This window comes from Lacticaseibacillus sp. 53-4 (genome assembly GCF_016861805.1).
Classification (GTDB): domain Bacteria; phylum Bacillota; class Bacilli; order Lactobacillales; family Lactobacillaceae; genus Lacticaseibacillus.
In genome coordinates, this window is the sequence record NZ_BOLT01000012.1 from 1 (window position 1) to 54,750 (window position 54,750).

The 54,750-nt window shown below is 56.0% G+C and carries 66 protein-coding genes (1 of these 66 only partly in view); 8 read left to right on the forward strand and 58 right to left on the reverse strand.

The features are described from left to right. Positions 1-91 precede the first annotated feature (91 nt). The 3 genes from JUF21_RS06195 to JUF21_RS06205 all read right to left on the reverse strand — a co-directional run bounded on the left by JUF21_RS06195 (position 92) and on the right by JUF21_RS06205 (position 1,916). Positions 92-370, reverse strand: a complete 279-nt coding sequence (locus JUF21_RS06195; protein ID WP_125755871.1) for a hypothetical protein — start codon at positions 368-370, stop codon at positions 92-94. 74 nt (positions 371-444) lie between these two features. Further along, on the reverse strand, positions 445-696 hold the full coding sequence (locus tag JUF21_RS06200; RefSeq protein WP_125755873.1) for a hypothetical protein: 252 nt from the start codon (positions 694-696) through the stop codon (positions 445-447). Positions 697-908: 212 nt separating this feature from the next. Then, positions 909-1,916, reverse strand: a complete 1,008-nt coding sequence (locus tag JUF21_RS06205) for a serine hydrolase (RefSeq protein ID WP_203623815.1) — start codon at positions 1,914-1,916, stop codon at positions 909-911. Positions 1,917-2,104: 188 nt separating this feature from the next. Here JUF21_RS06205 and JUF21_RS06210 point away from each other — a divergent pair, with 188 nt between their 5' ends. Further along, positions 2,105-3,754: a DNA mismatch repair protein MutS gene (locus JUF21_RS06210; protein ID WP_203623816.1), complete on the forward strand. Its 1,650-nt coding sequence runs from the start codon at positions 2,105-2,107 to the stop codon at positions 3,752-3,754. Between the two features lie 62 nt (positions 3,755-3,816). Here JUF21_RS06210 and JUF21_RS06215 read toward each other — a convergent pair whose 3' ends face one another. From JUF21_RS06215 to JUF21_RS06240, 7 genes are all read right to left on the reverse strand, one after another. Then, complete coding sequence (locus JUF21_RS06215) at positions 3,817-5,058, reverse strand: glutamate-5-semialdehyde dehydrogenase (protein ID WP_203663581.1); 1,242 nt, start codon at positions 5,056-5,058, stop codon at positions 3,817-3,819. After that, entirely contained in the window at positions 5,055-5,867 is an 813-nt protein-coding gene (gene proB / locus JUF21_RS06220) for a glutamate 5-kinase (protein ID WP_203623818.1), read from the reverse strand. Before proB ends, JUF21_RS06215 begins: the two co-directional genes overlap by 4 nt. A gap of 243 nt (positions 5,868-6,110) precedes the next feature. Further along, complete coding sequence (locus JUF21_RS06225) at positions 6,111-6,626, reverse strand: GNAT family N-acetyltransferase (protein ID WP_203623819.1); 516 nt, start codon at positions 6,624-6,626, stop codon at positions 6,111-6,113. Positions 6,627-6,670: 44 nt separating this feature from the next. Next, entirely contained in the window at positions 6,671-6,805 is a 135-nt protein-coding gene (locus JUF21_RS12030; protein WP_255533273.1) for a hypothetical protein, read from the reverse strand. Between the two features lie 161 nt (positions 6,806-6,966). Continuing rightward, the gene (locus tag JUF21_RS06230) at positions 6,967-8,202 is read right to left on the reverse strand and encodes an ABC transporter permease (RefSeq protein WP_203623820.1); all 1,236 of its coding nucleotides are present in this window, start codon (positions 8,200-8,202) and stop codon (positions 6,967-6,969) included. Beyond that, on the reverse strand, positions 8,195-9,094 hold the full coding sequence (locus tag JUF21_RS06235) for an ABC transporter ATP-binding protein (RefSeq protein WP_203623821.1): 900 nt from the start codon (positions 9,092-9,094) through the stop codon (positions 8,195-8,197). Before JUF21_RS06235 ends, JUF21_RS06230 begins: the two co-directional genes overlap by 8 nt. A 137-nt stretch (positions 9,095-9,231) precedes the next feature. After that, a complete protein-coding gene (locus JUF21_RS06240; protein WP_203623822.1) occupies positions 9,232-10,014 on the reverse strand; it encodes a hypothetical protein in 783 nt (260 codons plus the stop codon). 168 nt (positions 10,015-10,182) lie between these two features. Here JUF21_RS06240 and JUF21_RS06245 point away from each other — a divergent pair, with 168 nt between their 5' ends. Next, positions 10,183-10,623 (forward strand): GNAT family N-acetyltransferase, encoded by a 441-nt coding sequence (locus JUF21_RS06245; RefSeq protein WP_203623823.1) that lies wholly within the window; start codon positions 10,183-10,185, stop codon positions 10,621-10,623. Between the two features lie 56 nt (positions 10,624-10,679). Here JUF21_RS06245 and JUF21_RS06250 read toward each other — a convergent pair whose 3' ends face one another. Both JUF21_RS06250 and JUF21_RS06255 read right to left on the reverse strand, forming a co-directional pair. Continuing rightward, positions 10,680-11,594, reverse strand: coding sequence for an FAD:protein FMN transferase (locus JUF21_RS06250; RefSeq protein WP_203623824.1), 915 nt, complete (start codon positions 11,592-11,594; stop codon positions 10,680-10,682). Position 11,595: 1 nt separating this feature from the next. Then, positions 11,596-12,312, reverse strand: coding sequence for a PAS domain-containing protein (locus tag JUF21_RS06255; RefSeq protein WP_203623825.1), 717 nt, complete (start codon positions 12,310-12,312; stop codon positions 11,596-11,598). 64 nt (positions 12,313-12,376) lie between these two features. On the opposite strand from JUF21_RS06255, the gene JUF21_RS06260 reads away from it, so the two are divergent. Next, positions 12,377-13,222 carry a helix-turn-helix transcriptional regulator gene (locus JUF21_RS06260; protein WP_125757271.1) on the forward strand — a complete coding sequence of 282 codons (846 nt, stop codon included), beginning with the start codon at positions 12,377-12,379 and terminating at the stop codon, positions 13,220-13,222. A gap of 121 nt (positions 13,223-13,343) precedes the next feature. Here JUF21_RS06260 and spxB read toward each other — a convergent pair whose 3' ends face one another. Beyond that, positions 13,344-15,131 carry a pyruvate oxidase gene (gene spxB, locus JUF21_RS06265; RefSeq protein WP_125757269.1) on the reverse strand — a complete coding sequence of 596 codons (1,788 nt, stop codon included), beginning with the start codon at positions 15,129-15,131 and terminating at the stop codon, positions 13,344-13,346. Positions 15,132-15,437: 306 nt separating this feature from the next. Between spxB and JUF21_RS06270 the strand changes: the two genes are divergently transcribed. Both JUF21_RS06270 and JUF21_RS06275 read left to right on the forward strand, forming a co-directional pair. Continuing rightward, the gene (locus JUF21_RS06270) at positions 15,438-16,049 is read left to right on the forward strand and encodes a sugar O-acetyltransferase (protein WP_203623826.1); all 612 of its coding nucleotides are present in this window, start codon (positions 15,438-15,440) and stop codon (positions 16,047-16,049) included. Positions 16,050-16,199: 150 nt separating this feature from the next. Next, positions 16,200-16,931 (forward strand): M57 family metalloprotease, encoded by a 732-nt coding sequence (locus tag JUF21_RS06275; RefSeq protein WP_203623827.1) that lies wholly within the window; start codon positions 16,200-16,202, stop codon positions 16,929-16,931. 45 nt (positions 16,932-16,976) lie between these two features. Here JUF21_RS06275 and JUF21_RS06280 read toward each other — a convergent pair whose 3' ends face one another. The 3 genes from JUF21_RS06280 to JUF21_RS06290 form a co-directional block, all read right to left on the reverse strand. Next, positions 16,977-18,026, reverse strand: a complete 1,050-nt coding sequence (locus JUF21_RS06280; protein WP_203663583.1) for a glycosyltransferase family 2 protein — start codon at positions 18,024-18,026, stop codon at positions 16,977-16,979. A 94-nt stretch (positions 18,027-18,120) separates the two neighbouring features. Beyond that, a complete protein-coding gene (locus JUF21_RS06285) occupies positions 18,121-19,452 on the reverse strand; it encodes a PTS sugar transporter subunit IIC (protein WP_203663585.1) in 1,332 nt (443 codons plus the stop codon). A gap of 30 nt (positions 19,453-19,482) precedes the next feature. Next, positions 19,483-20,859 carry a glycoside hydrolase family 1 protein gene (locus JUF21_RS06290; protein ID WP_203623830.1) on the reverse strand — a complete coding sequence of 459 codons (1,377 nt, stop codon included), beginning with the start codon at positions 20,857-20,859 and terminating at the stop codon, positions 19,483-19,485. A 130-nt stretch (positions 20,860-20,989) separates the two neighbouring features. Here JUF21_RS06290 and JUF21_RS06295 point away from each other — a divergent pair, with 130 nt between their 5' ends. Beyond that, positions 20,990-21,712, forward strand: coding sequence for a GntR family transcriptional regulator (locus JUF21_RS06295; RefSeq protein WP_203623831.1), 723 nt, complete (start codon positions 20,990-20,992; stop codon positions 21,710-21,712). A gap of 124 nt (positions 21,713-21,836) precedes the next feature. Here the strand turns inward: JUF21_RS06295 and rpsI are convergent, their stop codons facing one another. The 36 genes from rpsI to rpsJ all read right to left on the reverse strand — a co-directional run bounded on the left by rpsI (position 21,837) and on the right by rpsJ (position 41,712). Next, the gene (rpsI, locus tag JUF21_RS06300; protein ID WP_125757255.1) at positions 21,837-22,229 is read right to left on the reverse strand and encodes a 30S ribosomal protein S9; all 393 of its coding nucleotides are present in this window, start codon (positions 22,227-22,229) and stop codon (positions 21,837-21,839) included. A 13-nt stretch (positions 22,230-22,242) separates the two neighbouring features. Beyond that, complete coding sequence (gene rplM, locus JUF21_RS06305) at positions 22,243-22,689, reverse strand: 50S ribosomal protein L13 (RefSeq protein ID WP_125757253.1); 447 nt, start codon at positions 22,687-22,689, stop codon at positions 22,243-22,245. Positions 22,690-22,877: 188 nt separating this feature from the next. Next, entirely contained in the window at positions 22,878-23,621 is a 744-nt protein-coding gene (gene truA / locus JUF21_RS06310) for a tRNA pseudouridine(38-40) synthase TruA (RefSeq protein WP_203663587.1), read from the reverse strand. A gap of 42 nt (positions 23,622-23,663) precedes the next feature. Beyond that, on the reverse strand, positions 23,664-24,458 hold the full coding sequence (locus JUF21_RS06315) for an energy-coupling factor transporter transmembrane protein EcfT (RefSeq protein WP_203623833.1): 795 nt from the start codon (positions 24,456-24,458) through the stop codon (positions 23,664-23,666). Next, a complete protein-coding gene (locus tag JUF21_RS06320; RefSeq protein ID WP_203623834.1) occupies positions 24,451-25,317 on the reverse strand; it encodes an energy-coupling factor ABC transporter ATP-binding protein in 867 nt (288 codons plus the stop codon). Before JUF21_RS06320 ends, JUF21_RS06315 begins: the two co-directional genes overlap by 8 nt. Then, positions 25,293-26,129, reverse strand: a complete 837-nt coding sequence (locus tag JUF21_RS06325; RefSeq protein WP_125757245.1) for an energy-coupling factor ABC transporter ATP-binding protein — start codon at positions 26,127-26,129, stop codon at positions 25,293-25,295. Before JUF21_RS06325 ends, JUF21_RS06320 begins: the two co-directional genes overlap by 25 nt. A 99-nt stretch (positions 26,130-26,228) precedes the next feature. Further along, positions 26,229-27,413: an MFS transporter gene (locus tag JUF21_RS06330; protein ID WP_125757243.1), complete on the reverse strand. Its 1,185-nt coding sequence runs from the start codon at positions 27,411-27,413 to the stop codon at positions 26,229-26,231. Between the two features lie 323 nt (positions 27,414-27,736). Further along, positions 27,737-28,117 (reverse strand): 50S ribosomal protein L17, encoded by a 381-nt coding sequence (gene rplQ / locus JUF21_RS06335; RefSeq protein ID WP_125757241.1) that lies wholly within the window; start codon positions 28,115-28,117, stop codon positions 27,737-27,739. Between the two features lie 21 nt (positions 28,118-28,138). Next, positions 28,139-29,077: a DNA-directed RNA polymerase subunit alpha gene (locus JUF21_RS06340; protein WP_056989965.1), complete on the reverse strand. Its 939-nt coding sequence runs from the start codon at positions 29,075-29,077 to the stop codon at positions 28,139-28,141. A 65-nt stretch (positions 29,078-29,142) separates the two neighbouring features. Then, positions 29,143-29,532, reverse strand: a complete 390-nt coding sequence (rpsK, locus tag JUF21_RS06345) for a 30S ribosomal protein S11 (RefSeq protein ID WP_054663879.1) — start codon at positions 29,530-29,532, stop codon at positions 29,143-29,145. Between the two features lie 16 nt (positions 29,533-29,548). After that, positions 29,549-29,917, reverse strand: coding sequence for a 30S ribosomal protein S13 (gene rpsM / locus JUF21_RS06350; protein WP_125757239.1), 369 nt, complete (start codon positions 29,915-29,917; stop codon positions 29,549-29,551). Positions 29,918-29,943: 26 nt separating this feature from the next. Then, positions 29,944-30,063: a 50S ribosomal protein L36 gene (gene rpmJ / locus JUF21_RS06355; RefSeq protein ID WP_082397753.1), complete on the reverse strand. Its 120-nt coding sequence runs from the start codon at positions 30,061-30,063 to the stop codon at positions 29,944-29,946. An 87-nt stretch (positions 30,064-30,150) separates the two neighbouring features. Then, on the reverse strand, positions 30,151-30,369 hold the full coding sequence (gene infA, locus JUF21_RS06360) for a translation initiation factor IF-1 (protein ID WP_054663875.1): 219 nt from the start codon (positions 30,367-30,369) through the stop codon (positions 30,151-30,153). A gap of 125 nt (positions 30,370-30,494) precedes the next feature. Next, positions 30,495-31,148 (reverse strand): adenylate kinase, encoded by a 654-nt coding sequence (locus JUF21_RS06365; RefSeq protein WP_203624703.1) that lies wholly within the window; start codon positions 31,146-31,148, stop codon positions 30,495-30,497. Positions 31,149-31,157: 9 nt separating this feature from the next. Further along, complete coding sequence (gene secY, locus JUF21_RS06370; protein ID WP_203663589.1) at positions 31,158-32,471, reverse strand: preprotein translocase subunit SecY; 1,314 nt, start codon at positions 32,469-32,471, stop codon at positions 31,158-31,160. Beyond that, on the reverse strand, positions 32,471-32,911 hold the full coding sequence (gene rplO, locus JUF21_RS06375; RefSeq protein WP_125757233.1) for a 50S ribosomal protein L15: 441 nt from the start codon (positions 32,909-32,911) through the stop codon (positions 32,471-32,473). Before rplO ends, secY begins: the two co-directional genes overlap by 1 nt. 30 nt (positions 32,912-32,941) lie before the next feature. Next, positions 32,942-33,127, reverse strand: a complete 186-nt coding sequence (rpmD, locus tag JUF21_RS06380) for a 50S ribosomal protein L30 (RefSeq protein WP_054663864.1) — start codon at positions 33,125-33,127, stop codon at positions 32,942-32,944. Between the two features lie 11 nt (positions 33,128-33,138). Next, positions 33,139-33,648 (reverse strand): 30S ribosomal protein S5, encoded by a 510-nt coding sequence (rpsE, locus tag JUF21_RS06385; protein WP_125757231.1) that lies wholly within the window; start codon positions 33,646-33,648, stop codon positions 33,139-33,141. Between the two features lie 23 nt (positions 33,649-33,671). Further along, positions 33,672-34,031, reverse strand: a complete 360-nt coding sequence (rplR, locus tag JUF21_RS06390; RefSeq protein WP_125584629.1) for a 50S ribosomal protein L18 — start codon at positions 34,029-34,031, stop codon at positions 33,672-33,674. A 129-nt stretch (positions 34,032-34,160) separates the two neighbouring features. Then, positions 34,161-34,691 carry a 50S ribosomal protein L6 gene (gene rplF, locus JUF21_RS06395; protein WP_203624706.1) on the reverse strand — a complete coding sequence of 177 codons (531 nt, stop codon included), beginning with the start codon at positions 34,689-34,691 and terminating at the stop codon, positions 34,161-34,163. 29 nt (positions 34,692-34,720) lie between these two features. Next, positions 34,721-35,119, reverse strand: coding sequence for a 30S ribosomal protein S8 (rpsH, locus tag JUF21_RS06400; RefSeq protein WP_125757227.1), 399 nt, complete (start codon positions 35,117-35,119; stop codon positions 34,721-34,723). Positions 35,120-35,149: 30 nt separating this feature from the next. After that, positions 35,150-35,335, reverse strand: coding sequence for a type Z 30S ribosomal protein S14 (locus JUF21_RS06405; protein WP_054717680.1), 186 nt, complete (start codon positions 35,333-35,335; stop codon positions 35,150-35,152). 13 nt (positions 35,336-35,348) lie between these two features. Continuing rightward, a complete protein-coding gene (gene rplE / locus JUF21_RS06410) occupies positions 35,349-35,891 on the reverse strand; it encodes a 50S ribosomal protein L5 (protein ID WP_125757225.1) in 543 nt (180 codons plus the stop codon). A gap of 6 nt (positions 35,892-35,897) precedes the next feature. Beyond that, complete coding sequence (gene rplX, locus JUF21_RS06415) at positions 35,898-36,245, reverse strand: 50S ribosomal protein L24 (RefSeq protein ID WP_125757223.1); 348 nt, start codon at positions 36,243-36,245, stop codon at positions 35,898-35,900. A gap of 27 nt (positions 36,246-36,272) precedes the next feature. Beyond that, positions 36,273-36,641, reverse strand: coding sequence for a 50S ribosomal protein L14 (rplN, locus tag JUF21_RS06420; RefSeq protein ID WP_125757221.1), 369 nt, complete (start codon positions 36,639-36,641; stop codon positions 36,273-36,275). Between the two features lie 30 nt (positions 36,642-36,671). Further along, complete coding sequence (rpsQ, locus tag JUF21_RS06425; RefSeq protein WP_054663840.1) at positions 36,672-36,935, reverse strand: 30S ribosomal protein S17; 264 nt, start codon at positions 36,933-36,935, stop codon at positions 36,672-36,674. 20 nt (positions 36,936-36,955) lie between these two features. Continuing rightward, on the reverse strand, positions 36,956-37,150 hold the full coding sequence (gene rpmC, locus JUF21_RS06430) for a 50S ribosomal protein L29 (RefSeq protein ID WP_054663838.1): 195 nt from the start codon (positions 37,148-37,150) through the stop codon (positions 36,956-36,958). Then, the gene (gene rplP / locus JUF21_RS06435) at positions 37,140-37,574 is read right to left on the reverse strand and encodes a 50S ribosomal protein L16 (RefSeq protein WP_054663835.1); all 435 of its coding nucleotides are present in this window, start codon (positions 37,572-37,574) and stop codon (positions 37,140-37,142) included. The genes rpmC and rplP overlap by 11 nt, the downstream gene beginning before the upstream one ends. A gap of 3 nt (positions 37,575-37,577) precedes the next feature. Beyond that, positions 37,578-38,240: a 30S ribosomal protein S3 gene (gene rpsC / locus JUF21_RS06440; protein ID WP_125757219.1), complete on the reverse strand. Its 663-nt coding sequence runs from the start codon at positions 38,238-38,240 to the stop codon at positions 37,578-37,580. A 2-nt stretch (positions 38,241-38,242) separates the two neighbouring features. Continuing rightward, entirely contained in the window at positions 38,243-38,605 is a 363-nt protein-coding gene (gene rplV / locus JUF21_RS06445) for a 50S ribosomal protein L22 (RefSeq protein ID WP_054663830.1), read from the reverse strand. 18 nt (positions 38,606-38,623) lie between these two features. After that, positions 38,624-38,905: a 30S ribosomal protein S19 gene (rpsS, locus tag JUF21_RS06450; RefSeq protein WP_125757217.1), complete on the reverse strand. Its 282-nt coding sequence runs from the start codon at positions 38,903-38,905 to the stop codon at positions 38,624-38,626. A gap of 39 nt (positions 38,906-38,944) precedes the next feature. Beyond that, complete coding sequence (gene rplB, locus JUF21_RS06455) at positions 38,945-39,784, reverse strand: 50S ribosomal protein L2 (protein ID WP_125757215.1); 840 nt, start codon at positions 39,782-39,784, stop codon at positions 38,945-38,947. A gap of 26 nt (positions 39,785-39,810) precedes the next feature. After that, entirely contained in the window at positions 39,811-40,098 is a 288-nt protein-coding gene (gene rplW, locus JUF21_RS06460; protein WP_056989969.1) for a 50S ribosomal protein L23, read from the reverse strand. Beyond that, positions 40,098-40,721, reverse strand: a complete 624-nt coding sequence (gene rplD / locus JUF21_RS06465; protein ID WP_054663827.1) for a 50S ribosomal protein L4 — start codon at positions 40,719-40,721, stop codon at positions 40,098-40,100. The genes rplW and rplD overlap by 1 nt, the downstream gene beginning before the upstream one ends. A 21-nt stretch (positions 40,722-40,742) precedes the next feature. Then, entirely contained in the window at positions 40,743-41,378 is a 636-nt protein-coding gene (gene rplC / locus JUF21_RS06470; RefSeq protein WP_125757213.1) for a 50S ribosomal protein L3, read from the reverse strand. Between the two features lie 25 nt (positions 41,379-41,403). After that, entirely contained in the window at positions 41,404-41,712 is a 309-nt protein-coding gene (rpsJ, locus tag JUF21_RS06475; protein ID WP_054663821.1) for a 30S ribosomal protein S10, read from the reverse strand. Between the two features lie 370 nt (positions 41,713-42,082). On the opposite strand from rpsJ, the gene JUF21_RS06480 reads away from it, so the two are divergent. Continuing rightward, a complete protein-coding gene (locus tag JUF21_RS06480) occupies positions 42,083-42,631 on the forward strand; it encodes a cysteine hydrolase family protein (protein ID WP_203624707.1) in 549 nt (182 codons plus the stop codon). Between the two features lie 104 nt (positions 42,632-42,735). Here JUF21_RS06480 and fusA read toward each other — a convergent pair whose 3' ends face one another. The 3 genes from fusA to rpsL all read right to left on the reverse strand — a co-directional run bounded on the left by fusA (position 42,736) and on the right by rpsL (position 45,860). Continuing rightward, complete coding sequence (fusA, locus tag JUF21_RS06485; RefSeq protein ID WP_125757209.1) at positions 42,736-44,826, reverse strand: elongation factor G; 2,091 nt, start codon at positions 44,824-44,826, stop codon at positions 42,736-42,738. Positions 44,827-44,930: 104 nt separating this feature from the next. Beyond that, positions 44,931-45,401, reverse strand: coding sequence for a 30S ribosomal protein S7 (rpsG, locus tag JUF21_RS06490; RefSeq protein WP_054663812.1), 471 nt, complete (start codon positions 45,399-45,401; stop codon positions 44,931-44,933). Between the two features lie 45 nt (positions 45,402-45,446). Continuing rightward, complete coding sequence (gene rpsL, locus JUF21_RS06495) at positions 45,447-45,860, reverse strand: 30S ribosomal protein S12 (RefSeq protein WP_125757207.1); 414 nt, start codon at positions 45,858-45,860, stop codon at positions 45,447-45,449. A 240-nt stretch (positions 45,861-46,100) separates the two neighbouring features. On the opposite strand from rpsL, the gene JUF21_RS06500 reads away from it, so the two are divergent. Beyond that, a complete protein-coding gene (locus JUF21_RS06500; protein WP_203663591.1) occupies positions 46,101-46,598 on the forward strand; it encodes a hypothetical protein in 498 nt (165 codons plus the stop codon). Between the two features lie 61 nt (positions 46,599-46,659). Here the strand turns inward: JUF21_RS06500 and rpoC are convergent, their stop codons facing one another. The 3 genes from rpoC to JUF21_RS06515 form a co-directional block, all read right to left on the reverse strand. Then, the gene (rpoC, locus tag JUF21_RS06505) at positions 46,660-50,328 is read right to left on the reverse strand and encodes a DNA-directed RNA polymerase subunit beta' (RefSeq protein WP_203624807.1); all 3,669 of its coding nucleotides are present in this window, start codon (positions 50,326-50,328) and stop codon (positions 46,660-46,662) included. Positions 50,329-50,340: 12 nt separating this feature from the next. Continuing rightward, the gene (locus tag JUF21_RS06510) at positions 50,341-53,943 is read right to left on the reverse strand and encodes a DNA-directed RNA polymerase subunit beta (protein ID WP_304599175.1); all 3,603 of its coding nucleotides are present in this window, start codon (positions 53,941-53,943) and stop codon (positions 50,341-50,343) included. A 248-nt stretch (positions 53,944-54,191) separates the two neighbouring features. Then, positions 54,192-54,750: the 3' portion of an ATP-dependent Clp protease ATP-binding subunit gene (locus JUF21_RS06515; protein ID WP_203663593.1), read on the reverse strand. 1,946 nt of this gene lie beyond the right edge of the window; 559 of the gene's 2,505 nt are visible here — the last part of the coding sequence; its start codon lies off the right edge, out of view — the gene reads right to left on this strand; it ends in the stop codon at positions 54,192-54,194.

Consider the following 54,750-nt stretch of genomic DNA (forward strand, 5'->3'; position numbering starts at 1 on the left):
TGACTCCACCCGCACAGCGGGTGGTTTTGAGCCTCGCGCGTCTCCGCGCGAGCCCGGCTAAAGCCTCTATAAAAAAAAATAGGCCTAACGCCTACTTCTTTGTCGTCTTGGATGACCGGTTGTTGCGACCCGTCGGCTCCTCGGGAGCTGGCGGTTCAACGGCCTGGCCGTCTTTTTTGATGTCTTTGTAGTTAACGACGGTACGATTCTTGAGGTCGTCAACGACTTCTTTGTCCGCCTTGTTGAACGAATCGATTGTCAGCAAGGCCGCGTTGGCATATAACTTTTCCACGGTGCCTGTGAAACTCAGTGGCACTTGTTTGCTTTTTTTAACGTCGACTGTCTCGCCGACCGTGATCACTTGGGCCAAAAAAGTTCCCCCTTCTGCCGTGCAACGTTAGGTAACGTTACTTATTATAGCATAGTTGGCCCGCCTGCGTCCGGTCAGCCCGCCGCCTCTTCCACCTCCGGTTCGGGCTCTGGCTCGCCAGCCTTGAGAATGGTCATTCTTTTCAGGGCGATCACGCTTTGAAATAACAGGTCGCGCGCATTCATCTGGTCGCGCGGATCGAACTCGTCGATGGTCACCCATGCCGAATTCTCATAGCGCTTGACCACGGTGCCGATAAACTCATGCTCCATATTGCCGTTGGCCTGGCAGCGCACCACTGCCCCCTTTGTCACGGTCGTCGTCATGTAACCGCCTCCATTTGTTTTTGATAAGGTGAGTATATACTATTTATTTTCTTATAGTCAACATAAATGATTAATTATTTTAAAGAAACTGCCGTTATGCATGAACGGTTCGAACCCGTCCTGATAAATCCTGTCTTAGCAGTCTTCGATGACCCTCTGTGCAGACTAAAAAAGCCATCCGGTCGCAAACCCAGATGGCGAAAAAATTGTTTTCAGCTGTATACGATTGTCTGCACCTGCTTGGCGATTTCGGCGATTTGAGAAAAGTCCTGGTAACTGCCGTTGTCTGTCATAATCACCAGCAGGTACCGGTCGCCGGCAGGCGTCGTGACGATCCCGGCATCGTTGTCGGTGCTGCCGAGCCAGCCGACCTTGTCCTGCACCACGCTGCCAGCGGCCACCGTGCTTGCAGCCGCGGGAATCCCGGTTCGGTAGATTTGCTTACCCATCGCGGTCAGCAGCTTTTGCCGCAGGGCCGCATCAGCGAACGGCCCGGTCCCTTGCGCAATCGCCTTGAGCATCGTCATCAGGTCACTGGCTGTCGTGCTCGCGGCCGTACCGGGTCGGAAGACATACCCCGTGCCCAGCGTGGCAAAGTAACTGTTCAAGGTCGCCGCCCCACTTTGCGCCAGCACAGTTTCGGCGTAGTCGTTTTCAGAATTCACGATCATTCGCTGAAATCCGTTCTCGTCCGTCGCGGTCCAGGTCTTAGCCCCCGTTTCCACCTCGTGGAACAGCCACGCGGTGATGAACAGCTTGAAGGTCGAAGCGGCCACCATGCGCTGATTACCATTGACCGCAGTCGCCAAGTTTCCTGGCTGATAAACTGCCGCGTCACTGGCTTTGGCCGCTGCACTGCCGGCCACTGGGGCCAGATTGTAGAAACTGACCGCCACGTGCCCGTTTTGCGTGACCTGCTTCAGATACAGCGCGAGTTGTTTTTTGAGTTGGCTGGTTTTGGCGGCGATCTGAGCGGCACTCAAGCGCGGTGCCGCCGCTTGGGCTGCCGTCTTGGTTGGTGCCTTGGCCGCGGCTTTGCCGGTAGCGGCGGTCCGCTTCGGACTGGCCTTTTGCCTGGTGGCCGGACCGGCCGCATCGGCACCATCATCATTTAGCGCGTTCACGGTCAGGCTGATCACCAGCCCCAGAGCCAGGAGACAGGCCAAAGCGAACGGAATGAGCCGATTCCAGCGCGGCTTGCGTCCTTTGAATTCTCGCATTAACTTCACTACTTTCCCCGCATTTATCTTTTAAATCATACTGCTTGTCTGTGAATATTGTTAGACTTAAATAAACATTTTTCACAGAATCAGGGAAACGGCACCCCCTTTCTTTGCAGAAGTACCTGTTTAATGCGCCTGCAACCGCCTCCACCATGCGCGATACTCAGAAAAATGGGAGGTGTGCCATGACATTGGAAAACTGGCTTTGGGTACTTGCGTTTGTGGCGGTGCTGATCGCCGTGGCAGTCATTTCCGCCGTACACGCGCACATCGCCCTGCGCAACCGCCTTTTGCGCAGTTGGGGCGAGCTCCCGGAACGCACCAGCCGAGATAGCGAAGACAGCCTAAAGGAGGCCTACCTGGCCTCTTCCAAACTCCGACCAACCACCAGCGTCGTGGACGACCTGACCTGGCATGACTTGGACCTGATGCACGTGTTTCGCCTGCTGAATCAAACCGAGTCCAGTGTCGGGGCCGAAGCGCTGTACGCCAAGCTGCGCGGCTTTGACCTCGGCCAACCGAACGTCGACGAGCAGCTGATTGCTTTTTTTGCGGGTGATCAGGTTGCCCGCATGAAGGTGCGCACGGCGTTTGCCAGGCTTGGCAAGCTGGATCATAACCAGTCCCAGAACTACCTGCTCAGCACCACTTCAGGCGTGTTGGCCAACGTGTGGCGCTACCGGCTGCTTGGCCTGCTGCCGCTGTTCGGGCTGCTGCTGGCGCTCATCCTGCCCTTTGCCGGCCTGCTGGTCACAATCGGGAGCCTCATTTTTAACGTCATCTACTACGAGCTCAAGAAAGAGGCCCTGACGCTGGAACTCAACGCAATGCGTTACCTGGTCCAAACCATTACCACGGCGGGGGCGCTGGTCAAGGTGACCACCCCCAAACAGGCCGCCCTGCAGCAGGCGCTGCGCCCGTTGGCCGGCATTTCTCGCCACGCCTTCACCTTCCGGGCCAAAAGCGGCTCGATGGCTGACCTGATCACCGACTATATCAGTTTCATGTTCATGCTGCCGTTTATCGCCTATAACTACGTGCTGCGGACACTGCGCCTCAACAAACAGGCCGCCCTTGACCTGTGGGCGGTAATGGGCGATTTGGAAGTCGCCATCGCCATCGCAAACTTCCGCCTGGCCATGCCCGGTACGTGCACGCCGACCTTCAAAGATGGCGGCGTTTCCGCCACGGCGCTGCGCCATCCCCTGCTGGATGCGGCGGTCCCCAATGACGTCAGCTGGCATCAAACCGCACTGATCACCGGCTCCAATGCCTCGGGCAAATCGACCTACGTCAAAAGTGTGGCGATCAACCTGCTGCTTGCGCAAACAATCAACACTGCCACCGCCAAAACGTTTGCTTGCACCCCCGGCCATGTGGTCACGGCCATGGCGGTGCAAGACGACATTGCCGCCGGGGATTCGTACTTCATCGCGGAGATCAAGGCCATTCAGCGCCTGCTCAACTTGGTGGCCAAGGGTGAACGCGTTTACGGCTTTATCGACGAAATCCTCAAAGGCACCAATACGGTGGAGCGCATCGCCGCCTCGGCTGCAGTTGTGCAGTGGCTGAACCAGACCAATGCTCTGACCATGGTGGCCACGCATGACAGCGAGCTTTCTGGGATTTTAGCCGGACAAGTCGTCGACTGGCACTTCCAGGAAACCGTAGACCAGGCCGGTGTCCACTTTGACTACCGACTGCGCCAAGGCCCCGCCACCTCGCACAACGCGATTGCCCTGCTGCAGGCCATGCATTATCCAGCTAGTATCACCGAGGAGGCGCAACGCCTCGCCCACGCTTTCGAACAATCCCGCACCTGGCCAACTCTCTAAAAAGTCGCAGCAGAGCCGCGTCGCCCAATGGGCGATTGGCCTGCTGCGACTTTTTGGGTATGTCACTCTCGAATCTGCCCGGCGCCGCGGATCTGATACTTGGTTGTGGTGAGTGCACTGAGGCCCATCGGCCCCCGGGCGTGCAGCTTTTGCGTGCTGATGCCGATTTCGGCGCCAAAACCAAATTCTTGGCCGTCCGTGAAGCGGGTCGAGGCGTTGACGTACACGCAGGCTGCGTCCACCTGGTTTAAGAACTGCTCCCCGGCCGCGTAATCACCGGTCACAATGGTCTCGGAATGCTTGGTGTTGTGCGCGTTGATGTGCGCTATAGCAACGGCTTCAGAGTCCACCACCTTGATTGCCATGATCAAGTCGTTGTATTCGGTGTCCCAGTCTTCAGCTGTGGCTGGCGTCATGCTGGGCACGATTGCGCAAGAGGCCGCATCGCCGCGCAGCGCAACCCCGTGGCGCTGCAGTTCCTGCGCCAAAACCGGCAGGTAAGCTTCAGCGACCGCCCGGTGGATCAGCAGTTTTTCCGCGGCGTTGCAGACGCTCGGCCGCTGCACCTTGGCGTTGACCACAATGGCCGTCGCCATGGCCAGATCCGCGGCCCGATCGACGTAGATGTGGCAGTTGCCAGCGCCGGTTTCGATCACCGGCACCGTTGCTTCTTGGACCACTGCCCGAATCAAGCCGGCCCCGCCGCGCGGAATCAGAACGTCGATGTAGTCTGTCAGGTGCATCATCTGCGAAGCCAGCGCCCGGCTCGGGTCTGCGATCACCTGCACGGCCTCAGCCGGCAGGCCGGCCGCGTGCAGCGCTTGCTGCAGCACCTTGGCCAGGGCAATATTTGAGTGCAGGGCCTCCTTGCCGCCGCGCAGGATCACGGCGTTGCCACTTTTCAGCGTCAACCCGGCCGCATCGACGGTGACGTTTGGCCGCGCCTCGTAGATCATGCCAACCACCCCGAGCGGGACCCGCTGCTGGACGATGAACAGGCCTGCGTCAGTGCGCCAGCCCTTGTCGGCTTTTTCCGTCGGGTCATCAAGCGCAGCAACGGCACGCAGTCCGGAAGCCATGTCTGCCACGCGCGCCGGCGTCAGGTTCAAGCGGTCGGTGAACTTGGCTGGCAGCTCGCTTGCCGCCGCCAAATCTTCGGCATTGGCCTCAAGAATCTCCGGCGTGGCCGCCTCCAAAGCCGTCGCCATTTTAAGCAGGGCGGCATTCTTCGCGGCGGCAGTCAGCTGTGAAAGCTGCTGCGCGGCGGTCTGCGCCGCCTGCCCCATTTGAATTAAATCGGTCATGATTGTCCCTCCTTTATGCCAAACCAAGTGCCAACTGGCGCTCCTTCGAGGACCTTCAGCACGATCCGTGGGTCCGCCCCCGAGCACAGCACCATCTGCTTGCCGGCGGCCATCATGGTGCGCGCGGCGTTCAGCTTAGTCACCATGCCGCCGGTACCAAAGCGCGAGCCCGCCCCGCTCGCCTGGGCCTGACCCAACGCTGCGGGGTCGGCCACCACGGGAATCAGCATCGCTTCGGGGTGTTGCTTGGGGTTTTGAGCATACAGCCCGGCAATGTCAGACAGCACGATCAGCATGTCGGCATCGATCGAGGTCGCCACCAGCGCCGAGAGCTGATCGTTATCGCCAAACGTGGTTTTGTGATCCAGCTCGTCGGTGGCCACCGAGTCATTTTCGTTGATGATTGGAATCACGTTCTTGGCCAGCAGCGCGGCAATCGTATCGAGCACATGCCGGCGCGACTCGGGAAAATCGAACACATCGTGGGTCAGCAGCAGCTGCGCAATACTGGCCCCGTAATCGGTGAAGCGCTCGCCGTACAGTCGCATCAGGCTGCTTTGACCAATCGCCGCCAGGGCTTGCTGCTCCGCAATTGCGGCCGGCCGGGTCTGCAGGTGCTGGGCCGCCAGCCCGACCCCGATCGCCCCGGAAGTGACCAGAATCACTTCTGTGCCGGCGTTATTCATGGCCGAAAGCGCGTAGGCCAAGCGGTCAATCGTCTGCAGATTGACCCGCCCGCTGTCGTGGATCAAGCTGCTGGTGCCGATTTTGACCACCACCCGGCGGCCGGTTGCTCGTGTTTCACTCATTCGAAGCCCTCCTAAACAAAAAAGCACCGCTTCGTCGAGGCACCCATCACTGGGCGGTACCATCCTCGTTCGAAGCAGCGCTTCACACTTTTGCTCTGTCTATTAAAAAATTGCGAACTGCGAGCCGGATTCGCGGACCAGGCTGGCCTTTCAGTCAAGGGCCAACTTCCTGTGCGCCGCTACTTGTATCGCAGGGTTGTCGTCAGTTTAGCAGGCAGCCTCAGACTTGTCAAACTGAGATCGTCATCGGTTCAACTCATACGCCAAGCACTCGACTACCGGAACTTCGAACGTCCAGCGCACTAGCCCGCGCCGCTTAAACCCGAGCTTTTCTAAAATGTGCTGCATCGCCTGATTGTCAATCTGGGTATCGACCCGCACATCCGGATAAGTGCGCCGCGCCTCATCAATCAGTCCCTGCATAAACGGCACGCTGAGGTGCTGGCCCTGAAACGCCGCCGCCATCGCCACCCGGTGAAGGGTGCTGTACGGGCCGTTGCGGCGCCAGTGGCCTTGAATTTGTGCGTACACCGGCTCCGGCGCGCTTTCCAAACTGGCGTAGGCCGCGATTTTACCTGCAACGACCAGCACCCGGCCGGTTTTTGCCTGCAGGTCCTGCTGGATGTCAGTCGACGCAGGATACACTGCCTGCCACTGGGGAATCTTTTGCAACTTCAGCAGCGCCTTGGCATCTCCGATGATGCCCATAATAGTTGATAGGTCAGCCTCGGCAGCCGGCCGAATCGTGATTGAAGACAATGACAAAACTCCCTTGAGTTCAGATTGTCCCTATCCTACCATTTTCACTCGGCCACTTCATCCGCAAATAGGCGAATGACTTCATGTTGCGCGATCAGCCGGGTGGCGCGTTCGCCCATCGCCCACCAGCTCAATAGCCACAGCCCGAGCCCCGTCAATAAGCCACCAAGTGCCGCCATGTTTCTTCGCCCGCTTTCCTTCATTTTCCGGCTATCTGAGAACGCCTTCAGTATCCGCCGCAAACGTAAAAAAATGACGCGGGTCACGCATCAATTGAGTAAAAAAAACAACCGTTAACGTAGCCAATGTAAAGGCAGCGTTAACGGCAGCGTCAAACCCATTATTTGGCTCGCAGCAGCGTCAGGCTCTTGCGCAGGGCCTTGAAGATGCCCCCTTCACTATAAGTCAACACGTTGCCGGCGTATATCCGCTCGGCCAGCACCGTGAAAGCGCCAAGAAAGATGATGCTGATGGCCAGGCTGATAAGCGCCGGCCCCAGCGCCGCCTGGCCGATCCCAAAGCGGGCCGGCATGATCATGGGGCTGAGAAACGGCACGTAGCTGAGAATCCCGATCACCGAGCCGTTCGCGTTAGCCGTCATGAGTGAAGCAAAGTAGCCGACCATCGCCAGTAGGATAACCGGCTGCAGTGCTTGGCCGGCCTGCTCCTGATTGGCGACCAGCGAGCCGCACATGGCGGCAAGCACCGTGTAGCTTAATATCCCGACCAGGAAAAAGATCACAGAGATCAGGACAAAGGCCCAGCCAATCTGCGAGAAATCAATGCTGGCAAGCAGGTCCTTGACCAGCGGGATGGTGTCGCGGAGCAGCCAAACGGCCCCAGCCAGGATGGCATAGATCCCCACCTGCAGGCCAAGCAGTGCCGAAACGCCCAGAATTTTGCCGTAGAATTGTGTCTGAGGCCGGATGGCGACGAGGATCGATTCCTCAATGCGTGACCCTTTTTCTGTTGCAATTTCAGCGGCGATAATGCTGCCGTAGCTCATCAAAAACATGTACATCAAAAAGCCGACCGCGGTGGACAGACCCTGCTTCATCGCGTCGCTTTTACCCGCCGTGCTGGTCATTTTGCCGCTATCGGTGAACACCACCGACCGCGTCGCCAGCTTCGGCGAAGCCAGCAGCCGCCCCAGCTGAGCCTGGGAGAGCCCCAGCGACTGAGCCACCGCCGCCGTGTTCAACCCGGCAAGCGCCTGGGTAATTTCACCAGTCGAGATACTTTGACCGTCATCGCGGCGGTACAGCTTGGCACTGGCGGTACTTTTGACCACCAGCATTCCGTCTGCTTCCTCGTCGCTCAGTTGCCGGCGCCCAGCCGCCTCGCTTTTGACTGGCACGTACTCCTGAGTGCTGGAACGCTGCTGTTTCAGCGCAGCTGCGACTGGCTGCGGTGCGACCACGACCACCCGCGCAGCCTGGCTCGTCGAGGTCATGTACCACACAATGCCTGCGACCACCGCCACGGCCAGCAGCGGCATCAGCACCATCAGCCACCACGAGAACCCGCGCAGGTTCTTGCGCAGCACCTGGCCGGCAATCAAATTCATTTTATGCATCGCCTTCACCCACTTTCATGCGGAAGATCTCGTCCAGATCCGGTGCCTGCTGGGAAAACTCCGCAATGTAGCCGTCCTTGCTGACCGCCTGAAAAATCGCCCGCCCCGCGCCCGGATCGGTCAGGTGAAGCAGATAGCGGTCGCCGTGCTTGGCCACTGACGAAACGCCGGGCAGGGCCTTGAGCGCTGACTCGTCCAAGCCTGGCCGCTCCAAGCTAATACGCGTGCGGCCGTATGAATCGCGAATCTCATCCACCGTGCCGGACAGCACCGTGCGGCCATTTTTCAGCATCACCAAATGATCCGACAGCGCCTCGACGTTGCTCATATCGTGACTGGAAAAAATGATGGCCGCCCCGCTGGCCTGAAGCGCGCGGATGCCATCCTCCAGCAGGCCCGCATTGACCGGATCCAGGCCGGAAAACGGCTCGTCCAAGATCAGCAGTCGCGGCTGAAAAATCAGTGCGCATATTAATTGAATCTTCTGCTGGTTGCCTTTTGACAAGTCCTTGACTTTGTCGGTTTTTTTACCCTTGACCTCAAAGCGGGCCATCCAGTCTGGCAGTGCCGCATTGACCTCAGCTTTGCTCATACCATGCAGCTGACCAAAAAACTGGACCTGCGCTTCAACCGTCAGTTTGGGATAGAGCCCCCGCTCTTCCGGCAAGTAGCCGATGATGTCGCGGTTGATCTGCGCGATTGGCTGATGATCCCACAGCACGTCACCTTCGTCCGGTCGGATGAACCCCAAAATCATCCGGAACGTGGTGGTTTTACCCGCCCCGTTTTGACCAATCAGGCCAAAAATCTCCCCAGGTTGAACGGTGAACGATTCGTCTGCAACTGCAAGCTGCTGGCCGAACCGCTTCGTGATTCCTGTTAACTCTAACATCCCGTACCTCCCCTGAACTAATTCGTCGCTTATTTGAACATAATGGTTTAAGAAAGCGCCGTCAACTCCCTATTGCCGCCTTAGACATCTAGAAACACGAAAAAAGCAGCCAGTCAGCACCAGCCGCTCAAAGTTTGCTAGCTCACCGCAATCGCCAATTTTAAAGTCGCCATCGCGTCTTGACCGCTGATGGTGTAATAGGCACTGCCTTCCCGCCAGCTGACGGTGTTCAGACGCCCACTGTGCTTTTCGAGATTCAGCACAATGGCCCCGTGAGTTTCGGTTTTGGGTAGCGGGTTCTGCGCCACGATGGCCTCGATTTTCTCGGCAAACGTCTTCGCCGCCGCGGTTTCATGCGCGGCTGCCCGCACAGTGAGCGAGTACTTTCCCTGATCCCAGATCAGGCTGGTGCCTTTGGCGTCAGTTCGCAGCAAGGCCCGCACATCCCCGGTGAGCCCAGTTTGGCCTTGAGCCTTGCCAACGGGCTGGTAGGCCAGTGCGGCATAGGCATTGTCGGCTTCGGCGGTGCTGGTTGGCGTTTGCTTGTGCAGCGCAAGCGGCGCGGCGTGAGGCGTCAGCTCCTGCGAGCTGGTGCTAAAGTAAACGGTGTAATCGCCGACGTCGCCTTTCGCGGCAGCATTAATGCCATCACGCGCGGCAAACGGAGTGAACGCCGGAAACTTGACGCCAGGGATCTGCTTTTCGGTATAGGCTTGAAGCACGGTTAACCGCTTGGTCACCTGGGCGTCGTCATCGCCCGCAATCTTCGCCGCCGCGGCGGGCTTTTGCGCGTTGGTTTGCTTGGCGGCACTGGCGACCTTGACCGTGGTGGTCTCGACCGCAGACTGACTTTGCTTTTGACCGCAGCCCGCGGCTAATACCAGCAGCGCCAATGGCAGCAGTAAGTGAATTCTCCTCATCTCCCCACCCCTTTCTAATTTAAACATACACCCGAAAGAAAACGCTGTCATTAACTTATTCAACAAAGTGCGGGCCTTTTGAGCTAAGCCTCACACTGTTGTCCCGCGGACATTGATATGCTAGGATGCTCAGGAACCCATTTGCCGCATCAAAAGGAGGGATAAGCCTTGCTGACGACCGAAATCAAACCAACAGACGAGCTGCTGCCGGCCGAACTGCTGGAAATTCTGGCGGCCCGCGTCCGCGTCTTCGTCGTCGAACAGGCTTGCGCGTACCAGGAAGTCGATGACAAGGACCGCCAGGCGGTACACGTTATGCTCCGCGAAAACGGCCAACTGGTGGCTTACGCGCGCATTGTCGAAAGCGCCGATCCGAATGCGATCAGCTTTGGCCGGGTGCTGGTGGTGAAAGCGGCGCGCGGCCGCGGATTAGCCCGCCAGCTGCTGCAAGCAACACTGGCAGAAATCAGCCGGCGCGCTTCGGGCAAGCCCATCAAGATTCAGGCGCAAAACTATTTGCGCGGTTTTTACGCCGAATTCGGCTTTGCCGCCACCTCGAGTGTCTACCTGGAAGACGGCATCCCCCATGTCGACATGTTGAAACAATAAAAAATCAGGCCAACCGCTTTTGCAGCTGACCTGATTTTAATTTCCGCACCTTTAGTTCAGGCAAGCGTTACCCCAAACGACTCGTGGTGGCCATCCTGGAAGGCAAACACTGCCCCAAGGTGAGCCGGGTCATCCAACCAACCGCTCGGCACCCCGCCGTGGAAGAACAAGCGCTTGGCTTCGACCTCGCCTTGCAGCGAGGTGCTGGTGAACACCGTCACTCCTGCCAATTGCGTTTGCAGCGGGTGGCCAGTCCGTGGATCGAGCAGGTGATGATACTGCTTGCCGTCCTTGATCAAAAAGCGCTCGTAGATGCCTGACGTCACCGCCGAACATGCCGGCACCACCGTGACCCCAAGGTCGACGTTGCGGCGTTTAGCCGGATCCTGCACCCCGATCACCCAGCGGCCATCAGCCCGCCGCGGCGAGCCGCCCACCGTCAGCAGATTACCGCCGAGGTCAATGATGCCGGCTGAAACCCCATACGCCTGCCACAGCGTTTTGATCTGATCGGCGATGTAGCCCTTAGCGATGCCGCCGAGGTCCAATTCCATCCCCGGCTGCTTAAGCGCCACTGTGTGATCAGCCGGCGAAAGCGTGACTGCGGCGGGATCGATCAGCTTCAGCCGCGCCTTGATGTCGGCTTCGGCTGGCACATTGGCGCCTGGAAAACCGATTTTCCACAGCTTGACCAGCGGGCCAATCAAAGCGTTGAAGCCAAAATTCTCGCGACTGGCGGCCACGGCTTGGGCAATCAAGGTATACGTCCCCGATGAGACAGGCACCGCCTGACTGCCGGCGGCGTGATTGACCGCCATGACTTCTGAAACCGGCCGGTTGACAGTCAACCGGTCTTCTTCCTGCTGGATTAACGTTGCCGCAGCGCGCAAGGGGGCATCATCCCCCTCACCGAAAACGGTGAGATTGATGCGTGTCCCCAAGGCGTGCAGCGTTTTTACTCGCTTGTCCATGTTACAGGTCGTAATCGAACGGGCCGGCCTTTGGATCTGTGCCGACAGGGCCGGTTGCCGAAGCCCCAGTCGAGGCATCAGCCTTCGGTGTTTCGGTTTCTTCAGAGGCGCCGGTCGACGCGTCAGGTTGCGCCGCAGTCTCTTCAGAGGCGCCAGTTGACGCATCCGGTGTTGCGGTTTCTTCGGAGGCGCCAGTTGAAGCGTCGGCAGCGGCCGGGGTTTCTTCGGAAGCGCCAGTTGAAGCGTCAGCGTCTTGGCCGGTGGTCCCGTCAGCCTTGGAAGCGCCAGTCGACGCGTCAGACCAGCCGCCCTTTTCGTACGTCTGCAAAATCGATTCAACGCTGCCCGTGAACTCGATTGTCCCCAGGTAGTTGCCGTCCTCATCACGCAGGGCGTAGTAACGGATCAGCACGCGGTGGCCGTGCATGACCAGCGGCCGGGCGACGGAATCGCGAGAACCGTCCTTGAAGCTGTCGATAATGCCTTTGACGATCGGCCACACTTTAGCGGGATGGCAGTCCTGCACGTTTTCGCCAAGTTCCGTCGTGTGACGAACGTGCTCTCTGTTCGGCTTGTTTGAATACCAGCTGAAGTGATCGTCGTGATCGATCAGATCGATTTCAAACGGAATGGTGCTAAAAATCTGTTGCACCTCAAGCAGGGACAGTCGCCCTGTTTCCATGTTAATGTAGGCACCGTCATATTCTGGTTTTGCCATTGATATCTTCTCCTTAGTTGCGTCTTCTGCGGCACTCCATTATTCTGAGTGGTGGAGGGACGCCATGTTAGAAACTTTTCAGGGGTCTGAGCCCCAACATTTGACGCTGATTCGAACAACGCCGGTCAGTGCGACCACACGAATCCCGTTTGCGATCCTGCAGTGCCAAAGCGCCTGCGCGCTGAAACTGACTGCGCGGACCCTTGACCTGCGCGAGGGCGACATTGTGCTGCTCCGGGCCAGTCAAGGGGCTGACTTGTTGCCAGTTGCCCCAGCCGCCTTAGCCGTGCGCGTCTTTCAAATCGCCTTAGCAAAGGATTCGGACTTCGGGCCCAACGAGCTGATTGCCTCGATGCTGGCGACCACTGAGGACGCACACATTGTTTTTCGGCGCATCAACCACGCGCTGTGCGACGCCTACTGCGACCAACTGGCGCGGCTTGAGGCAGTGCAGCCGCAAGACGCGGTCCTGAGCTACGAGAAAAGCACGCTGTGTCATCTGCTGCTGACCGAACTCTCCCGAGGCAATTTCAACGCGATGATGATCATCGAATCGGCTTTCCCGGAAGAGGCATTGCGCCATGCCCCGAAAACCCGGCAGGCGGCGGTCATTTTAAACTATATGACCACTAACTTGGCCAAGGTCACCCTGGCCAGCACGGCCGCGCACTTCGGTTACGAACCCAACTACTTTTCGCGACTGGCCCGTCAGCTGTATGCCAAGTCATTCACTGAAGAGCTCCGCTTCATCCGCATGAATCAGGCCAAAAAGCTCTTGGAGCTGACGACCCAAAGCATTGCGGACATCGCGCTGGCAGTCGGCTATAAGAACCCGGCCAACTTCGACCGGCACTTTAAAGCCTTCTTCGGCCAGTCGCCAACGGCCTATCGCCGAGCGTTCAAGCCGTGATCAAAGCCTCGCGTGGCGGGGCTTTTTGCTTGTCTTCACCGCGAAGTGCTTGGTCAGCGGGTTCAGCGCCCGCAGCCAACGGCCAAGCAATCGGTGCTTTTGCGCCGGACGGCCGGCAAGCTTACTTGGCGCTTTTTGCGTCCTTTTTCGCCTGCTTGCTCGCCTGCGCCGCCTTGGCTTCCTTCAAGAAGTCACGCAGCGGCCGCAGTGCCTGCGCGTCGTACTGCTCGACGAACTCGGCAATCTTCTTCTGATCCTGATAAGCCGGATCCAGGTACATGTGCTGCGTGGTGAATGGCATCTTGTGCGTAAACTTGACGTCGATCACGACTGGCAGGTCGGTGTTCTTCGCGTCTTCAATGGCCGCCTGGAACTCCGCCTTGGTGCGCACCGTGTAGCCCTTAGCGCCCATACCTTCTGCGACCTTGGCCCAGTCGGTATCCGGCAGATCAACGCCAGAAAGCGGCTGGTGACTGTCGTCGCGTTGCTCAGCTTCGATGAAGCCCAGTGTCTCGTTTGAAAAGACGATGTTGATGACGTGCAACTTGTACTTGTACTGGGTCAGTACCTCTTCGATCATCATGGCAAACGCACCGTCACCGCAAAGGGCGTAAACATCGCGCTCCGGGTAAAGGATCTTAGCGGAAATCGCCGCCGGCAGCCCCCAGCCCATGGTCGCGTACTTACCTGAGGTGCTCCACTTCTGCGTGTGCTTGATGTCGATCAGCCGCTCAAAGTTGATGTTGGTGTTGCCGACGTCAACTGCAAAGACCGCCTGATCAGAGGCTTCTTTGTTCAGCACGTCAAAAATCGGTTCTGGGCGAACTGGACTTTCGGTCGAATCCTTGAAGGAATCCTGCCAGTCGGTCCAGTTTTTCTTGTTGGCGATGCAGGCATCGTAAAGCGGCGTGTTAGCGCGCTCTTTGCCAGCCTTATAAAGCGCCTTGAGGGCTTCCTTTGCGTCGGCCAGGATCGCGATATCATCATGGTGCCGCTTGCCCAGCTTCGTGCTTTCAATATCAATTTGAATGACTTTGGCCTTTGGCGAGAACAACATGCTGGCAAACGGCACATCATTGCCGACCCACAAGATCAGGTCGGCGGCCATTGCGGCCTCGACGCCAGGCTTTGGCGCGACCCGGCCAGTCGACCCCATGTAAGCCGGGTAATCTTCATCCAGGACGCCTTTGGCCAGCACAGATGAAATCAGCGGCATCTTGAACTTCTCAGACACCTTCATCAACTGCTTGCGCGCATTCTTGGCGCCCATCCCAAAGTAAATCACCGGCCCTTTGGCGGCCTGAATCATCTTGACCGCCTGGTCGATCTTGACCGGGTCCGGGGTGATTGCGTAAGGGGCGATCTGCGTGTTTGCATTGGACACATACGTATCCGGAATCTGTGCCCAACCGAAGTCCTTAGGAATGGTGACGACAGCCACACCACGCTTTTCGTAAGCTTGCTGGATGGCTTCATCGATCACCTTTGGCAGGCTCTTAGCCGTCATGACAGTGCGGTTGAACACCGCCACGTCAGTGAAGGCTGGCTCTTCGTTCATCGCCTGGAAGTAGTCGATATTCATGTTGGTGGACGGTACCTGGGCAACGATGGCCAAAACCGGCACCCGGTCGATCTTAGCATCGTACAAGCCGTTCAACAGGTGGATGGCACCAGGGCCGGCGGAGCCGAAGCAAACGCCGATCTTGCCAGAATACTTGGCGTCAGCCGACGCCGCCAAAGCGCCAGCTTCCTCGTGGCGCACCTGAATAAACTTGATCTTGTCCTTCTGGTTATACAGGGCGTTCATGCCGGAATCGTACGAACCACCAGGATAACCGTAAACGTGATCAACGCCCCAAGACTCGATGACCTTGAGGACTGCATCTGAACCGCTAATGGTTTGAACCATTTGAATCCCTCCACTTTGTCTGTATTCCTAATTTCTACAATCTGTACCGTCGTTCAAAAGTCGGAGCAATCACGTCTCCGCTTCTGTAAGCGTTGCACAACTTTATTGTAACCCTTTTCTTCGAGTTGGCCATACCCAATTCTATCTTGATTAGTCGCTTATTTTGCACCATCTGTAATATTTAAAAATAGTGAACTGTATCACAAGGACCTATTCAGTGGTCTGGGTCGGTCGCCGGCGCTGCGATAAGAGGCGTACAATAGACCTAAACCATCCCCTAGACTGAGAAAAAGGAGCCCCCTTTCGATGACTGATCATCCAGAACTGCATGATGGGTCGCTGTACTTGACTAATGACCCAGATCTAGTGTACCAGCAACAGCAGGCCCTTGAGTTGTTATACGACTTCAACCAGACCCGGCCGCACGAAACCGCGCGCCGCCAGCAGCTGCTCGCGCAAATGTTTGCGGCGCTGGGCAAGGACTGTTACGTGGAGCCACCTCTTCACGCCAACTGGGGCGGCCGCTTCGTCCACTTTGGCGACGGCGTGTACGCCAACTTCAATCTGACGCTAGTTGACGACACCCACATTTTTGTCGGGGCCCACACCATGTTCGGGCCAAACGTCACCATCGCCACCACCGGCCATCCGATTGACCCGCCGCTGCGCCAGCATGGCTATCAGTACAGTGCCCCAGTCCACATCGGGAACAACTGCTGGCTTGGTGCGGGCGTCACCGTGTTGTCTGGGGTGACGATTGGCGCCAACACAGTCGTCGGCGCCGGCAGCATCGTCACGCATGACCTGCCGGCCAACGTCATTGCTTACGGCGATCCCTGCAAAGTCGCCCGCCCGATCAGTGAGCACGACCGCGAGTATTACTTCAAGCAGCGAAAAATTGACTCTGGACGCGCCTAAAAGGTGCCTCATGCCAGCCTGGCATGAGGCACTTTTTCAATCACTGACAACTTGTCCTGACAGCGATATCAATCTTAAATTTTCACCGCGGCGGCGCGCAAGATGGCCGTTTTCTGCTATGATAAAGCCCTGATAAAGGAGGGTAGCGCCATGCGCCATAAACGATTGATCAGCCTGCTCGTCATCGCCTTGGCCGGTTTCGGCCTGTACAGTCAGGACAGTCCGCTTTCCACTGCGACCCAAGTCACCGCTCAGGCAACGCTGCACGATGCCGTTGTGTGGACGGCGGATGCCGCCTTGCACCTCACCGATACAGCGGCGCAGAAACTCGGCCTGTGCGCCGTTAAGCCCGCTGCAGAAAAGGCGCTCACCACCAAGCCCACAGCCGCCAGCACGACTGAAACGCCGGTTGAAGACGCGATCAAAAACATCACATTGGCCCCCACGTACACCTACAGCTTCGAAGCCGGCACCCCGACTCGAGTGCGTACTACCTTCGAAGCCGCGATCGCCGTGTACAACCAAACCGGCATCGTCACCCTGACGCCTGGGATCAGCACCGTTTTTGCCAATCACATCACGTTTGGCACGTACGCCAAGCCGACACCTGATTCCAGCAGCACAATCGAACTGGGTGAAGGCGGCCCGGCGGTCGTCTACAGCCGGCTGACCCACCACGGCGTTAACCATGCCAAGGCAGCATTCAACACCGCCTACCAGCTTTCGGTCAAGGAATCCGTCGCGCTGCATGAAATCGGCCACGCGCTGGGGTTGGCCCACAGCAACAGCTTGGCCTCAGTCATGTACCCAATGGACCAAGGCCGAATAACGCTGTCAGCTGGTGACCTAGCCACCCTCAAGCTGATTTACGCGCGCAAGTAAAAGGCGGCTGCTACTCGGCAGTCGCCTTTTTCGCGTCCTTGTGATTCAATCGTTGCGCGGCGCGTCATCTGGGGCAAAGTCGCCCAGGACTTCGCCATCTGCCTCGCGGGTGCTCGGCAGACCGATCAGTTCAGACCACGCCGCCAGCCGCCCGTGCAGACTGCCGGTCAGCTTGACCGGCTTGGTGGCAGTCAGCCGCTTTGCCTCCTTGGCGTCCACTTCTTTAGCAAACACGCGCGAGTAATCACTCAACACGCTGCCCAACTGCTGGACATAACCCCAGTTTTGAACCAGCTCGGCCGGATTCATTTTACTGAGCACAAACAAACTCAGCGCCGCATACTTACGCACTGCCACCGGCGACAGAGCCGGCTTGGCCTCTGCCACCTGAAGATACAGTGCCCCCAACTGGTGAATCGCAATCAGATCGCTTTGATGGAACTTGTCGTGCACCGTGCTGGCCGGGTTCAGCCGGTAGCAGTACAGCGGCTCATCGACCAGGTTGATCTGCGTGATGCGCGGCAGCAGCTGACCGATCAGGTATGCGTCTTCCATCAGATTAAAATCGGCCACCGGCAGCGCCGGCTTGAACAGATTCGCCCGAAATAGCTTATTCCATAGATAACCGCGCAAATCCTTGTCCTCCAGCCACAGGCGGTAGCAGTCATCCCCGCGCACAGTGTATGCTTTGGCCGCAAACGGTTTGGTAAACTTCGACTTGGTCGCGCCCAGGTAGGTGTAGTAGTTGACCTGGGCCACATCGGCCGCCCCGATCGCATGAGCCATGCCGGACAGCCAAGTGGGCAGCGCTAAGTCATCACTGTCCATGAACGTGATGAACTGGCCCCGCGCCTGCGCCAGGCCGACCGTGCGCGCCTGCGCCTGCCCGCCGTTTGCCACGCGGGTCACACGAATGCGCGAATCGCGCCGGGCGTATTCGGCCAAGATGACTGGACTGGTGTCCACTGCGCCGTCGTCGATGAGCAGCGCCTCAAAATTTTGATAGTCCTGAGCCAGCAGGCTATCCAGCGCGGCGGCCAAGTACTTTTCTGCGTTATACACGGGCATAATTACCGAAATCAAGGGTTGGGCCATAAGCTACCTCCGGCTGTATTTTACCATATCACACAAAAACCGCCCGCCTGGCAGTAGCGTACTGCTGGGCGAACGGTTCTTGATGACAAGGCAACTAAGCCTGGGCGTTCTGCACCGCTTTCGCCTGCTCCGCCTGCTTGGCCGTGACTTTCTCACTGACCTTCAGAAACGGCACATAAACGGCAATGTTGATAACCAAAATGACGATCTGGACAATCACCGCTCGCCAGTCCCCAGCCGTGGCCAGGAATCCTGAAATCAGCGGCGGTGTGGTCCACGGCACCATGACCACGACGCGATTCATCCAGCCGATGGCCGTGACCGCGTAGGCAATCAGGATGCCGATAACCGGGTTCAACACGAACGGAATCATCATTGGAATGTTAAACACGATCGGGAAACCGAAGATGACCGGCTCGTTGATGTTGAACAGCCCTGGGACAACGGACAGGGCCGCGACATCGCGGTTCGCCTTGACCTTTGAGAACAGGAAGACCGCAATCAGCAGCGCAATGGTCGACCCGGTGCCGCCCATCATGCCAAAAGTATCCCGGAAGGTGTTGCTCATGATGTAAGGAATCGGCTTGTGCGCCGCGTAGGCCGCCGTGTTTTTCGCCATGTTGACCACCAGCACTGGATCAAGTAAGGTCCCGTTGATAACGGCTTGGTGAATCCCCAAGGTGTACAGGAAGTTCCCACAGGAGTAAATGATCAGCATGCCTGGCAGGCTGGTGTTCAGCCGGCGCAGCGGCTCTTGGATAATCATCGTGATCAGCGCAATCAGGTTGCTGTTCCAAAGCACGATGAGCAGCGCCCCAATCAGGGCAAAACAGCTGAGCGTGATCAAGGCCGGGATCAGGGAGTTGAATGAATCCCCCACGGCCGGCGGGATCTGGTCGCCCAGATGAATCTGCAGGCGCTTAATGTTGCTCAGGCGAATGAAGAGCTCGGTGGCAAGTAGCCCAATGATGATGCCGGCAAACATGCCGGTAGTCCCCAGGTTAGCAAAGCTCAAACCACCCGTGACGTTAACTGCGGCGGTCTTGCCGACCGGCGTCATCTGCGTCGTGATCGGCATCATGATGACCAGACTGGCCAGCGAAATGACGGCCGCGGTCAGCGGATTACGATACCCTTTATTCCGCGCCAGGATGAAGCCGACGACCGGCGCAAGCATCAAGCCGGCGATGTTCAACGTCCCGTTGGCAATCAGCGTGCCCCAAGTCTGCAGATTTGCCAGCGTCTTCCCAGTGGCGATCCACGGGAAGACGACGTTGTTAATTAAAGTGCCAAGGCCCGCCAAAATGAATAAGGGCATGATTGTGGCGAAGGCATCGCGTAATGATCTGAGGTGGACCTGGTTGCCAATGCGCCCGGCGACCTCGGAGAATTTATCTAAGAATTTATGGCTCTTAGATGCTTCCATGTTCTTTCCTCCAATCTCTTAATAAATGACTTAATCCAAATCCTCACCGTTGGAACCATAAGCTTTTTGGAACCAAGCAAAACTGCGCTTCGGTACGCGGCGCAGATCTAGGAGCTCGTGATTCGTGCGGTTCACGTAAACCGCACCGTACCGCTTGGCGACATCTCCTTTCGAGCTGGGGATATCGATCAAGCCCCAGCCTAAGTAACCCAAGACCTTCACCCCGTAATCGCTCACCGCGTCCTTGAGCGCCTGAATGTGCGCGCGGTGATACTGGATGCGGTAATCGTCATCGATCGGGTGCTTGCCATCCCAGTGCTCGCGCACCCCCAGACCGTTTTCAATGGGAAACACCGGCAGGCCGGTACGGGTCCAGATTTTGGCCAGCACGTTTTTGAACCCGGTCGGATCGATCTGCCAGCCCCACTCGCTAGCCTTCAGGTGCGGGTTGGGCACCGTGCCTTGCGTGAACCACCAGTTGACCGGCGAATCTTTGTCAATCTTCGTGTGGTCGATGGCAGAGGAAGCATAGTAACTGAACGCGATGAAGTCGCTGGTCGTCTGGGCAAGCGTCTCGAGGTCGCCAGGCTGAATCAAATCCATCAGCCCGTTTGCCCTCATGAAGTGCAAGACCTCCGGCGAGTAATGGCCGCTCGTGAACACATCCAGGTAGTTGTAGTTCACAAACTCGTCGATCCGCCGCGTCGCTTCAACATCCTCGGGATCAGAAGTGCTCGGATACACCTCTGCGTACGCCAGCATGCCGCCGAGCTTCAAATCCGGGTAATTCTTCCGGATGAAGGCCGTGATGCGCGCGTGCGCCAGCAAGGTGTGGTGGCTCATCGCGTACAGCGTGCGGATGTCGCGCGGCGCGGTGAGGTTGCCGCCGCTGTCCAGACCCGGGTCATAGGTGAAGCAGTTGTGCTCGTTGAACGTGATCCAGTACTTGACCTTGCCGGCAAAGCGTTTGACCATCTCCTCGCCGTAGCGCACGAACGCATCGACCACTTCGCGGGAGACAAACCCGTTGTAGCGTTTTGCCAGACTCAGCGGCATGTCGAAGTGGTACAAGCAAATCATCGGCTGGATGTTGTGCGCGAGCAGCTCGTCGATCAGCCGGTCGTAAAACGCGATCCCCGCCTCGTTGAACGGCCCGTCGCCTTCCGGGCAGACCCGGCTCCAAGAAATCTGGAACCGGTAGCAGTTCATGTTCATCTTGGCCATCCAGTCGACGTCTTCCGGATAGCGGTGGTACTCGTCGATGGCATCTTTCCAGTCCGAGCTGTCGGGACCCGCCTTTTTGATGTCATAAACGGATGGCCCCTTGCCATCCACGTTCCAAGCGCCTTCAGTTTGCATGCTTGAGGTCGAATTGCCCCACAGGAAATCTTTGCTTAGTGTTGTCATGTCCTACCTCCACCGTGCAATATAACTGCCTTTGGCACCTTTGGCAAAGATGAATTAGCACAGTTGACTATCCAAATTTTCAGAAAGGTGTTATAGTCTCGATGACAGCGCTTTTTTGGAGGGTAGACAAATGGCAAAATATATTGAGATCGGTAAGCAATTAAAAGCCCAAATCATGCGCGGCGAGTACACTAGCGACGCCCCGCTGCCAGATCAGGTGTCACTGGCTAAAATGTTCAAAACCAGTCGCGTGACCATTCAAAAAGCCCTGGACCTGCTGATCAACGAAGGCTTGATCTACAGCAAACAGGGCTCCGGGACGTACGTGAAGCAAAACATCAACCTGTTATCCAAATTTGACGCCACAGTGGACCAGTACGTCGGCACCACCGAGCTGATGCGCGGCCACACCGTGACTAGTGAGGTTATCGACTATGATGTCCGCCTGCCCGACGCCAAGGAACAGGAAAATCTGAACCTAACCATTGCTGACGCGGTGTACGATTTTGTGCGCCTGCGCATCGTGGACGGCACACCTTGGAAGATCGAGCATTCCATCATGCCGGTCAAGGTAGTGCCAGGACTGAACAAAGGCGTGCTGCACCACTCGATTTACCACTACATGCATGAGGAACTCGGCGAAACCATCGGTGCCGCCTACCGCATTATTCGCGCCGCGCAGCCCAATGCGTACGACCGCCGTTACCTCGACGCCGTCTCTGACACCCCAATGCTGGAAGTCGAGCAGATTGTCTCGTTGGCGGATGGCACCCCGTTCGAGTATTCATTCACCCGCAACCGGTACGACAAGGGGTCCATTGTGGTGTACCACCCAGAGCGACCAATGCTGTGACAATAAGCCTGCGAGTTCAGAGAATTGGGCTGCTGTCCTAGCTCACCATTTTTAGCGGATAAATACAAAAAGCGGCTCTCTGATGAGAGTCGCTTCGTTGTATTCGTGTGTGATGAACGAAAGATTAACGCTTTGAGAACTGGCTCGCCTTGCGGGCTTTCTTCAAACCATACTTCTTACGTTCCTTCATCCGTGGGTCACGGGTGAGCATGCCAGCACGCTTGAGTGGGCCACGGAAATCCGGGTCGACAGTCAAAAGTGCGCGAGCGATGCCGTGACGAGTTGCGCCGGCCTGGCCAGTGAACCCGCCGCCGTTAACGTTAACCAGAACATCGTATGAACCGGTCGTTTCGGTAATCCCGAACGGCTGAGTCAAGTCGAGGATCAGGTTCTCATACGGAAGGTAATCGTGAACGTCTTTGCCGTTCATTGTGATTTTACCGGTGCCAGGAACCAAGCGGACCCGGGCAACGGAATTCTTGCGGCGACCTGTGCCGCTGTATGCTACTTCTGCCACAGTTGTGTCCTCCTTAAATTAGGTTCTTGATGTCGAGTACTTCAGGCTTCTGCGCTTCGTGAGGGTGTTCTTCCCCAGCATAAACGTGAAGCTTCAGGAATTGCTGGTGGCCAAGAGTATTCTTGGTTGGCAGCATCTTCTTGACCGCGTATTCGACCAGACGAGCCGGGTCGTTCTTAAGGAGATCACCAGCGACTTCATGCTTCAAGCCACCTGGATGCTGTGAGTGATGGTAGTAGATCTTGTCGCTCGCCTTGCGCCCAGTCAGCTTAAGCTTAGCTGCATTAATCACGATCACGTTGTCACCAACGTCAACGTTCGGGGTGTAGGTCGGCTTGTTCTTGCCGCGCAAGATAGTTGCAACGGTTGAAGCCAAACGGCCAAGGCTGATATCAGTGGCGTCGATAACGACCCACTTGCGTTCGATCTCACCTGGCTTAGCCAAATATGTTGTACGCACGATTTGTTTCCTCCAATATTCTGTGCTGTTTGACACCTTATAAGTTTCCGGGGCTTATTGTGGGGCAAACAATACCAGCGATTACCTTATCAAAAATCCGCGATAAAGTCAACGGTAACTCCCCTGCAATAACCGCAACATGCGCTTAAGTGTACGGCATCGCCAAGCTTTCGTCCACCCCAAAAGCGCTAGTAATAGACTTCTTTCAGGTACAGCCCTGAGGCGGGTGCCGTGCCGCGCGCCTGCTGGCGGTCTTTGACCTCGTACAACCGCAGAAAATCATGCACGTCGCGGCGGCCGTTGCCGATTTCCAGCAGCGTCGCCACAATGATGCGCACCATGTTGTACAAAAAGCCGTTGCCGTAAAACTCAAATACTAGTTCATGATTTGCTTGGTCGTCTTGCACCGTGGCCTCGTAAATCGTCCGCACTTTATCCTCGATCACCCCGCCGCTAGCCGCAAAGCTGGTAAAGTCATGGGTGCCGACGACGTCCTTCAGCGCAGTGCGGATCCGGTCGACGTCAAGGCCATACGGGTAGTGCCCCGTATACAGCCGCTTGAACGGGTCGGTGAAGCGGCCGCGCGCCACGCGGTACTGGTACCGTTTGCCCTTGGCCGAGTAGCGGGCATGAAAGTCCGCCGACACAATTTCCGCGTCCAGGATCTCAATGTCTAGCGGCATCAAGGAATTCATCGCAAGCCGCATGGCCCGTGCTGGAATCTCGCCCGGGTAGTCAAACGACACCACCTGGCCCAAAGCGTGCACCCCAGAATCGGTGCGCCCGGAGCCGTCAATGTGAATTGAATCGACCTTGGCCATCTTGCCCAGAGCTTTCTGCAACACGCCTTGGACCGTGCGCTGGTGCGGCTGAATTTGATACCCGGCAAAATTGGTGCCGTCATAGGCTAACGTCAGTTTGAAGTGGGTCACGATATTCTCCTAAAAAGCCTCGCACTGCGGCGAGGCAACGTTCTACGCTCTCATGAAGACCAGGCTGACGGTCAAAACGACCATCACCAGCCCGGCAAAAATGTCCTTCTGATGGTACTGCAGCACGCGAAACTTGGTGCGGCCGTCCCCGCCTTGATACCCGCGGGCGTCCATCGCCGTCGCCAAGTCCTCGGCGATGCCAAAACTGTCAACGAACAGCGGGATCAGCAGCGGCACCACGGCCTTCATCTGCTGAAACAGATTGCCGGTGCCAAAATCGACCCCGCGGGCGCGCTGTGCATTCATGATCTTCGTCGTTTGATCCATCAGCGTCGGGACGAACCGCAATGCGATCTGCAGCACTAGCGCCAGTTCGGTGACCGGCACGTGCAGCACCCGCAGCGGTTTGAGCAGCGATTCAACCGCATCCGCCAAGGACAGGGGCTGCGTGGTCAGCGTGAGCAGCGTAGAGACGAAAATGATCAAGACGAAGCGCATGAAGATGAACGCCCCGTTGGTCAGCCCATACTGCGTGATGGCCAGCCAGCCCCAGGACCAGTACGTGGTCCCGCCTTTAGTGAAGAACACCTGCAGCATCACGGTGAACAGAATCAGCCAAATCATCGGCCGCACGCCGCGCAGGAAAAACCCGAGCTTGATCCTGGAGGCCGCGACCATCACCATAGTCGCGACAAACATCAGCAGGTAAGTCTGCCAGTTGTTGGCGAGAAATATGATCCCGATGTAGTAAAAACTGGCCATCAGCTTTGTGCGCGGGTCCAGCTTGTGGACCCAGGAGTCGCCAGGCAGATAGCGGCCAAGCAAGAGTTTAGTCATGCGCGCCGCCTCCGATCTGCTTGGCCAACTGGTCGGCCAGCTCATCAGTGGTCAGCGGCAGCGGGTCAAAATGGAACCCCTGATTGGTCAAATCCCGGGCCATCGCCGCTGTCTTGGGCAGTCCCAGCTGATGATCCGCCAGCCACTGCTCGCTTTGGAAAATCTCCCGCGGCGTGCCTTCCTTGATCAAGTGACCCTCGTCCATCACCAGCACGTGGTCGGCGTAATCGGCCACGTCATCCATTTGGTGCGTGACCAGCACAATGGTCATGCCCTGCTCCTGGTGCAGCCGGTGAAACATCTTCATCATGTCATTGCGGCCGGCGGGATCCAGGCCAGCGGTTGGCTCGTCAAGCACCAGCACCGTCGGCTTCATCGCCAGCACGCCCGCGATCGCCACGCGGCGCATCTGGCCGCCGGACAAATCAAACGGCGACTGTTCAAGCACGGCTTGCGGTAAGCCGACCAGGTCGACCATGGCAGCCGCCTGCTTTTCGGCTTCGTCACTTGGCACCCCAAAATTCTCCGGGCCAAACGCAATGTCCTTGGCCACTGTCTGCTCAAACAATTGGTTCTCGGCGAACTGAAACACCATCCCCACCTGCTGGCGGATCGGCTTCAAATTCTTATTGTTGGTTTCACTCGTGATCACGCGATCGCCGATGGTGACCGTGCCGGCGGTCGGCTTGAGCAGGGCGTTGAGGTGCTGCAGCAGCGTGCTTTTGCCTGAACCGGTGTGGCCGATGATGGCGGTGTAGCTGCCATCCTTGATCGTGGTCGTAATGTCTTTCAGGCCGTCGCCGGCAAACGGCGTCCCCGCCTGGTAGGTGAAGCTCACATGGTCGAATGTAATGTCCACAGGTACTTCACCAGCCCTTCCTGATCAAGATAACGGTCCGGCATTGCGACGCCGCGCCGCCGCAGCGCCGCCTTCAGCCGCTCCGGGTACGGGACGTCTAGCCCTAGGTGCAAGAGCTCCTCGCCATGGGTGAAAATCTCGGCCGGCGTTCCCTGCTCGACCACTTCGCCATCGTTGAGCAAAATGACCCGATCCGCCGAGGCGGCCTCGTCGACGTCGTGCGTGATGGACACCACGGTCATCTTAGATTGTGCCTGCAGCTCCTGGATCAGGGCCAGCACCTCTGCGCGGCCTGCCGGATCAAGCATCGAAGTCGCCTCATCCAAAATGATGATGTCCGGCCGCTGCGCAATGATGCCGGCGATCGCGACCCGCTGCTTTTGGCCCCCAGACAGGCGGGCAGGCTCACGCGTGGCAAATTCAAGCATGTTGACCTGCGCCAGTGCGTCGTGGACCCGTGTCACCATTTCCGGGCGCGGGACGGCGCGATTTTCCAGACCAAACGCAACATCGTCTTGGACAGTCGCCCCGACAAACTGATTGTCAGGATTTTGGAACACAATCCCGACTTTTTCGCGGATTTTCCAGACATTTTCCTCAGTCAGCGGCATCCCCGCCACGGTCACCTGACCGGAGCCGGGTGCCAGCAGCCCGTTGATGTTTTTGGCTAGCGTACTCTTGCCCGAACCATTGTGGCCGATGATGGCAACCCACTCGCCCTGCGCAATCGTCAGGCTGACGTCCTTTAAAGCCGGCTTTTCGGCATCTGGGTAGCGGTAATTTAAGTGTTGAATGTCGATTGCAACCGTCATTGGTCCGTCCTCCTTTGCGTAGCGCCATGGGACTCTCGGCGTCTTGCATAACTATGATATGATAACATATTTTCCCTGCCATCGCCGCAGTCCAGTCACTCACCCAAGCCGGTGCAGTCGCCGGTTGAAGCCCCACGCCGCGGCGACCAGCAGGAAGCCTGTGACCACAAAGATCCAGCTGATTGGAATCTGATCGGCCAGCGGGCCGTACCCCAGCATCGCAATGGGATAAATTCCCGTTGAGAGAATCTGCCACAGGGAAAACACGCGCCCCATCATCTGCGGTGCCACGGTTTCCTGAATGTAAATGGTCTGCGCGGCAGTCAGAATCGGGTAGAAAATGCCCGAGACAAACATGAAAAACAGGTATAGCCAAAATGGCTCCCGCAGGCCCATGGCCGCAAACGCCAGTCCAGAACCAGCCATCCCCAGCGCGATCACCCGAATTTTGTCAGGCAGGTGCTGGTGAAGCGCAATGTACAGCCCGCCGAGGCTCGCCCCGACCGTCCACGCCAACTCATTAAACGTCAGGTTCCACACGCCGTGGCCAAAGGTCCGGTTAACGTAAAGGGTCGACAGCTGAGAAGAAGGCGCGATTAGGACAAAGGCGACGACGGTGAACAACAGAAACGCTGTCAGCGCCGGCACCTGTTTAACGTAACGCAGCCCGCCGAGGATAGCATGTTGTTCCGGCGCCGCCGCAGCCACTTTTGCCACCCGGATCGTGGCCAGGGACAGGACTGCCAGCAGTGCAGTCCCGGCATCGACGATGAAAATCCAGATCATGCCCAAGTCGCTCAGAATATACCCGGCCAACAGCGGGGAGACCAGCAGCATGGCCGACTGAACGATTTGGTTGAGGCCGTTCATCCGGGTGACTTGGTCTTTAGGGACTAGCTGCGGCAACAAGGCATTAGCCGCCGGCGTCTGCAGGCCGTTGCCAACCGAGCGAATCGCTGAAATGGCCAGCAGCAACCACAGCTCGCGGCTGTGCGAAAGATACACCAATGCCAGCGCAAATGTCGCCGCCGACACGCCGCTGGCTGACCCCATGATCAGCCAGTTGCGCCGCCACCGGTCAGCCCACACACCGGCAAAGGGCGCCACCAGCAAGGCTGGCAAGGCCCCTGCAAGGGACGCATACGTCATCCAGGCCCCAGAGGACGTCACCAACGCAATGTGCCACAGAACGGCAAATACGACCGTTGAGGAGCCGAACACAAACAAGTTGGCGCTGAATAAGTAGGCTGCCGCACCGAATTGCCATTGTTGTGGGTGACCCATGTCGCCGCCTCCTTTAGATGCCCTCTATTTTGCCGTTCTTGTCCGCAAATTTCAAACGCACCACCTCACCGGCGCAACAAAGCCCCCGGCCACACCGGCCAGGGGCTTTGTTGAATCGATGACACAAAAAAATCATTTGAGATGGAGACACCGGTTGCCCGATGCTCTCAAGCTAGACTCGGCAAAGCCTGACGGCCTCAGGGCCAAAGCCCCTACCAAGATGGCAGCCAACATCGTAACGCTCCATCGATCAAATGATCAAAGTGAACCGGCCACAAGGGTCGCTTCGGTTTTAGATTTTTTGAATTGGTAAAGCGAAACGCTTAAACCAGTTCGATGATAACCATCTGTGCTGCGTCACCGCGGCGCTGATTGGTCTTCAAAGTGCGGGTGTAACCACCGTTGCGTTCTGCGTAGCGCGGGGCTACATCAGCAAACAACTTCTGCAAAGCGGATTGAACGACAACCGTGTCGCCGTCTTCCTTTACATCGGCGATCGTGTTCCGCAGGAAAGCAGCAGCCTGACGACGGGCGTGCAGGTCGCCGCGCTTGCCGAGCGTGATCATCTTGTCAACGGTAGAACGAATTTCCTTGGCGCGGGCTTCGGTCGTCGTGATGCGTTCCTTAACGATCAAGTCGGTGGTCAAGTCGCGCAGCAGCGCTTTACGCTGAGAACTGGTGCGCCCTAATTTCCGGTAGCTCATGGATTGGCCTCCTTTTAAGTATTAGTCTTCCTTACGCAGGCTTAAGCCGAGATCAGACAGCTTGTTTTTAACTTCTTCAAGCGACTTGCGGCCCAAGTTGCGGACCTTCATCATATCGGCTTCGGTCTTGTTGGTCAGCTCCTGAACCGTGTTGATTCCAGCACGCTTCAAGCAGTTGTAGGAACGAACGGACAAGTCGAGCTCTTCGATGGTCATCTCGAGCATCTTTTCCTTGTGGGTTTCTTCCTTTTCGACCATGATCTCCGCATTCTTCGCCGAATCGGTGAGATTGACGAAAATGTCGAGGTGTTCCGTCAGAATCTTCGCGGCCAAGCTGATTGCTTCGCGCGGGGAGATCGAGCCGTTGGTCCAGACGTCCAGCGTCAACTTGTCGAAGTCATTACGCCGGCCGACACGAGTGCTTTCGACCTGATAATTGACCCGACTGATCGGGGTAAAAATCGAGTCGATCGGCAGCACGCCAATCGGCATGTTTTCGGTCTTGTTCTGATCCGCAGCCACGTAACCACGACCGGTGCGAACGGTCATGCGAACATGGAAGTGGCCCCCTTCAGCAACAGTGCAAATGTACTGTTCGGGGTTCAATACCTCAACATCAGCATCAGTGACGATATCGGCGGCGGTCACAGTGGCCGGGCCATCAACATCGATCTCGACGGTCTTATCTTCATCCGAATGCATCTTCAAAGCGAGCTTCTTGATGTTCAGGATGATCTGGGTTACGTCTTCAAGCACCCCATCGATCGTGCTGAATTCATGCAGCACGCCATCGATTTGGATGTTGGAAACCGCCGCACCCGGCAAGGAAGAAAGCAGGATCCGCCGAAGCGAATTGCCCAATGTGGTCCCGTAGCCGCGTTCGAGCGGTTCAACCACAAACTTACCGTAGTTGGTGCTTTCGTCAACCTTGGTGATGTTCGGCTTTTCAAATTCGATCATCTAGTCTGTACCCCTTTCAAAACGAGAAGTGAACGTTGCCCAAACTTGAAATGGTGGGGTAACAATTACACACGACGACGCTTTGGAGGACGAGAACCGTTATGCGGCACTGGGGTCACGTCGCGGATCGCGGTCACTTCAAGACCAGTTGCTTGAAGGGAACGGATCGCAGCTTCACGGCCGGAACCTGGGCCTTTAACAGCAACTTCAACAGACTTCATGCCGTGCTCCATGGATTCCTTTGCAGCGGCTTCAGCGGCCATCTGCGCAGCATAAGGCGTGGACTTACGAGAACCCTTGAATCCAAGGACCCCTGCAGAGGACCAGGCAATCGCGTTACCGCGAGGGTCGGTGATCATGACCAACGTGTTGTTGAACGTGGAATGAATGTGCGCAACGCCGGCTTCAACGTTCTTACGAACACGGCGCTTGCGAGTGGTTTTTCTAACTGCCATCGAATGCTAACCTCCTTTATGCTTTCTTCTTACCGGCAATGGAAACTTTCTTCCCCTTGCGAGTACGTGCGTTGTTCTTCGTGTTCTGACCACGAACGGGCAGGCCACGGCGGTGACGCATGCCACGGTATGAACCGATTTCCTGAAGCCGCTTGATGTTCAGGCTGACTTCACGGCGCAGATCGCCTTCAACTTTAACGTTGTCGACGGCTGCACGGATCTTGTCCTCCTGGTCAGGGGTCAGGTCTTCTTCGCGGACGTTCTCAGGAACGCCGGCTTCTTTCAGGATCTTCTTGGCGGTCGTGTTGCCGATCCCAAAAATGTAGGTCAGCGCGATGACGATTTGCTTGCCGCGGGGCAAGTCAACACCTGCGATACGAGCCATATGATGACACCTCCTAATTTAGTGAATTATGAACCTTGGCGTTGCTTGTGCTTTGGGTTAGCAGAGCAGATGATCATGACGCGGCCATGCCGACGGACGACCTTGCAGTGCTCGCACATCTTTTTAACAGATGGACGTACTTTCATGATTGATTAGCCTCCTCTTGGAAAAACGCAGCGAGAACTGCGCTCTGGTCTGGCAATACGCGCAGCCGGCAGAACCGGCTGAACGCTTTACTTGAAACGGTACGTGATCCGGCCCTTGGTCAGATCGTATGGAGACAATTCAACGGTCACCTTGTCGCCTGGCAAGATGCGGATGTAGTGCATCCGAATCTTCCCGGAGACATGGGCAAGAATCGTTGCCCCGTTTTCAAGTTCGACTTTGAACATCGCGTTCGGTAACGTATCGACCACGGTGCCCTGGATCTCGATCACATCGTCTTTTGCCACGAAATAAATTCCTCCTAATTGTCTGGATCACACGCGAAAACGCGGTGAGGGCAAGCCCTCAGCGCATACCGCGACATTGTATCATAAATCGACCCGTTTGAAAACAGTCAGGCCGTGGCTGCAGGCTAGTTGAGTTTTTTCAAGACCGCTTGGATGTCAGCGAACACCAGGTCGATGTCCTGATCCCCGTTGACGGTGAAGAGCAAGTCGCGCTTTTGATAAAAATCAATCAGCGGCGTGTTCTCCTCGATGTTGACCTTCAGGCGATTCTTCACCGTTTCCGGCTTGTCGTCATCGCGCTGGAAGAACTCGTGGCCGCCGCAGCGGTCGCAAGTTCCCGGCACCTTGGTCGGGTTGTACAACTTGTGGTAAGTCGCTCCGCAGTTGCTGCAGATGTAACGGCCAGACAGCCGCTCCACCAGCACTGCTGGTTCAACGTCGATGTTGATCACGGCGTCAAGCGGCTTACTTAAGTCCTGGGTGATGGTTTCAAGCGCTTCGGCCTGAGCCAGCGTGCGCGGAAACCCATCAAGCATGAAGCCCTGATCGGTATCCTTTTGCGCAAGCCGCTCCTTGACCATGCCTTCAACGACCGAATCTGGAACCAGCTGACCTTGATCAATAAACCCCTTGGCCTGCTTGCCCATCTCCGTGCCGTTTGCCATCGCTTCGCGGAACATGTCCCCGGTACTGATGTGGGCGACGGGATACGCATCTTCGATCCGCTCCGCCTGCGTGCCCTTACCAGCGCCTGGCAGTCCCATTAAAATGAGATTCATGGTTTCCTCCTAATTCTTCACGAGGTCGTCGCGGATAAACCCGACGTACTCGCGCTTCATCAGTAACCCATCGAGCTGGCGGACCAGTTCGATCGCCGTCATGACGACAATCAGTAGGCTAGTTCCACCAAGGCCAATGCTTTGAGGCAAGCCCCAAAGGTTCGCTGCCAGCTGTGGCAGCAGGGCCACGAAGCCGAGGAACAACGCCCCGACCGTCGACAGCCGCATCAGCACGCGAGAAAGATACTTTTCAGTTTCCTTCCCGGGCCAAACGCCTGGGATATACGATCCTTGCTTGGTCAGATTCTCCTGCACTTTTTCCGGGTTAACCTGGACAAAAGCATAGAAGAACGTGAACAGGACGATCAGGATCGTATAAATGATGACGCCTGGCGTGCTTTGCATGTTGAAGACGTTGGTCATCGTGTCATACCAGCCTTGGCCTTGGAACCGTTTGGCGAAGGCCATCAGAATGGTTTGCGGCGTGATGATGAACGAACTGGCAAAAATGACAGGAATGACCCCAGCCACGTTGACCTTCAGCGGCAGGTAGCTTTCACTACCGGAAGCCGCCACCCGGCGCGTGTACTGAATCGGAATCTTGCGGTTGGCCTGCTGAACCCAGGTGACAAACGTCACGACCAGCAGGACCACAATGGCCAGTGCAACCAAGAACAAAATGCCCTGCCACCGATCAGCGGCGGCGTTGTTCGTGATGTTGTCCTTCCACAGGGAAGCCAGCCCACTTGGCAGGCGGGCAATGATACCGGCAAAGATGATCATTGAGACCCCATTACCGATCCCTTTGTCCGTAATCTGCTCACCCATCCAGGTCAGGAGCATGGTGCCCCCAGTCAGAATGATGCCGATGATCACGTAGGTGGTAATCGTCGGATTGGCGACCAGCCCCAGCGCGGAAAGCTGCTGGAACCCGGCCGTGATGCCGACTGCCTGGAAGAAGCCGAGGAAAATGGTCAGGTAACGGGTGACTTGGTTCAGCTTACGCCGGCCAACTTCCCCTTGCTTACCCCATTCCACGAACTTCGGCACAATATCGGTCTGCAACAGTTGAACCACAATTTGAGCCGTAATGTACGGAGAGACCCCCATTGAGAAGATCGAATAGTTGGCCAACCCGCCACCGGAAACGGTGTCGAGCAGGGAGATCAAGCCGGTCGATCCGACCTGCGTCAAGGCCTTAGCATTAACGCCAGGCACTGTGATCTGCGCCCCTAGTCGATAAACCAGCAAAACGCCCAAGGTAAAGAGGATCTTGTTGCGGATATCCTTGACCTTAAATGCGTTAACGAGGGTTTTCAGCATTAGATCACCTCAAGCGAACCGCCTGCTGCTTCGACTGCGCTCTTGGCAGTTTCGGAAGCCTTGTTAACTTTAACGGTCAGCTTCTTGTCCAGCTTTCCGTTACCCAACAGCTTAACGCCGTCTTTTTCGTTTTTAACTAAGCCGGTTTCGACCAACAGAGTTGGTGTTACTTCCGTGCCTTCGTCAAACCGGTTGAGGTCTTCAACGTTCACGATGGCAAAGACTTTGCGGTTGATGTTCTTGAAACCGCGTTTTGGCATCCGCCGGAACAGTGGCATCTGGCCACCTTCGAACCCGAGCCGGGTCTTGCCGCCCTGACGAGCCAATTGGCCCTTAGTCCCTTTGCCGGCCGTCTTACCCTGACCGCTAGAAGTCCCGCGGCCAACACGCTTCCGTGCTTGACGCGCACCGTCATTTGGCTTTAATTCGTGTAACTTCATTCGTGTGGCACCTCCTTTTTGCGAAATAGATTAATCCTTGACTTCTTCAACGGAAACCAAGTGGGAGATCTGGAAGATCGCACCGCGTGTTGCGTCGTTGTCAGGCTTCACGACTGAGCTGTTGACACGGCCCAGACCCAATTCCTTAACAATCTTGCGTTGCTTTGGCAACCGGTGAGCAGCACTGCGGGTCAATGTAATTTTTAATTGCGCCATGATGTGCCCTCCTAGTTTTGTTCTTGCAAGTGCGATACTGATACGCCGCGGAGTTCAGCCACTTCCTGAACGGTCTTGAGCTGAGTCAAGGCGTCCATCGTCGCGCGAATCATGTTGATTGGCGTGTTACGGCCAAGAGACTTGCTAGTCACGTCTGAGATCCCAGCGAGTTCCATAACGGCACGAACCGCGCCGCCGGCAGCAACCCCGGACCCTTCAACGGCCGGCTTAAGCAAAACTTCACCGGCGCCGAAGTGACCAATCGCTTCGTGAGGAATCGTGGTACCAACGATCGGCACTTCGATCAGATTCTTCTTGGCGTCGTCGACCGCTTTGCGGATCGCTTCTGGCACTTCCTGGGCCTTACCGGTCCCGAAGCCGACGTGGCCGTGCTTGTCGCCAACGATTGCAATACTTGCAAACCGACGACGACGACCACCTTTGACAACTTTGACAACTGGGTTGATCGATACGACGCGGTCTTCCAAGTCGAGTTGGTTTGGATCAATGTATGATGCCATGGATTGGTTTTCCTCCTTCTTTGTTAGAATTCAAGGCCGTTTTCGCGAGCCGCTTCAGCGAGCGCCTGCACGCGACCATGATAGAGGTAACCACCACGGTCAAAGACCACTACTTTGTGACCGGCGGCAACAGCGCGCTTAGCGACCAATTCGCCAACCTGCTTTGCCTGCTCGGTCTTGTTTGCGTCATCAGATACTTCTTTATCGAGAGTGGAGGCACTTGCTAGCGTCACACCCGCTACGTCATCAATTAATTGCGCGTAGATGTTTTTATTTGAACGGAAAATGTTCAAGCGTGGGCGCTCGCTCGTACCAGAAATCTTACCCCGGACGCGTGCGTGACGCCGTTGCCGGGTCTTGTTTTTATCTGGCTTGGAAATCACAATGTTCACTCCTTTGATTAGCTGCTTGAGGCGGTGATGGATCAGGCGCTCGCACAAAGCGGACGGCCTGATGACGCGGCCCCAGGCGCATAGACACGGGCGATAATCGCCCATACGTTATCAGTAAGACTACTTACCAGTCTTACCTTCCTTACGCCGGACGTATTCGTCGACATAACGGATCCCCTTACCTTTGTAAGGTTCAGGCGAACGAACCGCACGGATCTCGGCGGCCCATTGGCCAACGACCTGCTTAGAGATCCCAGAAACCGTGATCTCCGTGTTGCTTGGCACGTCGAAGTCGATTCCTGCTGGTGGGGTCATCTCAACTGGGTGAGAGTAACCGACGTTCAGGATCAGCTTGTTGCCTTGCTTTTGTGCACGGTAGCCGACCCCGACCAGCTTCATGTTTTTCTTGAAGCCGTCGGTGACACCCACGATCATGTTGTTCAGGTTGGCGCGGGTCGTCCCGTGCAGCGCCTTGAACGAATCGTCGGGACGGTCGAACTTGATCTCGTTGCCGTCTTGCGTCATGGAAATTTCTGGGGCGAAGTGGCGAGTCATCTCACCCTTCGGGCCCTTCACGGTGATGTTTTCGCCGTCGACGGTGACTGTAACGCCAGCCGGCACGGTGATTGCTTTATAACCAATACGACTCACTTGGAGGCACCTCCTTTTAAAGTTTTATCTTACCAAACGTAGGCGAGTACTTCGCCGCCAACGTTCTTCGCGCGCGCTTCCTTGTCGGTGATCACACCTTCAGGAGTGGAGAGGATGGCGATGCCCAGGCCGTTTAGGACCTTCGGCACAGCGTCAGCCTTCACGTAGGAGCGCAGGCCAGGCTTAGAGATGCGCTTCAAGCCGGAAATGACGCGTTCGTTGTTCTTCCCGTACTTCAGGAAAACACGAATAACGCCTTGCTTGTCATCCTCGATCACTTCGTAATCACGGATGAAGCCTTCTTGCTTGAGGATCTCGGAAATGTTGATTTTCATCTTTGATGCAGGTACGATCAGCGATTCGTGGCGCACCATGTTGGCGTTGCGAATGCGGGTCAAGTAATCTGCGATTGGATCGGTCAAGACCATTGATTTAACCTCCTTTGACTGGGTTTCGGTTTACCAGCTAGCTTTGCGCATACCAGGAATTTGACCGGCATGAGCTAATTCACGAAGGCAAATCCGGCAGAGTTTGAACTTACGGTAAACAGAGTGCGGACGACCACAACGTTGGCAGCGTGTGTATTCTTGCACTGCGAACTTTGCAGGCCGGTTGTTTTTCACGATCATCGACTTCTTAGCCAAGTGTGACCCTCCTTTATTTAGCGAAAGGCATGCCGAGCTGCTTCAGCAGTTCGAGGCCTTCCTCGTCAGTATTTGCAGTCGTAACAATGACCACGTCAAGGCCGCGAACGCGGTTGACCTGATCGTAATCAATTTCAGGGAAGATCAATTGTTCCTTCAGGCCCAGGGTGTAATTGCCCCGGCCGTCGAAGGACTTAGGAGAGATCCCGTGGAAGTCACGAACACGTGGCAGGGAGACATTGATCAGCTTGTCCAGGAAGTCATACATACGCTCGCCGCGCAGGGTGACCTTGGCACCGATCGACATGCCTTCACGCAGGCGGAAGTTCGCGATGCTCTTCTTCGCCTTGGTGATCAGCGGCTGTTGCCCGGAGATCTGCGCCATTTCGGCAACGGCTTCGTCCATGAGCTTGGCGTTTTGTGTTGCATCGCCGACCCCCATGTTCAAAACGATCTTCTCAACATGCGGAGTCTGCATCGTGCTCTTGTAGTTGAACTTCTCTACCAAAGCCGGTGCGATCTCTTTGTTAAAACGTTCTTGTAAACGATTTGCCATCTGGGATTAGTCCTCCTTCCCGTCAGTTTTTGCAGGAGCAGCAGCAGTGGTCAGTTCCTTGCCAGATTTCTTGGCAATGCGTGACTTCTTGCCGTCCTTGATTTCAAAGCCAACGCGGGTCGGCTTATTCGTTTCTGGATCCAGCAGCATTACGTTAGAAACGGCAATGGCTGCTTCCTTGTCCACGATCCCGCCTTGCGGGTTCGCGTTGTTAGGCTTTTGGTGTTTCTTGATCATGTTGACGCCTTCGACGATGACCTTGTCTGCCTTAAGCAGCACCTTGGTTACCGTACCTTCTTTACCAGCGTCTTTACCACGCATGACCCGAACTTTATCACCAGTCTTGATTTTCATGTCGCACCTCCTATTTGGTCAGAATGATTAAAGGACTTCAGGCGCTAAGGAAACGATCTTCATGAAATCGCCGTCACGCAGTTCGCGTGCGACTGGTCCAAAGATACGAGTCCCCCGTGGGCTCTTGTCCGCGTTGATGATGACCGCGGCGTTTTCGTCGAACTTGATGTACGATCCATCAGTACGGCGGGCACCCGACTTGGTGCGCACGATGACGGCCTTGACCACATCGTGGAGCTTGACAACGCCACCTGGTGTAGCCTGTTTTACAGTTGCCACAACGACGTCGCCGATGTTCCCAGTCTTACGGTATGAACCGCCAAGCACTTTGATCACCAGCAACTCGCGGGCACCAGAGTTGTCAGCGACTTTAAGACGACTTTCTTGTTGAATCACGGGTTGGTCCTCCTTTCAAACGTATTTAAATTAAATACGAACTGCCTTTTCGACCACGTTCAATAAACGGAAACGCTTGTTGCGAGACATCGGACGAGTTTCCATGATCTGAACCAGATCGCCGACTTTTGCGACATTTTCTTCATCGTGTGCATAGTACTTCTTCGAGTACTTCACACGCTTGCCGTATACCGGGTGCGTCTTCGTCGTGTTGACTTGGACGGTGATCGTCTTGTCCATTTTGTCAGAAACAACACGGCCTTGATAAACTTTACGAGAATTACGTTCTGCCAAGGTGATAGTCTCCTTTCCGTTTATTTCTTCAGTGATTGCTGACGCAGGACCGTTTTGATCCGCGCAATGTTCTTGCGCACTTGCTTCAGCCGAGCAGTGTTCTCCATTTGGCCAGTCGCCTGCTGAAAGCGCAGGTTGAACAGCTCTTCTTTATACTGCTTTTCTTTGTCGAGCATTTCCTCTGTGGTTAATGCAGCGATCTCTTTAGCCTTCATTAGATTGCTCAGCTCCTTCCGAACGAGAAATGATCTTGGTACGGATTGGAAGCTTGTTGGAAGCGAGGCGGAGAGCTTCTTTGGCAACGGCCTCAGGCACGCCACCGACTTCAAACATCACTTTTTCGCGCTTTACGACTGCAACCCAGCCGGATGGCGCGCCTTTCCCGTTACCCATACGAACCCCAACACCTTTAGAAGTGTAGGACTTCTGAGGGAAGATCTTGATCCAAACTTTCCCGCCACGCTTCATGTAACGGGTCATTGCAACACGGGCAGCTTCGATCTGACGGTTAGAAATCCAGTGGGATTCCAGTGCCTGCAGGCCGTAATCGCCAAAGTCGACGTTCTTGCCGCCCTTAGCTGCGCCACGCATCTTGCCGCGAAATTCGCGACGGTGCTTCACACGCTTAGGTACTAACATGGGTTACTTTCCTCCCTTCGCAGCTGGCCGGTTTGGCTTATCCGGCAAAATCTCACCGCGGTAGATCCAGGTCTTGATCCCGATCTGGCCGTAGGTGGTGCGAGCTTCTTCCCAGGCGTAGTCAATGTCTGCGCGCAGGGTGTGCAGCGGCACAGTGCCTTCAGCGTAGTGTTCGCGCCGGGCAATATCCGCACCGTTCAACCGACCAGCAGCTTGCGTCTTGATGCCCTTGGCACCGGCACGCATGGTGCGCTGCATCGCCTGCTTCATCGCGCGACGGAAAGCCACACGCTGTTCAAGCTGAGCGGCGATGCTTTCGCCAACCAGCTTGGCATCCAGGTCAGGCTTTTTGATCTCGACGATGTTGATGTGAACCTTACGACCGGTGAGGTCATTGAGCTGCTTACGCAGGCTCTCGACCTGAGCGCCGCCCTTGCCGATAACCATACCCGGCTTTGCGGTGTGAATCGAAATGTTCACGCGGTTTGCGGCCCGTTCGATCTCAATGGTCGAAACAGAGGCGTCCGCAAGCTTTTTGTTGATGAAGTTTCGGATCTTGATGTCTTCGTGCAGGTAAGTGGCGAAGTCTTTTTCGGCATACCACTTGGATTCCCAATCACGGATGACGCCAACTCGGAAACCGATTGGATTAATTTTCTGACCCACGCTTAACCCTCCTTTGTGGCTTTCTCAGCAACGGTCACAGTGATGTGACTCGTACGCTTGTTGATTGGTGATGCTGAACCCTTTGCCCGCGGACGGAACCGCTTCAAGGTCGGGCCTTCGTTAACGAAGGCTTCCTTGACGTAAAGGTTCTGGGCATCAAGGTCAAAGTTGTGTTCTGCGTTCGCGATGGCGGACTTCAGAACCTTGGAAATAATTGGAGAGCCCGCGCGCGGCGTGAAGTCCAAAATGGCAATAGCTTCCGCGACGTCGCGGCCGCGGATCAGATCGATCACTAGGCGCGCCTTGCGAGCCGCGATTCGAACTGTGTTAGCCGTCGCCGTAGCAGACGTGATTTCTTCAGCCATGAATCATGTGCTCCTTTCTTAGCGTGCCGCTGTTTTCTTGTCGTCCTTGGCGTGACCATGGAAGGTCCGTGTCGGAACGAACTCACCCAGCTTGTGACCGACCATATCTTCTGAAATGTAAACTGGGACGTGTTTGCGACCATCGTAAACGGCGATGGTGAACCCGATGAAACTCGGGAAAATGGTAGAACGACGAGACCAGGTCTTGATGACCGTCTTCTTGTCGTTATCCTGCTGCGCATCGATCTTTTTCATCAGATGTGCATCGGCGAACGGTCCTTTTTTAAGACTGCGACCCATTGTGTGACCTCCTTTATTCGGTGTAATTCAAAGTTAAAATTACTTGTTCTTACGGTGACGCACGATGAACTTCTCGGACTTAGCCTTGTGATCACGCGTCTTCTTACCCAAGGTCTTCTTGCCCCATGGGGAAAGAGGTGATGGGCGACCGATTGGTGCTTTACCTTCACCACCACCATGCGGGTGATCGTTAGGGTTCATAACTGACCCACGGACGGTTGAACGGAAGCCCAACCAGCGCTTGCGGCCAGCCTTACCAATGCTGATCAGTTCGTGCTGTTCGTTGCCCACGGCACCGATCGTGGCGCGGTTAACGGCGAGGATCATGCGCACTTCACCAGAGGCCAGGCGAACCGTGACGTACTTGCCGTCGTCGTTCTTACCCAGCAGCTGAGCGGAAGCACCGGCGGAACGAGCCAATTGGCCGCCCTTGCCAGGTTTGAGTTCAACGTTGTGGATCGTGGTCCCATCAGGAATGTTCTTCAGCGGCATTGCGTTGCCCGGCTTGATGTCGGCAGTCTCGCTGGAGACGATCTTGTCGCCAACCTTCAGACCCTTCGGCGCGAGGATGTAGGACTTAACCCCATCTTCGTAGTGAAGCAGTGCAATGTTTGCGGTCCGATTCGGGTCGTATTCGATCGCCTTAACGGTCGCGACCACGTCGTCCTTGTTCCGCTTGAAGTCGATTGTCCGGTAATACTGCTTGTGGCCGCCGCCGCGATGACGCACGGTGATGTGACCTTGAGCATTACGCCCAGCAGTGTGGCTCTGACTTTCAAGCAGCGTCTTTTCCGGCTTGGTCTTGGTGATCTCGGCAAAGTCTGAACCAGACATGTTCCGCCGGCCGTTTGACGTTGGTTTGTATTTAATGATGCCCACGCTTGTTTCCTCCTATCTAAAAGTTTTTAGTCTTCAAAAATCTTGATGTCTTTAGAATCAGCGGTCAAGGTCACAACAGCCTTGCGGCGCTTGCGCGTATAACCCACAAAGTTCCCTTGGCGCTTCTTTTTACCGCGTACGTTCGCGATGTTGACCTTGGCGACTTGCACATCGAAGATTTCTTCAACGGCACGACGCACAGCAGTTTTCTCGGCGTCACGAGCAACTTCGAAGGTGTACTTCTTGTTGTCCATGTCGGCCATGGTCTGCTCGGTCACGATCGGGCGCAGGATGATGTCGCGTGCTTCAGCCATTATGCCAGCACCTCCTCAATCTTTTGCAGTGCAGATTGGGTCAGGATCAGTTTGTTGTAGTCTACAACATCCAATACGTTGATCCCGTCTGCGGCGATCGTCTTGACGTTTGGCAGGTTGCGTGCAGCCAGGGCCGCATTGTCATTGCCATCTTCAAGAACGACCAGGGCTTTTTCATTGACCTTCAAAGCTGCCAAAGCAGCCGCGAAGTCCTTGGTCTTGGGCTGGTCAAAAGCCAGGCCATCGACCACGATCAGGTCCTTGTCAGCAAGCTTCTGCGCAAGCACAGACTTGATTGCCAACCGAGAAACCTTCTTGTTGATCCGGTAGCTGTATGAACGTGGGGTCGGTCCGAAGACAATCCCACCGCCACGCCACTGCGGACTGCGGATCGAGCCCTGACGAGCCCGGCCAGTCCCTTTTTGGCGCCACGGCTTCTTGCCGCCGCCGGAAACAGCGGAACGGTTCTTAACGGCGTGAGTACCTTGACGAAGGGAAGCGCGTTGCATCAGCACTGCGTCAAACACGGCGTTTTCGTTCGGTTCGATAGCCCAGATCGTGTCGTTAAGATCAACGGTGCCGTTTTCTGTGCCGTCTTGCTTGAATAAAGTAACGTTTGCCATTAGTTATGTCCTCCCTTCGGTTTATTTAGCCGCTGCTTTAACAGCGGAACGGATAGTCACGAACGACTTGTTGGCGCCTGGAACGTTGCCCTTGATGAGGATAACGTTGTGGTCCAAGTCAGCCGAAACGACGGTCAGGTTCTGCATGGTGCGGGTGTGATTACCCATCCGGCCAGGCAGCTTCTTACCCTTGAACACCTTGTTAATGATGGCGCCAAGAGAACCGGGACGACGGTGGTAACGAGAGCCATGGGCCATTGGGCCGCGGCTTTGGCCGTCCTTCTTAATGTTCCCCTGGAAACCGTGTCCTTTGGAGATGCCGGTGACGTCCACGATGTCGCCAGCTGCAAATTCATCGGCCTTGATCTCCTTGCCGACTTCGTAATCGCTAAGCGCTACATCACGGATTTCCTTAATGAAGCGCTTAGGGGTCGTGTCTGCCTTCTTGGCGTGACCGACGCTTGGCTTGTTGCTAAGTACTTCACGCTTGTCACCGTAGCCCAGCTGAACTGCTTCGTAACCGTCAGATTCAACGGTCTTGACTTGCAAGACAACGTTAGGCGTTACATCGATGACGGTCACGGGAACAAGTTCGCCGTTGTCCGTGAAGACTTGCGTCATGCCAATTTTCTTACCTAAGATTCCTTTACGTGCCATGGGTACACCTCCTAGTTCTTATAGATTATAGTTTGATTTCAATGTCGACGCCGCTTGGCAGGTCGAGCTTCATCAGTGCGTCCACAGTCTTCGGGGTCGGGTTAACGATATCGATCAAGCGCTTGTGTGTGCGCATTTCGAACTGTTCCCGAGAATCCTTGTACTTGTGGGGAGAACGAAGCACCGTGTAGATGGTCCGTTCTGTTGGCAGTGGGATCGGGCCTGAGATCGACGCACCTGTGCGCTTTGCGGTCTCAACGATCTTATCTGCTGATTGATCTAGAATCCGGTGTTCGTAAGCCTTGAGCCGGATCCGAATCTTTTGTTTTGCCATTGTGTAACCTCCTTCGTCTATTATCATTAGTAGACTAGCTCCGTGAAAATTTCCTTCATGCCCCCGTGGCAAAGCGGCCGGGCGTGTCGCAACCTCTCACATCCACGCTATCCTGACCCAACCATGGGCCAAAAGTGCACAGTCTGCCCTTAAGCAAACAGCACTCTTGATAGTATACAAAAAAGCCCCCGGTATAGCAAGGCTTTTCTGCGAATTGGTGAAACTTTTTCAGCGTGTAAAAGCGATGAGACCGGCCTTTATTCGGATCCATGACGAAACCTACACAATGGTTTTTCAGGTTGGCAGGTTGTCTTGACAGGATGCTTTCAGGTCCGTACAGTGAAGCTAATCATTTGCAGGAGGAAAAAATATGCCAAAAGCTTTACTGATCATTGATTATACAAATGACTTTGTCGCCCCGCAAGGTGCCCTGACTGCTGGTGCTCCGGCCCAAGCAATCGAAGGCCGCATCGCTGCCCTGGCCGAACAGTTTCGGGCGGCGGGTGATTTTGTTTACCTGCCGACCGACGTGCACGTTCCAGGTGACCCGTACCATCCGGAAACCAAGCTGTTCCCGCCGCATAACGTGCGCGGCACCTGGGGCCGGGAACTGTATGGCAGCTTGCAGCCGTGGTACCAGCAGCACCAAGGCGAACAAAACGTCACCCTCTTTGACAAAACGCGGTACTCCAGCTTTGCCGGCACGCCGCTGGACCTTTGGCTGCGTGAGCGGGCGGTTGACGAACTGCACCTCGTGGGGGTCTGCACCGACATCTGCGTGCTTCACACTGCTGTGGATGCTTACAACCTCAACTACCCCATTGTGGTCCATCAAGACGCCGTTGCCACCTTCGTTCCTGGCGGCCAGGCATGGGCACTGAATCACTTCAAAACGGCACTGAACGCCACGTTGGTGTAATCTAATCATCTTTATACTGAATACCGGAGCGGCCTTCAAGGCTGCTCCTTTTTGGTCAAAAAAAGAGCTGCCAGAACCTGGCAACTCTTCTTGCAGCGCGGTGATTAAGCCTCGCCACCGTTTTTCTTGATAATCTCAGCCTGGATCGACTTCGGCACAGCCGTGTAGTGATCGAAGGTCATGGTGAAGGTCCCACGACCCTGAGTCGCAGAACGCAGCGTCGTCGCGTAGCCGAACATTTCAGCCAGTGGCACCATGGCATTGACCAGCTGGGCATTGCCGCGCTGCTCCATGCCTTCAACGCTGCCGCGGCGAGCGTTAATCTGGCCCATGATGTCCCCAAGGTATTCTTCAGGGGCAACGACTTCAACGTGCATGATCGGTTCGAGAATAACCGCACCGGCATCCTTTACCGCGTTGCGCAATGCAAGACTTGCGGCAACTTTAAATGCGGCTTCGGAAGAATCGACTTCATGGTAAGACCCATCATAGAGCTTGGCCTTGACGTCGATCAGTGGGTACCCGGCCAGGACCCCATTCTTCATGGCATCCTTCAAGCCAGCCTCAACAGCCGGGATGTATTCACGAGGCACGACCCCACCGACGATGGCATCTTCAAATTCGAAGCCTTTGCCTTCTTCGTTCGGGGTGAACTCGATCCAAACATCACCATACTGCCCTTTACCACCAGACTGGCGAACAAAACGCCCTTCAGCCTGAGCGGTCTTGGTGAAGGTTTCACGGTACGCGACTTGCGGCTCGCCGATCTTCGCGGCAACCTTAAATTCACGCTTCATCCGGTCAACCATGATGTCCAAGTGAAGCTCGCCCATGCCGGCGATCAGCGTTTCACCAGTTTCTGGGTTGGTCTCGGCCTTGAAGGTCGGGTCCTCTTCAGAAAGCTTTTGCAGCGCAACGTCCAGCTTGTCCTGATCTTCCTTAGAATCTGGCTCGATGGAAACCTGAATCACTGGTTCCGGCACTTCGAGGGATTCGAGGATCAGCGGGTGGTCAACAGAGGTCAACGAATCACCAGTAGTGGTGTTCTTCAACCCGATGGCCGCGGCAATATCACCAGAGAACACTTCCGGAATTTCTTCACGGTGGTTCGAGTGCATCTGCAGCAGACGGCCAACACGTTCACGGTTGTTCTTGGAAGCATTCAGCACATACGAGCCGGCTTCCAAAGTCCCACTGTAGACCCGGATGTAGGTCAGACGACCAACGAACGGGTCAGTCGCGATCTTAAACGCCAACGCCGCGAAATCCTTGTCATCGCCGGCGCGCAGTTCAACTGGCTCGCCGGTGTCGGGATCTTTCGCGTTGTAAGGCTTCACGTCCAGCGGTGATGGCAGGTAGTCAACAACCGCGTCCAGCAGCATCTGCACCCCTTTGTTCTTGAAGGCAGAGCCCGCAAGCACTGGGAAGAATTCCAGATTGATGGTGGCTTTACGGATGGCGGCTTTGATCTCATCATTTGAGATCTCTTCGCCTTCCAGGTACTTGTCCATGATGCCGTCGTCAACGTCAGCGACCGCTTCAATCAGGTCAGCACGAGCTTGTTCAGCCTCGTCCTTCATATCGTCTGGGATATCAACGACGTCCCATTCGGTCCCGAGTTCGTCTTCGTCGTACAAGTCGGCCTTCATTTCGATCAGGTCGATGATGCCCTTAAAGTTGTCTTCAGCGCCGATTGGCAGCTGAACCGCATGGGCGTTTGCCCCTAGGCGATCGTGCAGGGTCTGCACGGAGTACTTGAAGTCGGCACCAATCTTATCCATCTTGTTGACGAACACGATCCGCGGTACCGCATAGGTTGAAGCCTGACGCCAGACGTTTTCGGTCTGCGGCTCTACGCCGGACTGACCATCCAGAACGGTGATCGCACCGTCAAGGACACGCAGGGAACGTTCAACTTCCATCGTGAAGTCAACGTGTCCTGGGGTGTCGATGATGTTGATCCGGTTGTCCTTCCAGAACGCAGTCGTTGCCGCACTGGTAATGGTGATCCCACGCTCCTGCTCCTGCGCCATCCAGTCCATCTGTGAAGCCCCATCATGGGTTTCGCCGATCTTGTGGATCTTCCCGGTGTAGTACAGGATACGTTCGGTCGTGGTCGTCTTACCGGCGTCGATGTGGGCCATGATCCCGATGTTACGGGTCCGGTCCAGCGGAAATTCACGCTTGTTGGCCATGTGAAAAGTTAACTCCTCTCAATAATTGTAACTGTCTAATTTTAGAAAAATGCTGGATAAAAGAAGTGGCTACTATAGCCCAACGGATATAATAGCCAACCTTCTTACCAACGATAGTGAGCAAACGCACGGTTGGCGTCAGCCATTTTATGCGTATCTTCACGCTTCTTCACGGCCGCCCCGGTGTTGTTCGCGGCGTCCATGATCTCACGTGCCAAACGCTCGTCCATCGTGTGCTCACCGCGGGCGCGGGAGTACTGCACGATCCAGCGCAGACCCAAGGTCGTGCGCCGGTCCGGACGAACTTCGATCGGCACTTGATAGTTAGAACCGCCGATCCGGCGCGCCTTAACTTCAAGTACCGGCATAACATTCTTCATCGCTTCTTCAAAGACGTCGACTGGCTCGTTGCCAGTTTCCTTCTTGATGATGTCGAAGGCGTCGTACAGGATCGTCTGCGCCTTGCCGCGCTTCCCATCGACCATCAAGTGATTGATCAAGCGAGTGACCAGCTTAGAATTGTAAACTGGATCAGGTAAAACATCGCGTTTTGTAACATTGCCTTTACGTGGCATGCTGATTGCCTCCTCTTCCTAAATACCGCACAAAGCGGATAGTGACTACTTCTTCGGACGCTTTGTACCGTACTTGGAACGGCTCTGCATACGGCCGTCAACGCCGGCGGTATCGAGGGTCCCACGAATGATGTGGTAACGGACCCCAGGCAAGTCCTTTACACGGCCGCCGCGGATCAAAACAACCGAGTGTTCCTGCAAGTTGTGACCGATCCCAGGAATGTAAGCTGTGACCTCAATGAGGTTCGACAGACGAACACGAGCGTACTTACGCAAAGCTGAGTTTGGCTTCTTCGGTGTCATAGTGCCGACACGAGTGGCCACCCCACGCTTTTGCGGTGCTGGGTTGTTGGTCAGCGACTTCTTCTTACTGTTGTAACCGAAGTTCAGGGCTGGAGAGTCCGACTTCGTTACCTTACTTTTACGACCTTGGCGTACCAATTGGTTAATGGTTGGCATTCTAAGGTTCCTCCTTCCTGATTCTGACAGATATACAGTTTAAGTCCACACATCCAGGCGGTTCTTTTTTTGAAATAAAAAATGGCCGGCCCAGCGGCGAAGTGGTATTTCACCAGCTCGACGTCCGGGCAAACCCGAATTGACTGGAAAAAAGCACCTTTGATAGTGTACTATCTTCGCCCAGAGCATGTCAAGGAGAACTCCCATCGTTTGCGGAATGTTTTCTGTGGGGGTGAAGCCATGCTGACTCTTACTTACCTCGTCCTTAGCGCGGGCCTAATTGCCTGGCCACGGCAAGAAGGCAGCGGCCGGTTTCTGCAAGGCGTGCTGCTGGGTCTGGGGCTGCTGGTGCTAACCAGCTGGCACAGTGCTTTCATTCTACTTGGGTTGACCTACTTTGGCCAGTGGGATCTGCACCAGCGCCTGGTGCCGGCGCGGCTGTTTGACGGCTGGTGCCTCGTGATCGCCGCGACCACGCCGGAGCTGCACTGGGCCGTGGCCGCCTCTTGGCTGCTCGGCCTGGGGGTCTTGAGCCTGGCCACCGCAGGGATAGGCAGCGCCGACGTGCTCGCCATCGCGGTGCTGGCACTCGGCCTAAACCTGACAGACAGCCTCTTACTGGTTCTTGCCGCCTGCCTGTTTGGCCTCGCCCACTACCTCCTGCGATCAGGGTCAGTGCCGCTGCTTTTTCACCTGCATTTGGCTTATCTACTGCTGGCGCTGATCACGCCGCATTGACTGCACATAAAAAGACCCAACGCTGGCCAATGCCTGCGCTGGGTCTTTCAATGAATCCAGACTAGTCTTTTGAATCAGGTGAGTCCGTCTTAGCGGCGTCTTCAGCTTTCATCTTGGCTTCAAGGTCAGAGATCGAGTAGACGCTGTTTGAAACAGTGCCCACGGTCTTTGGCTCCATGTGACGGTAGGTGGCCATCCCAGTCCCAGCTGGGATGATCTTACCGATGATGACATTTTCCTTTAGCCCGATCAGCGGATCGTTCTTGCCGCGAATCGACGCATCGGTGAGGACACGTGTGGTTTCCTGGAAGGAAGCCGCAGACAGGAAGGAGTTGGTTTCCAGTGACGCCTTGGTGATCCCAAGGAGCACCGGCCGGCCGGTGGCAGGAATGCCGCCAGAAATCAGCGTCTTCTGGTTGCGGTCCTTGAAGTCAGCAATATCAAGCAGCGTCCCCGGCAAGATGTCGGTGTCGCCCGGATCCATGACCCGGATCTTGCGAAGCATCTGGCGCACCATCACTTCGATATGCTTATCGCCGATTTCAACCCCCTGCATCCGGTAAACCTTCTGGACTTCAGCCAGCAGGTAGTTTTCCGTGGTCAGGACGTCTTGAACCTTGATCAGTTCCTTCGGATCGATCGACCCACCGGTCAGACGGCCGCCGCGATCGACGTGGTCGCCTTCAGCAACCGCGACAGAGGACGCGTAAGGCACACTGTACGTCCGGGTGTCGGTCTTACCGTCCACCGTAATCTCACGGGTATGTTCAGCCGGATTTTCATCGATGGCAGAAACAGTCCCGTCAACTTCGGAGATGACCGCGAGCCCCTTCGGGTTACGCGCTTCGAAGATTTCCTGAACCCGGGGCAGCCCTTGCGTGATATCTTCGCCGCCGGCAACACCGCCGGTATGGAAGTTACGCATGGTCAGCTGAGTACCAGGTTCGCCGATCGACTGAGCGGCAACGGTGCCGACGGCTTCGCCGACTTCAACCTGCTCGCCAGTGGCCAAGTTGCGGCCGTAGCACTTTTGGCAAACCCCATGACGGGTGTTGCAGGTGAAAATCGAACGAATCGTGACACGTTCGATGCCGGCATCGACAATGGCTTGCGCCTTGTCTTCGTCGATCATTTCGTTCTTCTTGACGATGATCTCGCCAGAGTCAGGGTTAACGACAGACTTCGACGCGTAACGACCAACCAAGCGGTCGTAAAGCGGCTCAATCATTTCGTTGCCTTCCTTGATTGCCGAAACGACCAGGCCCCGATCGGTGCCACAGTCTTCCTCACGCACGATGACATCCTGCGCCACGTCGACCAACCGACGAGTCAGGTAACCTGAATCGGCAGTCTTCAGCGCGGTATCGGTCATCCCCTTGCGGGCCCCGTGAGTGGACATGAACATTTCCATAACGGACAGGCCTTCACGGAAGTTCGACAGCACTGGCACTTCCATCATCCCACCGTTAGGCGCAGCCATCAGACCACGCATGCCGGCAAGCTGAGTAAAGTTCGAAATGTTACCACGAGCACCGGAATCACTCATCATGGAGATTGGGTTGTTCGGGTCAAAGGCGTCGATCAGCTTTTGCTGAATTTCGTCCTTGGCGTCGTTCCAGATTTGGATGACCCGATCATGACGTTCCTGATCGGTGATCAGCCCGCGGCGGAACTGCTTGGAAACCGTCGCGACCTTCTTGTGGGCCGCATCAACGATTTCCGGCTTTTCTGCCAGTTCTGGCACGTCGGCAACCCCAACGGTCAAACCAGAATGAGTGGACTGGGTGTAGCCCAAGGTCTTCATGTCATCCAGCAGATCAGAGGTCCGCTGCACTTTGTAAACCTTGAACACTTCGGCAATGATGTCCGACAGGAAGCTCTTCTTAAACGGCTCAGTGATCGGTGCATCACGCAAGTAGGCATGAATGTCCTCGCCAGGCTTCAAGAAGTACTTGTCAGGCACACCGTTGACGATGTTGTCCTGTGTCGCAACGTTCAGGAACGGGAAGTCTTCTGGCATGATCTGGTTAAAGATCACGCGGCCGACTGAGGTCACCATGATCTGGTGACGCTGCTCGTCAGTGAATGGCTTCTTTGGCAGCGACGAAACCGCCAGGCCGATCCGGCTGTGCAGGTGCACGTCGCCGTTTTGCAAGGCCATCAGCACTTCGTTGGTGTCCTTGAAGATCATGCCTTCGCCTTCGCGGCCCTTCTGCTCCATCGTCAGGTAGTAGTTACCCAAAACGATATCCTGAGACGGGGTGACAATCGGCTTGCCGTCACGAGGGGCCAGAATGTGGTGGGCGGCCAGCATCAGCATGCGGGCTTCCGCTTGAGCCTCATCTGACAGCGGCACGTGGATCGCCATCTGATCCCCGTCGAAGTCGGCGTTGTAAGCTTCACAAACCAGCGGGTGCAGGCGAATCGACTTACCGTCAACTAAGACGGGCTCGAAGGCCTGAATCCCCAGACGGTGCAGCGTAGGGGCACGGTTTAACAGCACCGGCCGCTCCTTGATCACGTCTTCGAGCACATCCCAGATGTCCTCGTCTTCGCGGTCGATCTTGCGGCGAGCGTTCTTGATGTTGGAGGCCAGGTTGCGGGCAACCAGCTCATGCATCACGAACGGTTTGAACAACTCAAGCGCCATCGAACGCGGCAAACCGCATTGATAGAACTTCAGCGTCGGCATGACGTCGATGACAGAACGGCCGGAATAATCGACACGCTTGCCCAGCAAGTTCTGACGGAACCGGCCCTGTTTCCCTTTGAGCATGTGGCTCAGGGACTTCAGTGGCCGGTTGCCTGGCCCGGTGACGGGACGACCGCGCCGCCCGTTATCGATCAAGGCATCGACAGCTTCCTGGAGCATGCGCTTTTCGTTTTGCACGATGATGTTCGGCGCGTTCAGGTCAAGCAGACGCTTCAACCGGTTGTTGCGGTTGATCACCCGGCGGTACAGGTCATTGAGGTCGGAAGTCGCAAAGCGGCCGCCTTCCAGCTGAACCATTGGGCGCAGATCCGGTGGGATGACTGGAATGGTGTCCATGACCATCCAAGCCGGGTCATTGCCGGATTCCAAGAAAGCATCCAGAATGTCCAACCGGCGGATCGCACGGGTCCGCTTTTGGCCCTGAGCCTTCTTCAGGTCTTCCTTCAATTCGGCAACTTCCTTAGGGAGGTCGACCTTCTGCAGGAGTTCCTTGACCGCTTCGGCACCCATTTTGGCGTCAAAACCGGTCCCGTACTCGTCGCGCTTTTCGCGGTAATCACGCTCAGACAGCAGCTGCTTCTTTTCAAGCGGCGTGTCACCTGGGTCGATCACAACATAAGAAGCAAAGTAGATCACTTCTTCAAGGGCGCGTGGGGACATGTCCAAAACCAGACCCATCCGGCTCGGGATGCCCTTGAAGTACCAAATGTGGGAAACTGGTGCTGCCAACTCGATGTGGCCCATGCGCTCACGGCGCACCTTGGAACGAGTCACTTCGACCCCGCAGCGGTCACAAACAATCCCCTTATAGCGGATCCGCTTGTACTTCCCGCAGGCACATTCCCAGTCTTTGGTTGGCCCGAAGATGCGTTCATCAAACAGTCCGTCCCGCTCTGGCTTCAGTGTCCGGTAGTTGATGGTCTCGGGCTTTTTAACTTCCCCGTACGACCAACTGCGGATCTTGTCAGGCGAGGCTAGGCCGATTTGCATACTTTCAAACTTGTTGACATCAATCAAAGGGCTAACCTCCTATTTCTTAGTTTCGCCGGAAGTTGGCTGATCGGTCGCTACGTTCGCGGCGTCCTTGGCCTTCTTCTCTTCTTGCTCCTGCGCAAACTTAGCTAGGGCATCGACTGACACAACATCGTCATCGTCGTCGTCCATGTCGCGCAGCTCAATTTCATTCTTATCCTGATCCAGGACCTTCATGTCCAGACCCAGTGCCTGCAGTTCCTTGACCAGCACCCGGAATGATTCCGGGACACCAGGTTGTGGAATCTGCTCGCCTTTGACGATGGCTTCATAGGTCTTGACCCGGCCAACGACGTCATCGGACTTGTACGTCAGAATTTCTTGCAGGGTGTAAGCCGCCCCGTAAGCTTCCAAGGCCCAAACTTCCATTTCCCCGAACCGCTGACCGCCGAACTGAGCTTTACCACCCAGCGGCTGCTGCGTAACCAGGGAGTAAGGTCCAATGGAACGGGCATGGATCTTATCGTCGACCATGTGGGCCAGCTTCAGGTAGTACATGACGCCGACCGAGACCCGGTTTTCAAATGGTTCGCCGGTGCGACCATCATAGAGGATGGACTTGCCATCTGCGGCCATGCCGGCTTCCTTGACGGTTGCCCACAGGTCGTCATCGTTCGCCCCGTCAAAGACTGGGCTGGCAATGTGAATGCCCAAGTTGCGAGCCGCCATTCCCAAGTGGAGTTCCAGCACCTGCCCGATGTTCATACGGGAAGGCACACCCATTGGTGACAGGAGAATATCGACTGGCGTGCCATCTGGCAGGTACGGCATATCCTCTTCAGGCACAACGACCGAAACGGTCCCTTTGTTCCCGTGACGGCCGGACATCTTGTCGCCGACCTGAATCTTCCGCTTTTGGGTAATGTAGACCCGAACCATCATGTTCACACCAGGAGACAGCTCATCGCCGGCTTCCCGGGTGAAGATGCGGACGTCTTGAATGATGCCGCCGCCGCCATGAGGGACCCGCAGTGAGGTGTCACGCACTTCACGCGCCTTTTCGCCAAAGATGGCGTGCAGCAGACGTTCCTCAGCGGACAGCTCTGTGACCCCTTTAGGGGTGACCTTGCCGACCAGAATGTCGCCGTCGCGAACTTCAGCCCCGATGCGCACGATCCCGAATTCATCGAGATCCTTCAGCGCATCTTCGCCGACGTTCGGAATTTCACGCGTGATTTCTTCAGGCCCGAGCTTGGTGTCGCGGGCTTCAGATTCGTACTCCTCAATATGAATCGAGGTGTAGGCGTCGTCCTTGACCAGCTTCTCAGACAGCACAATCGCGTCTTCGTAGTTGTACATGTTCCATGTCATGAAGGCGATAACTGGGTTCTGGCCCAAAGCCAGCTCTCCATTCTCCATCGCTGGGCCATCGGCGATGATTTCGTCTTCGTCGACTTTGTCACCCAGACGCACGATCGGCCGCTGGTTGTAGTTCTTGCCGGCGTTCGACCGCTGGAACTTCATGAGTTTGTAAGTGTCTTGCGCGCCGTCATCGCGGCGGATCTTGATCACCTTGGCGTCGACATACTCAACGGTACCGGCGTGCTCAGCAAGCACGGCGATCCCGGAGTCGTGAGCCGCCTTGTATTCCATCCCGGTCCCAATCAGTGGGGCGTGCGGGTTGATCAAAGGTACAGCCTGACGCTGCATGTTGGCACCCATCAGCGCACGGTTCGAGTCGTCGTTTTCCAAGAACGGAATGCAGGCCGTCGCGACCGCGACAACTTGCTTAGGCGAAACGTCCATGTAGTCGATGTGGTCAGCAGTCGTTTCAATGTTGACATCCTTCGACCGGGCCAGAATCGCGTCTTCGGCAAACGAGCCGTCGTCGTTCAACTTGGCGTTGGCCTGAGCGACAACATAATTATCTTCCTCGTCAGCGGTCAGGTAATCGATTTTGTCGGTGACTTTATGCGTATCCCAGGACACACGGCGATAAGGGGTTTCGATGAACCCATACTTGTTGACCACCGCGTAAGACGCCAGACTATTGATCAGCCCGATGTTTGGGCCTTCAGGCGTTTCAATCGGGCACATGCGACCGTAATGTGTGTAGTGTACATCACGCACTTCGTAGCCGGCACGGTCACGCGTTAAACCACCAGGCCCAAGGGCAGACAGGCGCCGCTTATGCGTCAGCTCGCCCAGCGGGTTCGTCTGGTCCATGAATTGAGACAGCTGTGAACTGCCGAAGAATTCCTTGACCGACGCAACCACTGGCCGAATGTTGATCAACTGCTGCGGGGTGACCGTGGCGGCGTCTTGGATCGACATCCGCTCGCGGACCACACGCTCCATCCGAGACAGGCCAATGCGGAACTGGTTCTGCAGCAATTCACCCACGGAACGGATCCGACGATTACCCAAGTGGTCGATATCATCGGTTGAGCCGATGCCTTCCTGAAGGTTCAGGAAGTAATTCATCGACGCAATGACATCGGCTGGCATCAGGTGCTTGGCCTTCGGATCGATGTGACCGTTGCCGATCAGCTTGACCTCTTTCTCCGGGTTAACTTTCGAAAAGACCTTCACGACCTGCACGGTCATCGGATCAGTGACCACCCCTTGGTCGGACGGCTGGTAAGTGACGGTCTTGAAATCGTCACGATCTAGATAGCCGCCAAGCGTGTCCATAACGTGGCGATCGATCTTGTCGCCCTTTTGCGCGATGACTTCACCGGTATCTGGATCCGCCAGCGTTTCTGCCAAGGTCTGGCCAAGGAGGCGAGTCTTCAGGCTCAGCTTCTTGTTGACCTTGTAGCGGCCGACAAAGGCCATGTCGTAGCGCTTCGGATCAAAGAACCGGGCGTACAGCAAGGACCGTGAAGAATCGGCAGTCTTCGGCTCGCCTGGACGTAGCCGTTCGTAAATATCCTTCAACGACTCGTCGGTACGCGAATCGTCGGTGTTCTTGTGAACATCCTTTTCCAGTGTCAGCATCAAGGAATCGTTGTCGCCAAAGATATCCAAGATGTCCTGGTCGGCGCCAAAGCCGAGTGCGCGCACCAGCTCCGTCATTGGAATCTTGCGCGTGCGGTCGATCCGCACATACGCCAGATCCTTGGCGTCGGTTTCGTATTCAAGCCAAGCCCCGCGGTTTGGGATCACCGTGGCACCATATGTGACACGCGAGTTCTTGTCGGTGGCGCTGTTGTAGTAAACGCCAGGACTACGGACCAACTGAGAAACGATAACTCGCTCAGCGCCGTTAATGATAAACGTGCCTTGCTTGGTCATCAGCGGGAAGTCGCCAAAGAACACGTCCTGACTCTTGATCTCGCCAGTCTCGTGGTTCGTCAAGCGCAAGGTGACGTGCAGCGGCGCCGAATAGTTAGCGTCGTGTTGACGCGCTTCATCAACGGTATATTTTGGTTCCAGCAACTGATAATCAACATATTCCAAGGACAGTTTGCCCTGGAAATCTTCGATCGGCATGATGTCGTCGAACATTTCCTTTAAGCCTTCGTCAAGGAACCACTGATAGGAGTTGGTCTGGATCTCGATCAAGTTAGGCAGATCGAGAACTTCTTTGATGCGGGAATAGGAACGGCGAGTGCGGTGTTTGCCGTAATTCACTAAGTGTCCTGCCAAATTGTTCACCCCTCATTGGATTTTTCGGCCATCTTGACTGTAAATTTAATGTAACGATTGTTAAATTTAGAATACAGTCGGTGGTTAGCGGACGTTTTGAGCAAAAAAAAACGAAAAGCAGACGATGATTCACACCGGTACTACTTTTACGTTTTTATATGTCACGACGGACAATAGATCGCCGCAACTGATGTCCTAGCCGAAATGCAATTGCACTAATGTTACCTCGTTTAGGACGGCTTGTCAATCTCCCCTGATTACGCGTGGACCGGCTCTTTGGCCTTTTGCGCGGGCTGCTGGCCCTTCTTAATATGGAAGGTCAGCTTGCCTTTCGTCGCGCCGATGGTGATCGTGTCCCCTGCGCTGGCCTGGCCGGTCAACAGAAGTTCGGACAGCTGATCCTCAACGTCACGCTGGAGTGCCCGGCGAATCGGCCGCGCCCCGTACTCCGGATCAAACCCTGCCTTGGCAACGGCATTGATGCCAGCTGGCGTGATTTTGACCGTGATGTCCTGATCGCTCAGGCGGTGCAGTAATTGCTTGGTCATGATCTTAACGATCTCATGCAACTCTTTTTCCGTCAGACTGTGGAACACGACGGTTTCGTCGATTCGGTTCAGGAACTCCGGCCGGAACGCCTTCTTCAGCTCTTCCAGCATCCGCGACTTCATGGACTTGAAGTCCTGGGTTGGACTTTCCTTACCAAAGCCCACTGCCTTGTCGTCTCGCAGCGAGGTCGCCCCAATGTTGGACGTCATGATCAAAATGGTGTTGCGGAAATCGACCCGCCGGCCCTTTGAATCGGTGAGGAAGCCA

Excerpts from the sequence above, each read along its gene's own strand:
- JUF21_RS06200 (WP_125755873.1), bottom strand. The coding sequence starts at position 696 with ATGACGACGACCGTGACAAAGGGGGCAGTGGTGCGCTGCCAGGCCAAC.
- JUF21_RS06205 (WP_203623815.1), bottom strand. The coding sequence starts at position 1,916 with ATGCGAGAATTCAAAGGACGCAAGCCGCGCTGGAATCGGCTCATTCCG.
- JUF21_RS06210 (WP_203623816.1), top strand. The coding sequence starts at position 2,105 with ATGACATTGGAAAACTGGCTTTGGGTACTTGCGTTTGTGGCGGTGCTG.
- JUF21_RS06215 (WP_203663581.1), bottom strand. The coding sequence starts at position 5,058 with ATGACCGATTTAATTCAAATGGGGCAGGCGGCGCAGACCGCCGCGCAG.
- proB (WP_203623818.1), bottom strand. The coding sequence starts at position 5,867 with ATGAGTGAAACACGAGCAACCGGCCGCCGGGTGGTGGTCAAAATCGGC.
- JUF21_RS12030 (WP_255533273.1), bottom strand. The coding sequence starts at position 6,805 with ATGGCGGCACTTGGTGGCTTATTGACGGGGCTCGGGCTGTGGCTATTG.
- JUF21_RS06230 (WP_203623820.1), bottom strand. The coding sequence starts at position 8,202 with ATGCATAAAATGAATTTGATTGCCGGCCAGGTGCTGCGCAAGAACCTG.
- JUF21_RS06235 (WP_203623821.1), bottom strand. The coding sequence starts at position 9,094 with ATGTTAGAGTTAACAGGAATCACGAAGCGGTTCGGCCAGCAGCTTGCA.
- JUF21_RS06240 (WP_203623822.1), bottom strand. The coding sequence starts at position 10,014 with ATGAGGAGAATTCACTTACTGCTGCCATTGGCGCTGCTGGTATTAGCC.
- JUF21_RS06250 (WP_203623824.1), bottom strand. The coding sequence starts at position 11,594 with ATGGACAAGCGAGTAAAAACGCTGCACGCCTTGGGGACACGCATCAAT.
- JUF21_RS06255 (WP_203623825.1), bottom strand. The coding sequence starts at position 12,312 with ATGGCAAAACCAGAATATGACGGTGCCTACATTAACATGGAAACAGGG.
- JUF21_RS06260 (WP_125757271.1), top strand. The coding sequence starts at position 12,377 with ATGTTAGAAACTTTTCAGGGGTCTGAGCCCCAACATTTGACGCTGATT.
- spxB (WP_125757269.1), bottom strand. The coding sequence starts at position 15,131 with ATGGTTCAAACCATTAGCGGTTCAGATGCAGTCCTCAAGGTCATCGAG.
- JUF21_RS06270 (WP_203623826.1), top strand. The coding sequence starts at position 15,438 with ATGACTGATCATCCAGAACTGCATGATGGGTCGCTGTACTTGACTAAT.
- JUF21_RS06275 (WP_203623827.1), top strand. The coding sequence starts at position 16,200 with ATGCGCCATAAACGATTGATCAGCCTGCTCGTCATCGCCTTGGCCGGT.
- JUF21_RS06280 (WP_203663583.1), bottom strand. The coding sequence starts at position 18,026 with ATGGCCCAACCCTTGATTTCGGTAATTATGCCCGTGTATAACGCAGAA.
- JUF21_RS06285 (WP_203663585.1), bottom strand. The coding sequence starts at position 19,452 with ATGGAAGCATCTAAGAGCCATAAATTCTTAGATAAATTCTCCGAGGTC.
- JUF21_RS06290 (WP_203623830.1), bottom strand. The coding sequence starts at position 20,859 with ATGACAACACTAAGCAAAGATTTCCTGTGGGGCAATTCGACCTCAAGC.
- JUF21_RS06295 (WP_203623831.1), top strand. The coding sequence starts at position 20,990 with ATGGCAAAATATATTGAGATCGGTAAGCAATTAAAAGCCCAAATCATG.
- JUF21_RS06315 (WP_203623833.1), bottom strand. The coding sequence starts at position 24,458 with ATGACTAAACTCTTGCTTGGCCGCTATCTGCCTGGCGACTCCTGGGTC.
- JUF21_RS06325 (WP_125757245.1), bottom strand. The coding sequence starts at position 26,129 with ATGACGGTTGCAATCGACATTCAACACTTAAATTACCGCTACCCAGAT.
- JUF21_RS06330 (WP_125757243.1), bottom strand. The coding sequence starts at position 27,413 with ATGGGTCACCCACAACAATGGCAATTCGGTGCGGCAGCCTACTTATTC.
- rplQ (WP_125757241.1), bottom strand. The coding sequence starts at position 28,117 with ATGAGCTACCGGAAATTAGGGCGCACCAGTTCTCAGCGTAAAGCGCTG.
- JUF21_RS06340 (WP_056989965.1), bottom strand. The coding sequence starts at position 29,077 with ATGATCGAATTTGAAAAGCCGAACATCACCAAGGTTGACGAAAGCACC.
- rpsK (WP_054663879.1), bottom strand. The coding sequence starts at position 29,532 with ATGGCAGTTAGAAAAACCACTCGCAAGCGCCGTGTTCGTAAGAACGTT.
- rpsM (WP_125757239.1), bottom strand. The coding sequence starts at position 29,917 with ATGGCTCGTATCGCAGGTGTTGACTTGCCCCGCGGCAAGCAAATCGTC.
- rpmJ (WP_082397753.1), bottom strand. The coding sequence starts at position 30,063 with ATGAAAGTACGTCCATCTGTTAAAAAGATGTGCGAGCACTGCAAGGTC.
- JUF21_RS06365 (WP_203624703.1), bottom strand. The coding sequence starts at position 31,148 with ATGAATCTCATTTTAATGGGACTGCCAGGCGCTGGTAAGGGCACGCAG.
- secY (WP_203663589.1), bottom strand. The coding sequence starts at position 32,471 with ATGCTGAAAACCCTCGTTAACGCATTTAAGGTCAAGGATATCCGCAAC.
- rplO (WP_125757233.1), bottom strand. The coding sequence starts at position 32,911 with ATGAAGTTACACGAATTAAAGCCAAATGACGGTGCGCGTCAAGCACGG.
- rpmD (WP_054663864.1), bottom strand. The coding sequence starts at position 33,127 with ATGGCGCAATTAAAAATTACATTGACCCGCAGTGCTGCTCACCGGTTG.
- rpsE (WP_125757231.1), bottom strand. The coding sequence starts at position 33,648 with ATGGCATCATACATTGATCCAAACCAACTCGACTTGGAAGACCGCGTC.
- rpsH (WP_125757227.1), bottom strand. The coding sequence starts at position 35,119 with ATGGTCTTGACCGATCCAATCGCAGATTACTTGACCCGCATTCGCAAC.
- rplE (WP_125757225.1), bottom strand. The coding sequence starts at position 35,891 with ATGGCAAATCGTTTACAAGAACGTTTTAACAAAGAGATCGCACCGGCT.
- rplX (WP_125757223.1), bottom strand. The coding sequence starts at position 36,245 with ATGAAAATCAAGACTGGTGATAAAGTTCGGGTCATGCGTGGTAAAGAC.
- rpmC (WP_054663838.1), bottom strand. The coding sequence starts at position 37,150 with ATGAAGGCTAAAGAGATCGCTGCATTAACCACAGAGGAAATGCTCGAC.
- rplP (WP_054663835.1), bottom strand. The coding sequence starts at position 37,574 with ATGTTAGTACCTAAGCGTGTGAAGCACCGTCGCGAATTTCGCGGCAAG.
- rplV (WP_054663830.1), bottom strand. The coding sequence starts at position 38,605 with ATGGCTGAAGAAATCACGTCTGCTACGGCGACGGCTAACACAGTTCGA.
- rpsS (WP_125757217.1), bottom strand. The coding sequence starts at position 38,905 with ATGGGTCGCAGTCTTAAAAAAGGACCGTTCGCCGATGCACATCTGATG.
- rplW (WP_056989969.1), bottom strand. The coding sequence starts at position 40,098 with ATGGCTGAAGCACGCGACATCATCCTGCGCCCGATCGTGACCGAGCAG.
- rplD (WP_054663827.1), bottom strand. The coding sequence starts at position 40,721 with ATGGCAAACGTTACTTTATTCAAGCAAGACGGCACAGAAAACGGCACC.
- rplC (WP_125757213.1), bottom strand. The coding sequence starts at position 41,378 with ATGGCACGTAAAGGAATCTTAGGTAAGAAAATTGGCATGACGCAAGTC.
- rpsJ (WP_054663821.1), bottom strand. The coding sequence starts at position 41,712 with ATGGCAAAACAAAAGATTCGGATCCGGCTCAAGGCTTACGAACACCGG.
- JUF21_RS06480 (WP_203624707.1), top strand. The coding sequence starts at position 42,083 with ATGCCAAAAGCTTTACTGATCATTGATTATACAAATGACTTTGTCGCC.
- fusA (WP_125757209.1), bottom strand. The coding sequence starts at position 44,826 with ATGGCCAACAAGCGTGAATTTCCGCTGGACCGGACCCGTAACATCGGG.
- rpsG (WP_054663812.1), bottom strand. The coding sequence starts at position 45,401 with ATGCCACGTAAAGGCAATGTTACAAAACGCGATGTTTTACCTGATCCA.
- rpsL (WP_125757207.1), bottom strand. The coding sequence starts at position 45,860 with ATGCCAACCATTAACCAATTGGTACGCCAAGGTCGTAAAAGTAAGGTA.
- JUF21_RS06500 (WP_203663591.1), top strand. The coding sequence starts at position 46,101 with ATGCTGACTCTTACTTACCTCGTCCTTAGCGCGGGCCTAATTGCCTGG.